The organism is Pseudomonas sp. SWI7, from assembly GCF_006351945.1.
Lineage (GTDB): Bacteria > Pseudomonadota > Gammaproteobacteria > Pseudomonadales > Pseudomonadaceae > Aquipseudomonas > Aquipseudomonas fulva.
The window spans coordinates 4,830,713-4,888,383 of sequence record NZ_CP040930.1 but is presented as its reverse complement, the minus strand read 5'-3'; the positions used below and the strand labels follow the sequence as shown (position 1 = coordinate 4,888,383).

General features: G+C 62.8%; 49 protein-coding genes and 3 pseudogenes (2 of these 52 running past the window's edge). 24 read left to right on the top strand and 28 right to left on the bottom strand.

Going from position 1 to position 57,671, the window contains the following annotated elements; all coding sequences use genetic code 11:
• The 5 genes from FH041_RS22410 to FH041_RS22390 form a co-directional block, all read right to left on the bottom strand.
• Nucleotides 1-47 carry the start of a multicopper oxidase family protein gene (locus tag FH041_RS22410; protein WP_028687082.1) on the bottom strand. 1,336 nt of this gene lie to the left of the window's left edge, so 47 of the gene's 1,383 nt are visible here — the first part of the coding sequence; the start codon lies at nt 45-47; its stop codon lies beyond the left edge, outside the window.
• 154 nt (nt 48-201) lie between these two features.
• Complete coding sequence (locus FH041_RS22405; RefSeq protein WP_033736824.1) at nt 202-1,635, bottom strand: M48 family metallopeptidase; 1,434 nt, start codon at nt 1,633-1,635, stop codon at nt 202-204.
• Entirely contained in the window at nt 1,632-2,309 is a 678-nt protein-coding gene (locus tag FH041_RS22400) for a hypothetical protein (protein WP_028687081.1), read from the bottom strand. The genes FH041_RS22405 and FH041_RS22400 overlap by 4 nt, the downstream gene beginning before the upstream one ends.
• Nucleotides 2,302-2,961: a hypothetical protein gene (locus FH041_RS22395; protein ID WP_027913806.1), complete on the bottom strand. Its 660-nt coding sequence runs from the start codon at nt 2,959-2,961 to the stop codon at nt 2,302-2,304. The genes FH041_RS22400 and FH041_RS22395 overlap by 8 nt, the downstream gene beginning before the upstream one ends.
• A 16-nt stretch (nt 2,962-2,977) precedes the next feature.
• Nucleotides 2,978-3,412: a hypothetical protein gene (locus FH041_RS22390; RefSeq protein WP_028687080.1), complete on the bottom strand. Its 435-nt coding sequence runs from the start codon at nt 3,410-3,412 to the stop codon at nt 2,978-2,980.
• Nucleotides 3,413-3,588: 176 nt separating this feature from the next.
• Between FH041_RS22390 and FH041_RS22385 the strand changes: the two genes are divergently transcribed.
• Together FH041_RS22385 and FH041_RS22380 are read left to right on the top strand one after the other, a co-directional pair.
• Complete coding sequence (locus FH041_RS22385; protein WP_027913804.1) at nt 3,589-4,536, top strand: AraC family transcriptional regulator; 948 nt, start codon at nt 3,589-3,591, stop codon at nt 4,534-4,536.
• 188 nt (nt 4,537-4,724) lie between these two features.
• Entirely contained in the window at nt 4,725-6,671 is a 1,947-nt protein-coding gene (locus FH041_RS22380; RefSeq protein ID WP_049695502.1) for a bifunctional diguanylate cyclase/phosphodiesterase, read from the top strand.
• 56 nt (nt 6,672-6,727) lie between these two features.
• Here FH041_RS22380 and FH041_RS22375 read toward each other — a convergent pair whose 3' ends face one another.
• Nucleotides 6,728-7,663, bottom strand: a complete 936-nt coding sequence (locus FH041_RS22375; protein ID WP_027913802.1) for a LysR family transcriptional regulator — start codon at nt 7,661-7,663, stop codon at nt 6,728-6,730.
• 138 nt (nt 7,664-7,801) lie between these two features.
• Between FH041_RS22375 and FH041_RS22370 the strand changes: the two genes are divergently transcribed.
• The 3 genes and pseudogenes from FH041_RS22370 (at nt 7,802) to FH041_RS23350 (ending at nt 11,206) form a co-directional block, all read left to right on the top strand.
• A complete protein-coding gene (locus FH041_RS22370) occupies nt 7,802-9,031 on the top strand; it encodes an FAD-dependent oxidoreductase (RefSeq protein ID WP_088523103.1) in 1,230 nt (409 codons plus the stop codon).
• A gap of 174 nt (nt 9,032-9,205) precedes the next feature.
• Nucleotides 9,206-10,039: pseudogene (locus tag FH041_RS23355) on the top strand (cache domain-containing protein); the annotation flags it as partial.
• 33 nt (nt 10,040-10,072) lie between these two features.
• A complete protein-coding gene (locus FH041_RS23350) occupies nt 10,073-11,206 on the top strand; it encodes a methyl-accepting chemotaxis protein (RefSeq protein WP_371259659.1) in 1,134 nt (377 codons plus the stop codon).
• 481 nt (nt 11,207-11,687) lie between these two features.
• Here the strand turns inward: FH041_RS23350 and FH041_RS22360 are convergent, their stop codons facing one another.
• Together FH041_RS22360 and FH041_RS22355 are read right to left on the bottom strand one after the other, a co-directional pair.
• The gene (locus FH041_RS22360) at nt 11,688-11,972 is read right to left on the bottom strand and encodes a hypothetical protein (RefSeq protein ID WP_132578335.1); all 285 of its coding nucleotides are present in this window, start codon (nt 11,970-11,972) and stop codon (nt 11,688-11,690) included.
• 162 nt (nt 11,973-12,134) lie between these two features.
• Nucleotides 12,135-12,269: pseudogene (locus FH041_RS22355) on the bottom strand (IS5/IS1182 family transposase); the annotation flags it as partial.
• A 285-nt stretch (nt 12,270-12,554) separates the two neighbouring features.
• Here FH041_RS22355 and FH041_RS22350 point away from each other — a divergent pair.
• On the top strand, nt 12,555-12,998 hold the full coding sequence (locus FH041_RS22350) for a hypothetical protein (RefSeq protein ID WP_140175069.1): 444 nt from the start codon (nt 12,555-12,557) through the stop codon (nt 12,996-12,998).
• Nucleotides 12,999-13,164: 166 nt separating this feature from the next.
• Here the strand turns inward: FH041_RS22350 and FH041_RS22345 are convergent.
• From FH041_RS22345 to FH041_RS22325, 5 genes and pseudogenes are all read right to left on the bottom strand, one after another.
• Nucleotides 13,165-13,457: pseudogene (locus FH041_RS22345) on the bottom strand (IS630 family transposase); the annotation flags it as partial.
• A gap of 215 nt (nt 13,458-13,672) precedes the next feature.
• On the bottom strand, nt 13,673-15,250 hold the full coding sequence (guaA, locus tag FH041_RS22340) for a glutamine-hydrolyzing GMP synthase (RefSeq protein ID WP_023533313.1): 1,578 nt from the start codon (nt 15,248-15,250) through the stop codon (nt 13,673-13,675).
• A 110-nt stretch (nt 15,251-15,360) separates the two neighbouring features.
• Nucleotides 15,361-16,830, bottom strand: a complete 1,470-nt coding sequence (guaB, locus tag FH041_RS22335; RefSeq protein ID WP_023533362.1) for an IMP dehydrogenase — start codon at nt 16,828-16,830, stop codon at nt 15,361-15,363.
• Nucleotides 16,831-16,965: 135 nt separating this feature from the next.
• Entirely contained in the window at nt 16,966-17,517 is a 552-nt protein-coding gene (locus FH041_RS22330) for a hypothetical protein (RefSeq protein ID WP_027913795.1), read from the bottom strand.
• A 48-nt stretch (nt 17,518-17,565) separates the two neighbouring features.
• On the bottom strand, nt 17,566-18,333 hold the full coding sequence (locus tag FH041_RS22325; RefSeq protein ID WP_028687074.1) for a sulfite exporter TauE/SafE family protein: 768 nt from the start codon (nt 18,331-18,333) through the stop codon (nt 17,566-17,568).
• 100 nt (nt 18,334-18,433) lie between these two features.
• Here FH041_RS22325 and FH041_RS22320 point away from each other — a divergent pair, with 100 nt between their 5' ends.
• From FH041_RS22320 to leuA, 4 genes are all read left to right on the top strand, one after another.
• Nucleotides 18,434-19,369, top strand: coding sequence for a LysR family transcriptional regulator (locus tag FH041_RS22320; RefSeq protein WP_104926490.1), 936 nt, complete (start codon nt 18,434-18,436; stop codon nt 19,367-19,369).
• 48 nt (nt 19,370-19,417) lie between these two features.
• Complete coding sequence (gene xseA / locus FH041_RS22315; protein ID WP_023533297.1) at nt 19,418-20,797, top strand: exodeoxyribonuclease VII large subunit; 1,380 nt, start codon at nt 19,418-19,420, stop codon at nt 20,795-20,797.
• 3 nt (nt 20,798-20,800) lie between these two features.
• Nucleotides 20,801-21,628, top strand: coding sequence for a M23 family metallopeptidase (locus FH041_RS22310; RefSeq protein WP_027913793.1), 828 nt, complete (start codon nt 20,801-20,803; stop codon nt 21,626-21,628).
• 406 nt (nt 21,629-22,034) lie between these two features.
• Nucleotides 22,035-23,708, top strand: coding sequence for a 2-isopropylmalate synthase (gene leuA, locus FH041_RS22305; protein ID WP_023533308.1), 1,674 nt, complete (start codon nt 22,035-22,037; stop codon nt 23,706-23,708).
• 196 nt (nt 23,709-23,904) lie between these two features.
• On the opposite strand, the gene FH041_RS22300 is transcribed toward leuA, so the two are convergent.
• Genes FH041_RS22300 through zwf form a run of 3 tightly spaced genes read right to left on the bottom strand, consistent with a single transcriptional unit; the run spans nt 23,905 to nt 26,784 of the window.
• Complete coding sequence (locus FH041_RS22300; protein WP_023533406.1) at nt 23,905-24,585, bottom strand: bifunctional 4-hydroxy-2-oxoglutarate aldolase/2-dehydro-3-deoxy-phosphogluconate aldolase; 681 nt, start codon at nt 24,583-24,585, stop codon at nt 23,905-23,907.
• Between the two features lie 17 nt (nt 24,586-24,602).
• A complete protein-coding gene (gene pgl / locus FH041_RS22295; protein WP_371920342.1) occupies nt 24,603-25,328 on the bottom strand; it encodes a 6-phosphogluconolactonase in 726 nt (241 codons plus the stop codon).
• The gene (gene zwf / locus FH041_RS22290; protein ID WP_027913791.1) at nt 25,315-26,784 is read right to left on the bottom strand and encodes a glucose-6-phosphate dehydrogenase; all 1,470 of its coding nucleotides are present in this window, start codon (nt 26,782-26,784) and stop codon (nt 25,315-25,317) included. The genes pgl and zwf overlap by 14 nt, the downstream gene beginning before the upstream one ends.
• A 211-nt stretch (nt 26,785-26,995) precedes the next feature.
• On the opposite strand from zwf, the gene hexR reads away from it, so the two are divergent.
• Complete coding sequence (gene hexR / locus FH041_RS22285; protein ID WP_173645906.1) at nt 26,996-27,859, top strand: DNA-binding transcriptional regulator HexR; 864 nt, start codon at nt 26,996-26,998, stop codon at nt 27,857-27,859.
• Here the strand turns inward: hexR and FH041_RS22280 are convergent.
• The 11 genes from FH041_RS22280 to edd all read right to left on the bottom strand — a co-directional run bounded on the left by FH041_RS22280 (nt 27,852) and on the right by edd (nt 41,151).
• Nucleotides 27,852-28,706, bottom strand: a complete 855-nt coding sequence (locus FH041_RS22280; RefSeq protein WP_023533397.1) for a D-hexose-6-phosphate mutarotase — start codon at nt 28,704-28,706, stop codon at nt 27,852-27,854. The genes hexR and FH041_RS22280 overlap by 8 nt on opposite strands.
• A gap of 116 nt (nt 28,707-28,822) precedes the next feature.
• Nucleotides 28,823-30,115: a carbohydrate porin gene (locus tag FH041_RS22275; protein WP_225806717.1), complete on the bottom strand. Its 1,293-nt coding sequence runs from the start codon at nt 30,113-30,115 to the stop codon at nt 28,823-28,825.
• Between the two features lie 100 nt (nt 30,116-30,215).
• Nucleotides 30,216-31,370, bottom strand: coding sequence for an ABC transporter ATP-binding protein (locus FH041_RS22270; protein ID WP_028687071.1), 1,155 nt, complete (start codon nt 31,368-31,370; stop codon nt 30,216-30,218).
• A gap of 3 nt (nt 31,371-31,373) precedes the next feature.
• The gene (locus tag FH041_RS22265) at nt 31,374-32,219 is read right to left on the bottom strand and encodes a carbohydrate ABC transporter permease (protein WP_023533435.1); all 846 of its coding nucleotides are present in this window, start codon (nt 32,217-32,219) and stop codon (nt 31,374-31,376) included.
• A complete protein-coding gene (locus tag FH041_RS22260; RefSeq protein ID WP_023533407.1) occupies nt 32,212-33,120 on the bottom strand; it encodes a carbohydrate ABC transporter permease in 909 nt (302 codons plus the stop codon). The genes FH041_RS22265 and FH041_RS22260 overlap by 8 nt, the downstream gene beginning before the upstream one ends.
• 230 nt (nt 33,121-33,350) lie before the next feature.
• A complete protein-coding gene (locus FH041_RS22255; protein WP_027913787.1) occupies nt 33,351-34,637 on the bottom strand; it encodes an ABC transporter substrate-binding protein in 1,287 nt (428 codons plus the stop codon).
• Nucleotides 34,638-34,740: 103 nt separating this feature from the next.
• Entirely contained in the window at nt 34,741-35,991 is a 1,251-nt protein-coding gene (locus FH041_RS22250) for an AGE family epimerase/isomerase (RefSeq protein ID WP_088523076.1), read from the bottom strand.
• 141 nt (nt 35,992-36,132) lie between these two features.
• On the bottom strand, nt 36,133-37,587 hold the full coding sequence (locus FH041_RS22245; RefSeq protein WP_027913785.1) for an ATP-binding protein: 1,455 nt from the start codon (nt 37,585-37,587) through the stop codon (nt 36,133-36,135).
• Complete coding sequence (gltR, locus tag FH041_RS22240; RefSeq protein WP_027913784.1) at nt 37,568-38,293, bottom strand: two-component system response regulator GltR; 726 nt, start codon at nt 38,291-38,293, stop codon at nt 37,568-37,570. The genes FH041_RS22245 and gltR overlap by 20 nt, the downstream gene beginning before the upstream one ends.
• A gap of 72 nt (nt 38,294-38,365) precedes the next feature.
• On the bottom strand, nt 38,366-39,328 hold the full coding sequence (locus FH041_RS22235; RefSeq protein ID WP_027913783.1) for a glucokinase: 963 nt from the start codon (nt 39,326-39,328) through the stop codon (nt 38,366-38,368).
• Entirely contained in the window at nt 39,325-41,151 is a 1,827-nt protein-coding gene (gene edd, locus FH041_RS22230; RefSeq protein WP_027913782.1) for a phosphogluconate dehydratase, read from the bottom strand. Before edd ends, FH041_RS22235 begins: the two co-directional genes overlap by 4 nt.
• 262 nt (nt 41,152-41,413) lie before the next feature.
• On the opposite strand from edd, the gene gap reads away from it, so the two are divergent.
• The 6 genes from gap to FH041_RS22200 all read left to right on the top strand — a co-directional run bounded on the left by gap (nt 41,414) and on the right by FH041_RS22200 (nt 48,140).
• Nucleotides 41,414-42,415: a type I glyceraldehyde-3-phosphate dehydrogenase gene (gap, locus tag FH041_RS22225; protein WP_027913781.1), complete on the top strand. Its 1,002-nt coding sequence runs from the start codon at nt 41,414-41,416 to the stop codon at nt 42,413-42,415.
• Nucleotides 42,416-42,600: 185 nt separating this feature from the next.
• On the top strand, nt 42,601-43,116 hold the full coding sequence (locus FH041_RS22220) for an RNA polymerase sigma factor (protein WP_049695496.1): 516 nt from the start codon (nt 42,601-42,603) through the stop codon (nt 43,114-43,116).
• Between the two features lie 79 nt (nt 43,117-43,195).
• On the top strand, nt 43,196-44,164 hold the full coding sequence (locus tag FH041_RS22215) for a FecR domain-containing protein (RefSeq protein WP_027913779.1): 969 nt from the start codon (nt 43,196-43,198) through the stop codon (nt 44,162-44,164).
• Between the two features lie 182 nt (nt 44,165-44,346).
• The gene (locus FH041_RS22210) at nt 44,347-46,935 is read left to right on the top strand and encodes a TonB-dependent receptor (protein WP_104926491.1); all 2,589 of its coding nucleotides are present in this window, start codon (nt 44,347-44,349) and stop codon (nt 46,933-46,935) included.
• A gap of 146 nt (nt 46,936-47,081) precedes the next feature.
• Nucleotides 47,082-47,675, top strand: a complete 594-nt coding sequence (locus tag FH041_RS22205) for a biliverdin-producing heme oxygenase (protein WP_027913777.1) — start codon at nt 47,082-47,084, stop codon at nt 47,673-47,675.
• A 51-nt stretch (nt 47,676-47,726) separates the two neighbouring features.
• Nucleotides 47,727-48,140 carry a YbaN family protein gene (locus FH041_RS22200; protein WP_027913776.1) on the top strand — a complete coding sequence of 138 codons (414 nt, stop codon included), beginning with the start codon at nt 47,727-47,729 and terminating at the stop codon, nt 48,138-48,140.
• Here FH041_RS22200 and arcD (FH041_RS22195) read toward each other — a convergent pair.
• Nucleotides 48,120-49,547, bottom strand: coding sequence for an arginine-ornithine antiporter (gene arcD / locus FH041_RS22195; RefSeq protein ID WP_028687067.1), 1,428 nt, complete (start codon nt 49,545-49,547; stop codon nt 48,120-48,122). The two genes, FH041_RS22200 and arcD (FH041_RS22195), sit on opposite strands and share 21 nt — an antisense overlap.
• Before the next feature lie 423 nt (nt 49,548-49,970).
• On the opposite strand from arcD (FH041_RS22195), the gene arcD (FH041_RS22190) reads away from it, so the two are divergent.
• The 7 genes from arcD (FH041_RS22190) to gltS all read left to right on the top strand — a co-directional run.
• Nucleotides 49,971-51,398 carry an arginine-ornithine antiporter gene (gene arcD / locus FH041_RS22190; protein ID WP_028687066.1) on the top strand — a complete coding sequence of 476 codons (1,428 nt, stop codon included), beginning with the start codon at nt 49,971-49,973 and terminating at the stop codon, nt 51,396-51,398.
• 31 nt (nt 51,399-51,429) lie between these two features.
• On the top strand, nt 51,430-52,683 hold the full coding sequence (gene arcA / locus FH041_RS22185; protein WP_027913773.1) for an arginine deiminase: 1,254 nt from the start codon (nt 51,430-51,432) through the stop codon (nt 52,681-52,683).
• 66 nt (nt 52,684-52,749) lie between these two features.
• On the top strand, nt 52,750-53,760 hold the full coding sequence (locus tag FH041_RS22180) for an ornithine carbamoyltransferase (RefSeq protein ID WP_027913772.1): 1,011 nt from the start codon (nt 52,750-52,752) through the stop codon (nt 53,758-53,760).
• An 88-nt stretch (nt 53,761-53,848) separates the two neighbouring features.
• Nucleotides 53,849-54,778, top strand: a complete 930-nt coding sequence (arcC, locus tag FH041_RS22175) for a carbamate kinase (protein ID WP_028687065.1) — start codon at nt 53,849-53,851, stop codon at nt 54,776-54,778.
• A 47-nt stretch (nt 54,779-54,825) separates the two neighbouring features.
• Entirely contained in the window at nt 54,826-55,194 is a 369-nt protein-coding gene (locus FH041_RS22170; RefSeq protein ID WP_027913770.1) for a DUF5064 family protein, read from the top strand.
• A gap of 71 nt (nt 55,195-55,265) precedes the next feature.
• Nucleotides 55,266-56,774, top strand: a complete 1,509-nt coding sequence (locus FH041_RS22165; RefSeq protein ID WP_027913769.1) for a sigma-54-dependent transcriptional regulator — start codon at nt 55,266-55,268, stop codon at nt 56,772-56,774.
• Between the two features lie 165 nt (nt 56,775-56,939).
• Nucleotides 56,940-57,671: the 5' portion of a sodium/glutamate symporter gene (gene gltS, locus FH041_RS22160; protein ID WP_140175067.1), read on the top strand. The gene runs 468 nt beyond the window's last position; 732 of the gene's 1,200 nt are visible here — the first part of the coding sequence; it begins with the start codon at nt 56,940-56,942; its stop codon lies beyond the right edge, outside the window.

Genomic DNA, 57,671 nt, shown 5'->3' with positions numbered 1-57,671 from the left:
ACCAGGCCGGTCAGGCCCTTGAGCATTTGTCGACGGGTGAAGGACATCGCAGCGGGTACCTCGTGTTCGGCACAAACAGTTCACCAGCAGGCGCTGATGAAGAAGGGCGAATACGATACACCTGCGAATGGGAAAGATTAAGTGAAGGATCAATCCGATGTGTCCTGGGCGCGCTCAATCGGCTTGAGCGCGCGCCCCCGTTCACAGTCGGCCGAACCAGTGGCGCTCCTCGACGCCCGGTGCCCGGGTAGCGGCGAACAGCAGCGCCGGGTCGGGCGCAACACCCAACGCCTGCAGGCGGGAAGCGGCTGCAGGGTGAGTGTCGAAGGGGTGCGCCATGGCGGCACCCAGCACCTCGTCGCCCACCTGCAGCGGGTGATGCTCAAGGTAGCCAGGCAGGGCTCGATCGATACCTTGTCCACCGCACGTCGCCAGCACCGTATCGACCGCAGGCTGCAGCGCAATGATGCGCAGCAAGGTCTGCGCAAACAGCCGTTGTCCGCCGACTGCAGCGCCTGCCTGGTCTGCCAGCAGCTCTTGCGACCGTCCCCAGTGCAGTACCGCACGCTGGAAATGGTGCAGGAACTGCCAGGCCATCCACAGCGTCGGGCGTTGCGTCCAGGGCGCGGGCTCGTCATCGCCCACCAGCGCCGAGAAATGGGCGCGCATCATGCTGAACTGTGCATTGGTCTGGCTGGCCCGTTCGGTATCCTGATGCCGGAAATGGCCCAGTTCGTGTCCAATGACCGCACCCGCTTCTGCCTGGCTGAGCATGCCCAGGTAAGGCAGCGGCAAGTACAGCGTGCGACCTGCCAGCGGCAAGCCTGCAGGCTGAAGCAGAATCGGCACGCTGGTGACAAAAAAGCCCTGATCGAGGCCAACCACGATGTTGTCGGGGACCGGTGCCTGAAGCTGCGCCGCCAGGCCCTCGACCCAGCGCCATACCCCCGTTGCACTGTCCCGATCAAGCGCCCTGCCCAGAAAGGACGTGCCCTGATCGAGTACAAGCGGCCAGCGTCGATGCAACCGCCTGGCCAGTTGCAGGCAGACCAGCACGCACGAAGCCAGCGGCAACACGATGAACAGCACCGTCAACCCACCCTCGGCCACCCGGCTGGTCGCAACGCTCAGCTCGTACAGCAAGGCAAGGCTCAATGCGGCAGCCAGCAAGCCCAGATGCAGTACCAGCCACTTGCCCAGGGCACGCCAACGCTGGGTCATGTGCTGCTGCAGGAACTCAGATGAGCGCAGCGCCCGCCAGGCGTCCAGTCTGAGCCTGAGCCACGCCCCTGCCGCAGTGAGCAGGGCCAGAACCGCCAGCAGGCCGCTCGTGACTGCCAGGACCTTGCGCAGAGACTGCCCGCCAAGGCCCGCCTCATAGCGGTCCACTTCACGCTGAAGCCGCTCACGTCGGTCTGCCTGGGGCAGGTATGGGTTACGCTCGGCCTTGGGCAGGGCCTGCAAGAGCGTGTCGCTTGGCGTATCCAGCCACTGGCGCATCACCTGAGCCTGCGCCTGTGCCACCTCGAGGCGCCAGAGTTGCACCTGGCTCCACCCCAGTACCAGCAGCGGCAACAGCAGCAGGGCCAAGCCCCAGCCCAGGCGCCTGAGCAGCCGTATGGCCCCGTTGCTCATGGCCCAGCCCGCCGCAGGGCATCACCCTGGCGAGCCACGGCCGGGAACAACTGTGCCAAGGTACGCCTGGCCTGTGCTGCCTGCAGGTAGGGGTAAAGCACGTCCACCAGTTCTGCCAGTGTGAGCCTGCGCCCGGTCAGGGTGAAGTTACACGCCCACACCTTGAGCCGCAGGCCACCGGCAATCAGCTGGGCATCAGGGGCTGCCAGCGCTTTGAAACTCGAGGCCTTGAGCACAGGTGCAGCACCGAACGCGGCAAGGCTGAACACCAGGTGCGTACTCAGCCGCCGTTGTTCGACATCGAAGCCCTCGAACGCTTCCCATGGTACAGGGGCCAAGGCGTTGGCGAAGCTGACCGTGTCACGGGTCACCGCCAGTGCGCACTGCCCATGGCGCTGATACAGCGCCCAGGCGCAAACCAGGGCCACCAGCCCGATGCCGGCCAGCCCTGCACCGAATGCCCATAGCAACACCACCACCGCGGTGGAGGTCTGCGGGCCGAAGACCATCGGCAAGCTCGCGAGCCAGCCACCGAGCCCAAGTGCCACCAGCCCGATGATTGCACACGCAAGTGCCTTGCCCAGCGAGTGCTCACGCAGCTCGAACGACTCATCAGGCCCGACGGCATGGACCTGCAGGTAGGCCAGGTCGTCATTGGCGCCGGAATTATCCATTGGCCTGCAGCAGCTCGAGCTGACGCTGAGCGTGGGCGGCATCGCAGTAGGCCGTCAGCACGGCCAGCACTTCTTCGTTGGACAGCTTGCGTCCGTTCTGCGCCAGCCCAGCCGACATGATACGGATCTGGGGGCGCGGCTTTTTCAGAACCATGGCCTGGTTACCGAAGAACTGCAGCCTCGCCACTCGGTGGGTAGGCAATGCAGCATCGCTGCTCATCTCCAGCGTCTGCATCATCACCAGCCCTTCATCCTTGACCGAGATGTCCTGCACTTGGGCCAGGTCCACCGGCGCGTCCAACGTGTCGACGAACAGTTGGCGGCGCGTCAGGCGCATGAACACCTGGGTACCGGCGTTGCGGTGCTGCCAGGTCACAACAGCGGCGATGAGCACGATGAAGGCGGTGGCCACGATCGGCCCGGTGCGCTGCATGCTGATGCCGATTCCGAACAGAATCAGGGCACCGACCAGCCATACAGGCCCCCACACGCGGTAACGGCGAGAGTTGGTGAATTCGCTCTGCTCCGGCACGCGCTCGATCACTTGCCGAAGCTCGGCAACCACGCGCTCGCGCTGGGCCGTGCGCGACTGGTCGTACTCGTTGCCCAGCGAGCCGGACAGGTCGGCCAGTGGATCGGTATGTTCGCTCATGATCGATGCCCCTCGATTATTTCTTGGCAGCCAGGTAATCGGTCAGGAACGCCTCGGCGTTGCCCTGATGCGACAAACCTTCCGAGTAACCGACCTGGCGCGGCTGCGCCTCGCCGGGCAGGTACAGCTCGCCCCCCCACATGCCCTGGATGATCAGCACGACGAATTTCTTGCCGTCGACGTCGGTCCAGTAGCGGGTATCCGTGGCGGTTTTCTCGACGTGCATTTTCTGGATGCGCATATCCCAGTCGTGATCGACGCCTTCCACCTGCACCAGCGCCTCGTTGGCCGCGCGATCGCCAATGCGCAGCGTCCACACCTTGGCCCCTTCAGTGCCCAGGTAGGCGACGACGTTCTTGGCCACGTCCGGGCGGTCCTCGGCCTGGGCTTGACCGATACACAGGGTGAGCGCGGCAACCAGCAAGGCAGCCCATTTCCGATAAGCGAACATGATTTTGTTTCCTGATCTGCAACAAAACGCGTATTGAAGGACTCAATAGCCAGGCTGCCAACCCAGTTGCCCGTTCATCACAACAAACAGCCGGTTGGTCACAACGACTATTGTCGAAAATGTGCGCGCGTTACCATTTCCGGTCGACGCTGCCCCCACCGAGAAACCGAGCCTGCATGCAATCGCTAACCCCCTACCTGGATACCGCCTTCTGTTTCGACAGCCCTGGCTCCCTGGCCCAGGCAGGCGTGCTGGATACGCGTGCCGCTCATGTGATGGGCAGTGCCACGGGGCACTATCGGGCACAGACCGTGCGCCAAGGCTTGCAGTACTTCGACTGCCACCTGCACTTTCCCGAGCCCCTGCGCATCGACAAGGTGCTGCCCGAGAGCCTGTGCATCGTGCAAGTGTTCGACGGCGCCTGGCAGCACAAGGTCGACGGCAGGCTGAACCAGTACGACACCGGTCGGCTGCACGTGCTTGGCCTGAGCGAGAGCCTCGAAGCCCAGGACCAGTTGCCGGTCGACAGCCATGCGCGCATGGCCGGCGTGCGCATTGCCGGTGACGCGTTGCGCGAACTGGCTCAGGACGATCCCCAGTTCCACCCACTGCTGGCCCTGCTGGCCGATGGCATGCAGTTCGACCAGTTGCCCCAGTCCCCCTCGCTGAGCCGCCTGTTCCAGCAGCTTTATCGCTCGCCCTACAGCGGGAGCTTGCGCCGCCTGCACTACGAAAGCCTGAGCCTGGGGATCGTGCTGGAGCTGGCCAGCCATCTGTCGAGCCAGGCCCCGACACCTGAGCTGCAGCAAGACCGTGGCCGCCGCGACCTGGCACTGGAAACGCGTCGGCTGCTGGACACCAGCCCCACTGCCCCGCCGTCCGTCGCCGCCCTGGCCAAACAGCTGAAAGTGAGCGAGACCACCCTGCGCCGGGCCTTCAGCCAGCAGTTTGGCTGTTCGATCCTGCAGTACATTCGCCAACAGCGCCTGGAGCTTGCACGCCTCCTGGTACTGGAACGCAAATGGCAAATCTCGCAGATCGCCTATCACATCGGCTATGCCAACCCGGCGAACTTCTGCCATGCCTACAAGGCCTATTTCGGCCACACCCCCGGCACGGAATAACCGGCGCTACTCACCGCGGCGTTGGCAGGCGGGAACGAAATCAAAGTGCCACCAGTCTGAACGATTGCAGCAACCAGAGGATCGGCCGATACGGTCCGTGAGAGCAGCGTCCCGCCCTGCTCGTTTCAAGCTGAAAAAGGGCAATCCGTTCGGTTTGTCACCTGGTTGTACTTTCAGAGCGTCGCCTGATGAAAAAAACACTACTCGGCCTGCGAGCTTTGATGTCCGTACCCAAGGACAACCCCGACCTGGTCAAGGCGCAATACATCGCGCTGTCGCGCCAGCTGCCCATGATGTACTTCATCCTGCTGATCAACACCATGATGCTGGCGGGCACCCACTTCACGGTGGCGCCGCGCTGGCTGGTGGTGTACTGCCCGATGATCATGACGGTGTTCGGCCTGGTCCGAGGGATAGAGTGGGTACGTACCCGCAGGCGCGTGCGCAGCCCGGCCCAGATGGTCACGGCACTCAAACGCACCAACACGCTCGCACCCTTCGTTGCCGTGGCCTTCACGGCCTGGTCGCTGGCGCTGTTTCCCTATGGCGACAGCTACACCCGGGCGCATGTCGCCTTCTACATGGCCATCACCGTGATCGGCTGCATTTTCTGCATGATGCACCTGTTGCCAGCGGCCTTGGCCACTACCGCTGTGGTCAACACAGCGTTCGTGGTGTTTTTCGCCTCCACCTCCATCATCACGTTCATTGCCACCGCGCTCGATGTGCTGTTGGTATCGATCGCCATGCTGGTCATCCTCAAGGCGCAATACACCGACTTCACCCGGCTGGTGAACATGCAGGCGCAAACGGCCAGGCTCAGCGAGGAAAACCTGCAGCTGGCCAACGTGGACAGCCTGACCGGGCTTGCCAATCGGCGGCAGTTCTTCTCCCGGCTCGACACGCTGTTGACCCAAGCTGGTGACCAGGGCGCCCGCCTGGCCGTCGGGCTGATTGACCTGGATGGTTTCAAGCCAGTCAACGACCTGTATGGCCACAGTGTGGGCGACCGGCTGCTGTATCAGGTCGGTCAGCGCCTCAACGAGTTGCTCGACGACAGCGTGCACCTGAGCCGGCTGGGGGGCGACGAGTTCGGCCTGATCATTACTCAGGCCCTGGATGACGAGCAGCTACGCGCCTTTGGCGAGAAGGTCTGCACGCGCATGCGCGAGCCATTCGTACTGGTGGACATCCCCATTCAGATCAGTGCGTCGCTGGGCATCGCCACCTTTCCGGATCAGGCATCGTCAGCCACGCAAGTGTACGAATATGCCGACTACGCGCTGTACCAGAGCAAGCGTCATCGCCCTGGTACGGCGTGCCTGTTCAGCACTGCCCATCGTCAGCAACTCAATCGACAAGGGCTGACCGAGCAGGCCCTGCGCAGGGCGGACCTTGATCGCGAGTTTCACATGGTGTTCCAACCCATCGTGGATATCCGCAGCGAGCGAACCGTTGCGTTCGAGGCACTGGCGCGCTGGGAAAGCCCGGAACTGGGTAATGTGCCACCCAGTGATTTCATCCCGATCGCCGAGCGCATCGGCATGGTCAATCGCCTCACGCTGCCCCTGCTGACCAAGGCACTGGACACGGCCGCCAGTTGGCCTGCAGGCATGCGCCTGTCTTTCAACCTGTCTACCCATGACTGTGGCTCGGAAGAGGCCGCCCAGCAGATCGTGGCGTTGATCAGGAGCAGCCGGTTCGACCCTGCGTACCTGGACCTGGAAATCACCGAAACCGCAGCCATCCAGGACCTGCCACAAGCCCAGCGCGCCATCAGCCGCCTGCGTGAATTGGGCTGCGGCATTTCCCTGGACGACTTTGGCACCGGCTACTCCAGCCTCAGCCAGATCCATGCGTTGTCGCTGACCAAGCTGAAGGTGGACCGCACCTTCGTCACCGGCATCCAGCTCAACCCGGCCAGCTTGAAAATCGTCAAGTCGCTGATTGCCCTGTGTCAGGACATGCAACTGGAGTGCATCGTCGAAGGCGTGGAGACTGCGGCAGAACTCAACACCCTGAAGACCCTGGGCTGCACCTGGGCACAAGGCTACCTGTTCTCCAGGCCGATGCGCCCCAACGAGATCGGGGCGTGGCTTGAGGCCGAGCAATGGGTCAAGGTGAAGGCGATCTGACAGGCCGCTTTTTCGGCTGTGACAGCCTGCCGGTGTGACCGCGCTTTACGCCGTGATCAACCTGCGCCGGCAGAACCGCCTGGCAAGCTGTGCATCGCCTCCAACCGCTCCCGAATGAACGCCAGCAGGGCGCGCACCCGCGCCGTCACTGAATGGCGGTGGCTATACGCCGCCAGCAACTGCAAAGGCGCCGGGCACAGATCCAGTACCACTTCCTGCAACCGGCCAGCCGCCAGATCGTCCTGGCAGGGATAAGCCGCCACAATCGCAAACCCTATCCCCTGCCGCGCGCCCGCCACGGCCAGCTCACCGCTGTTGACGCGGTAACGGCTGCGCACCGGTACCTTGACGATTTCGCCCTTGGCACCTTGAAACTGCCAGGGTTGCCCGCCGAGCGCGCTGAGCGTGGTGATGCAAGGCAGCGACTTCAGCGCTCGAACGTGCTGCGGGATACCTGTACGGGCCAGCAGAGACGGGGCAGCGACCACGATGCTCGGCAAGCAGGCCAGCTCGCAGGTGATGAACTCGCTGTCTTCCTGGCGGCCACGGTGAAAGAGGATGCACAGGTCCACGTCCTCACGCAGCACTTGCAGCCCAGTCACCCGGGTATCGCACTCAAGCTCGATGCCAGGGTGCAGGCTGCAAAATTCGGCCAGGATGGGCGCCAGCAGCCTGGGAGCCTCACCCGGCATACACAGCTTCAATGGACCTCGCAGCTCGCGCTGTACAGCACCGAGTGCTTCCTGGGTGCTGCGCAAAGCGTCGAGCAAGGGCTTGGCCCGTGCGTATAACAGCCGCCCCGCTTCGGTCATGCGCAGATGACGGGTGCTGCGCTCGAGCAGGCGCGTGCCGAGCTGTCGCTCCAGTGAAGCGACATGGCGACTGACATTCGAAGACGGCATGGCCAACACACGCGAGGCGCCGACGAAACTCTGCTCATCCACCACCGCTGTATAAACACGGACCGCATTCAGATCGAGCTCATTGCGCACTGACTATCCCACCTGAGGTATGAAAACGTCCCATTTTTGCACGCTAGTGATCTGAAACGGGGAAATCTACGATTGCCCTTTGCCCCCAGCGCTCAATGACCTGGCGCGGGGCAGTGAATGAACAAGGAGGGCTGGAACGTGGACATAGCGATAGTGGGTGCAGGCATTGCAGGGCTGAGCGCGGCGCTGGCGTTGCGCAAGCAAGGCTTCAACCCTCGGGTCTTTGAGCGCCGCAATGTACCGGCAGCCGGAGGGGCCGGCGTGACGCTCTGGCCCAACGCCAGCTTTGTGCTGGAGAAGCTCGGCGTGTTGCACGCTATTCAGGCCGTCGGCGGCAGGCCCCTTGCCATGCGCCGGTACGATGCAGCCGGCAATGCGTTGGGAGGCCTGGATATCGAACTGCTGGACCGAACCATGGGCTACCCCACCGTAACGGTGCTGCGCCGGGATTTGCAGGACGTGTTGCTCGCACATGCAAGGCGGGCGGGGATCGCAGTCGAATTCGGCTGCCAGGCAGTTGCCATCGACCTGGATGCCCAGGGCCAGGCCGTGGCCCGCTTCGGCAACGGCACACGCATCCGCCCAGACGTGCTGATCGGTGCGGACGGGCGCATGGCATCGGTGACACGTAAGTTCGTCGCGGGCGACAACACCCCGCGCTATCAAGGGTTCGTGAACTGGATCGGCGTGGCCCAAGGGTCGCGCGCACTGGTGGACGATGTGTCGATCCAGGATTACTGGGGAACGGGGCAGCGCTTCGGTGCGGTGGCGGTTCGACCTGACCTGGTGTATTGGGCCGCTGCGCAAGCATGCCCGTCCAACGAAGGGGCTGGCCAAGCCGATGACCGGGCGCAGGTCGAGCATAAATTCGCCCAATGGCCCGAGCCCGTTTCACGCATCATCCGGGCAACCCCCATCCAGGCCGTCCGGCGAATTGCAGTCCACGACTTGGAACCGCTGCACACGTGGAGCCGCGCGAACGTGCTGTTGATCGGCGACGCTGCGCATGCGCCATTGCCCACCTCCGGCCAAGGCGCCTGCCAGGCCCTGGAAGACGCCTGGCACCTGGCTCGCTGCCTGGCTGTTGCCGGCAACGAGCCCACCGAGGCGTTTGAGGTATTTACAACGATCCGCGCCCCCAAAACCGCACGGCTTTCGGAACAGGGCCGGGGCTTTGCCCGCGCCTTGTTCGCAACGGATGCCCAGACGTGTCGGTTGCGCGATGAGAGGGTCAGGGCGTGCGACCCAGCGCGGGACGTGCAGGTGTTGGCCGCGGGATGGGCGCAGGGTTTACCGATGGCGGGAGGGGTGCTTGATACGCCGTTGCCTGAAGACGGCCGGGACAGCGTTTATCGTTTGAGAGGATGACGATGCTTCATGGGTATAAGAAGGTGTGCTCGGCTTTGGCTGATTCCCCCTCGACTCATAGCCTTTTTGCCGCCACCGGTCGTCCGCTCATACGAAACATGATGTAGCACCTCAACTATCGGGCTTGGCTGCCGTAATCAATGAAAGCCAACCTAAATTTTGTGGAGCTTCAGCATGTCGCTACTTCCCAATCGCATCTCCGGGCGCATGACCCTGGGAATCCTGACGTTGCTGGCACTCACCGCATTGGCGATCTATAGCGTCATGACCCTGGGCGGCAAGCCTGAACTGGTTGCAGCTGGCACCGAGGCGGCGGAACAGTCGGCCAGCGCCATCACCCGCCAGCTGGCCATGCAGGTGAACCGCATCGAGGGCACCGCGGCTGCAATGGCGCACCTGGCCGAGACCCTGCCCCGCGACGAGAACCTGATCAAGGCGAACTTGCCCAACGTGATCGACAGCCAAGGCGATACCGCCATTGCAGGCGGCGGGCTGTGGCCAGAACCCAACAGCTTCGTTGCCGGCACCGAACGCCGCAGTTTTTTCTGGGCACGCAACGCCAGCAATGGGTTGGATTACTCGGACGAGTACAACGCTGCGCAAACCGCGCCGTATCAGGCTGAGTCCTGGTACATCGGCGCCAAAGCCGCGCCCTTGGGCCGCTGTGTCTGGTCGGATGGGTACCAGGACCCGGTCAGTGGCGTCGCCATGACGACGTGCAGCGTGCCCTATCACGCCCAAGGCGCGTTCGCCGGCGTCGCCACCATTGACCTGAAGCTCGACGGCCTTGCGGCCTTCCTCAAGGCCAACGGCAATGTCACCGGTGGCTACGCCTTTGCGGTCGACGCCTCAGGTAACCTGCTGTTCTTCCCCGATGCAAAGAGCGCCAAGGGCTTGCCGACCCTTGCCGGCCTGAGCCAGGAACAACCGTGGTTCAAGCCAGTGGCCGATAGCCTGGCGAGCAAGCCGGCTGGCACCACCACCCTTTATCTGGATAACGATGCGCGCCTCGATGGGCCGGCCTACGTCACCCTGGCTACCATGGAAGGCACTGGCTGGCGCATTGGCTTGGTCACCCCCGAAGCTCGTGTTGTCGGCCTGGCGAACAAGCTCACCGGCCAGATCCTGCTGTTCCTGCTGCCCTTACTGGCCATTTTGCTGGGGCTGGCATGGCTGGCGGGCAAGCGGCTGCTCACCCAGATCGACGAAACCACGGCGCAAATCGAAAGCCTGGGTCAAGGCGGCCAGGCGGGTGCTCAGCTAGACGTTGTGCGCAATGATGAGCTGGGCGCGTTGCGCACGGCCGTCAACCAGTACGCCGGCTCTCTGCAGGCCATGCTGCGCCACATAGCCGAGGAGTCGGTGTCACTGGAAGAACAAGCCAACGAGCTGGCGCAACTGTCCACTGGCCTGGCCGATCGGGCAGAGGCGCAACGCGTGGACAACACCCTGCTCGCCACCGCCATCACCGAAATGTCGGCCAGCGCCAATGAGGTCGCGCGCAACACCACGGACTGCTCGGACACGGCTCGCAGCTCATTGGTCGAGGCGCAGAAGAGTCAGGACCAAGTCAGTCGCAACGGTGAATCCATCGAAGGCCTGGCGACCGACATCTCGGGCGCGGCCACCGCGATCACCCAGCTAGGCGAAGACATCGAGCGCGTAGGCGGCGTGCTGGAGGTGATCAAGTCGATCTCCCAGCAGACCAACCTGTTGGCGCTCAACGCTGCCATCGAGGCCGCCCGCGCTGGCGAACAAGGCCGCGGCTTTGCGGTGGTAGCCGATGAGGTGCGCACGCTTGCCGGCCGTACACAAACGTCTGCCAACGAAATCCAGGAAATGATCACCCATCTACGCGAGGCATCGTACGCTGCGGTCACCACCATGCAGCACGGTGCGCAGCGCACTCGCGAGTCGGTGCAGCAGGCCGTGGGCGTGGCCACGACCCTGGGCACCACCGTGGGCAGTTTCGACGACATCGTCCAGCGCGCCCAGCAGATCGCCGTCGCCGCCCAGGAGCAGAGCCACGTGACGCAGGAAATCAACGAGCTGGCGGTACGGATCCATGCGGCCAGTGAAGAAGGCGCCCGGGATGCGAGTACGCTCAGGGAGTTGGGCAAGGGGATGCAGTCGATTTCGGCGCGGCTGGGTGGGTTGAGTCGCGGCGGTCGTTAGGACTTGGGGCTTGGGCTTGGCAGCCAAGCATTGAGTGAAAGGCTGTTATCCAATGCAAATGGGGCCGCTAAGCGGCCCCGTCCCTTCCGGCCTCCTGTAAGGGAGCCGAAAGCGCTTCAGCGCAATAGCTCGGTGGCCAACACGCTGTTGCTAAATGGCGTGGATCACGCCCACGCTATTCCAAAAGCAGCCTTTCGTCTGCGTCGTCTCAATAGCCAATCTCGGCCAGCCGAGCAAATGCATGGTAGTGGCTATGAGATCAAGGGTGATTCATGGCGCCTGAGTTGGGAACCCATACTGGCTTGAATGAGCCAGCAGAAGCTGGCTCTTTCTTTTCTAGAGAACTACTTCAGGATCGGGATCTCAGCCAATCTACCCTTGAGCGTGATGGCGTCTCACGGCAGGTGCTCGGTGATACCCAAACCAACCACATCAGTCGCCTTGGATACACCGTTGATTAATCGCACGCCTTGGGCGAAGCTCATTTTCCCTGCAGGGAAGCCTCGTAAGGGTCGCAGGCCGGGTTAGGCTCGCCGAAGAAGACCGAGCGACACTCAGTCGGATCCAGGACATCCAGATCGAATTGGATGGCCAGATGCTTGATCTCGTTGACGCGGTTCCACTCCAGCACGCTTGCACTAGATAAGATCTGCGCTTCTGGCGGCGCAACGTTCAGGCTATAGCGCTCGATGAACTCAGCCCCCTGACATGTCAGACCATCGTTCCGCAGCCATGCGAACATCACCTTCTTCGGGTCAATATGCACCTTCACCTGCGCAGCGAGTGGGGTGTTTTATAAGTACCATGGAAACATCAATTACCCAGCGCTCTTGCTACACGAGCGACCCGTTGAATTTGCCTTGGTTCAACCGGCGCGCCGCCAGCCAAACGACACCCCCATCATGCATCAGCACTTGCATTCGGGAAGTAGCGACAGGCCTTTATCTTGAAGATAACCGTTAATGACCGCGAGCCTCGCGCAGGTCAGTGGATGCTATTCCAGTAGGTGCCGGAATGTCATGTTCGTGATGTCTTCAGGTATCGGGGCCCTCAGGGTCAGGCGGTCAGGCGTCATCACACTGCAGGACTTGACCGGCGACTTCCTCTCCGCGGCCATTACGCTAACACGGCGGTTAATCAACTGATATTTTTGCCAGTATGAAAATCTATAAGGGCGCATTACGTTAGGTACGACGAAAGACAGACTTGAAAACCTAGACAGGCTGCCCGCGTCTATTTTTCAATGAGTTTCGATTTTGTCTTCTGCGTCATTAACAATGACGCTGGGGCATGAAAATACTGTCTTTTTCCACAGCTGTAACCTTCATCAGCAAAATAGAGGTGTCTTATGGGAAAGCGAAGAGAGTCTGCCTTTAAACTTTACTTTGGCAATGACGAGAATGAATCTAAAGCCATTGTGAGGTTTACCGATGATGATGGGCTAGGCATCGGTCTTGACGGTGGTGATGTAGCCAAGGTGACTAAAGGTCAAATGGTCGCACAGCATACAGAAATGGGCCCAGAGTACCTAGATCACCTCGGCGGCAAATTAAGGGCTACTTTATGGGTAGAAATTGTAGACAGCTGGGAAAAAGACGGTAACTGGGGTGGTTACCTTAAAGTTGCCTGCGAGCACTTGAAGGGTCAGTACCTCGATAGCAAAAGCGGATGGGTGAGGCCCTACAGTAAAAAGTACGACCCCGTGACGTTCGTCGACAAGGACGATTATTACGAGATCTGGCAAGGAGACCCTGGGACGGGTAAACCATTGAGTATTGAGGGGGGGTCTTGAGGTTCATGGATGACAAGACGAATATTGGCCAATGGAATATCAAAGACTAAATAGCAATGACCCGTGTTCCGCTCGGGAAGTTCGTTAATCCAAAAGCCCCTGAAACATTGGGCGAGTTATTTAAACAGATAAACGAACTAACCGTTCGGGGCACTCGTGTGGTGTTTCATAAGTACTGTGGACACATCATTTGCCCAGGGCTCTTGCTTGCACGAGCGGCTGAGGTGAGGATGTCATCAGCTTCTGGCGCCACCGGAATGGCTCCGGGTTCTGGTTGTACGTTTCCAAGTCCTGCGCAATGGATGCTTATAGATCTTTGACGCTAACCTGTGCCTGCCGCTTGATCCATTTCTCGCTCAGCGTTGAGAAAAAGCGCTCGACCCCATTCAGGCACGAGGCCGGAGTCGGTGTGAAGTGCATGTTGTAGCGCGGACGCGCCGCGAGCCAGGCCCTGACTTTCGATACAGTGTCAATACTGAGGCAAACGACATGGTATTGAGCGTCATGCATGGCATTAGATGCAGTCAATACCCCGTACCATGTCACACAAACACCGTGCTTGGCGATGCAGAACTCTATCCGAATTTGCCAAACGCAAAAAGCCAAAAGCCCGCAATTACGCGGGCTTCAGGGCATTTTTTGCTAGATCGTGCCGGGCTATACCGGACGCAGGATCACTCCCACTCAATCGTCGCCGGCGGCTTGCTCGACACGTCGTAGGTCACCCGCGAGATACCGTCGATCTCGTTGATGATACGGCCGCTCACGGTTTCCAGCAGTTCGTAAGGCAGATGAGCCCAACGCGCGGTCATGAAGTCCACGGTCTCGACGGCGCGCAGGGCGACGACCCAGGCGTAGCGACGGCCGTCACCGACCACACCAACCGATTTCACTGGCTGGAACACCACGAAGGCCTGGCTGGTCTTGTGGTACCAATCAGCCTTGCGCAGCTCTTCGATGAAGATATGGTCCGCGCGACGCAGAATGTCGGCGTATTCTTTCTTCACTTCACCCAGGATGCGCACACCCAGGCCCGGGCCTGGGAATGGGTGGCGGTAGACCATGTCGTAGGGCAGGCCGAGTTCAAGGCCGATCTTGCGCACTTCATCCTTGAACAGCTCACGCAGTGGTTCGACCAGCTTGAGGTTCATTTCCTCCGGCAGGCCACCGACGTTGTGGTGGGACTTGATCACGTGGGCCTTGCCACTCTTGGCGCCAGCCGATTCGATCACGTCCGGGTAGATGGTGCCCTGGGCGAGGAACTGGATGTTGGGCAGCTTGCTGGCCTCGGCATCGAAGATGTCGATGAAGGTGCGGCCGATGATCTTGCGCTTCTTCTCCGGGTCGGCTTCGCCGGCCAGGTTGTCGAGGAACTGCTGTTCAGCGTCGGCACGGATCACCTTGACGCCCATGTTCTCCTTGAACATGGCCATCACCTGGTCACCCTCGTGCAGGCGCAGCAGGCCGTTGTCGACGAAGACGCAGGTCAGCTGGTCGCCGATGGCGCGGTGCAGCAGGGCCGCGACCACCGAACTGTCCACGCCGCCGGACAGGCCGAGCAGGACGTTGGCCGACCCCACTTGCTCACGCACCTGGGCGATGGCGTCCTCGACAATGTTGGACGGGGTCCACAGGGCTTCACAGCCGCAGATGTCCTGCACGAAACGGGACAGGATGCGACCGCCCTGCTTGGTGTGGGTCACTTCCGGGTGGAACTGCACGCCGTAGTAGCCGCGTGTGTCGTCGAACATGCCGGCGATCGGGCAGCTCGGGGTGCTGGCCAGTACGTGGAAACCGGTCGGCAGCTGGGTGACCTTGTCACCGTGGCTCATCCACACGTCCAGGCCCAGTACGCCGTCGGCGTCGATATGGTCCTCGATGCCGTCGAGCAGGCGGCTCTTGCCGACCACGTCCACGCGGGCATAACCGAACTCACGCAGGTCGGACCCTTCGACCTTGCCGCCCATCTGTTCGGACATGGTCTGCATGCCGTAGCAGATGCCCAGCACAGGCACGTTCAGGTCGAACACGGCCTGGGGTGCACGGGGGCTGTTGGCTTCGTGAACCGACTCGGGGCCACCGGCGAGGATGATGCCGCGCGGGTTGAATTCGCGGATCGCTTCATCGTCCATGTCGAACGGGTGCAGTTCGCAGTACACGCCGATCTCGCGCACGCGGCGGGCGATCAGCTGGGTGTACTGGGAGCCGAAATCGAGGATGAGGATCCGGTGAGCGTGAATATCGAGGGCCATGGGGAATCTCTGATTCAGCTGCGAGCTTGAAGCTGCAAGCTGCAAGTTGATCGGGGAAAACGCAGTGGCTGCGCGAACGCAGCCACCGTCTGGAGCTTACCGCTGAGCAATCAGCCAACCCGGTAGTTGGGGGCTTCCTTGGTGATCTGCACGTCGTGAACGTGGGACTCGGCCATGCCGGCGCCCGTGATGCGTACGAATTCCGGCTTGGTGCGCATCTCTTCGATGGTGGCACTGCCGGTGTAGCCCATGGACGAACGCAGGCCGCCCATCAGCTGGTGAATGATCGCGGCCAGTGCGCCCTTGTACGGCACGCGGCCTTCGATACCTTCGGGGACCAGCTTCTCGGCACCGGCCGAGGAGTCCTGGAAGTAACGGTCGGAGGAGCCTTGCGACTGCGCCATGGCGCCCAGCGAACCCATGCCACGGTAGGCCTTGTAGGAGCGGCCCTGGAACAGTTCGACTTCGCCCGGGGCTTCTTCGGTACCGGCGAACATCGAACCCATCATCACGCAGCTGGCACCGGCGACGATGGCCTTGGACAGGTCACCGGAGAAGCGGATGCCGCCGTCGGCGATCAATGGCACACCGGTGCCTTCAAGCGCAGCGGCGACGTTGGCGATGGCGCTGATCTGCGGCACGCCGACACCGGCCACGATACGGGTGGTGCAGATCGAGCCAGGGCCGATACCGACCTTGACCGCGTCCGCGCCGGCTTCGGCCAGGGCCTTGGCAGCCGCGCCGGTGGCGATGTTGCCGCCGATCACCTGCACCTGCGGGTAGGTTTGCTTGACCCAGCGCACGCGCTCGATCACGCCCTTGGAGTGCCCGTGAGCGGTGTCGACCACGACCACGTCCACGCCAGCGGCGACCAGGGCGGCAACACGCTCGCCGGTGTCCTTGCCGGTGCCGACAGCAGCGCCAACGCGCAGACGACCCTGGTCGTCCTTGCTGGCCAATGGATAGGCCTTGGCCTTCTCGATGTCCTTGACGGTCATCATGCCCTTGAGGCTGAAGTGCTCGTCGACGATCAGCACTTTCTCGAGGCGGTGCTTGTGCAGCAGCTCGCGCACCTCGTTCTTGTCCGCGCCCTCGCGGACGGTGACCAGGCGTTCCTTGGGCGTCATCACTTCGCGGACCCTGGCGTCCAGGCGGCTTTCGAAGCGCACGTCGCGGGAGGTCACGATACCGACCAGGTCACCGTTTTCCAGCACAGGCACGCCGGAAATGTTGTTCAGGCGCGTCAGGTCGAACAGGTCACGCACGGTGGCGTCGGCCTCGATGGTGATCGGGTCCTTGACCACGCCAGCCTCGAACTTCTTGACCTTGCGCACTTCGCCGGCCTGCTGCTCGATGGTCATGTTCTTGTGGATGATGCCGATACCGCCTTCCTGGGCCATGGCGATGGCCAGGCGCGCTTCGGTGACGGTGTCCATGGCAGCGGAGACCAGCGGGATGTTCAGCTCGATGCCACGGGTCAAACGGGTCTTGAGACTGACTTCATTGGGCAGTACCTCGGAATAACCAGGTACAAGGAGAATATCGTCGAAGGTCAGGGCTTCTTGGCTGATACGCAACATCGCGGGGGCTCCCGGGCGGGAAAAATGGAAGCGCGCCATTATACTCATGCGTGCCGTGCCACTCAATGTAAATCAAGCCTGAAGTTACAAGTGGCCGTTGCTGCCCTGCGCGCTACCGCCCTGCCCGGCCGCTCGTCAGGCGAGCCGGACCTGCACCACCGCCACCGGTTGGTCCAGCCAATCGGCGAAGCTGTCGATGAACGCCTGGGTGAACCCGGCATCGCCCCAGTTGTTGAAGATGAAGCCCAGGTTGGAAAAGGCACAGGGTTGCAGGAACAGAAAGCCATTGATGTCGTCTTCGAACCCGCACAGCGGGCACGTGAAGTTGTCGCTGACCCCAGGCATCCACTCTTCCAGGCTGTCGAACAACGGCTCGCCCACTTCCCGCCGGCACTGCGGGCAGCCTGCCTCTTCCTTGAAGCCTTCGGTGGGCGTATAGATGCAGCGCTTGAGCATCACCTCAAGGCCGTTGACCGGCGCACCGAAGGGCAGTTTGTCGGGGTGCAGCGCCACCTTGCGAGCACCTGGCCCAAGGGCATGGGCCATGCGGTTGCCGGTACGCCCGCAGGTGGTCAGCTGCTCTTCCACGACCTTTTCGCGGACCAGCCAGCGCAGGATGGCGCGGGCGCGGGCCTCGTGCACCGGGACGGTGGACTGCCTGGGAACGATGATGCTTTGGGTATTCATGAGCGGGACAAGCCTTGGATCGGGTAGTCGGCCAATTCTACCCCCTGCTCAAGCGCTCACATAGCGAGCGATGAGCGCCAGGCCGCTGGCCAGCACCAACCAGGTGACCAGCCGCACGAAGACCTCGCGTGACAGCCTGTGCGCGAGCCTGCGCCCAGCCCACAGGCCGATGACCATCACCGGCAACAGGCAGGCCGCCATCAGCAGCAGTTGTCGATCGGCGTAGACACCGGCGACCAGGAACAGCGTCAGGCGCACCAGGGTGCTGCAACTGATCAACGCGCTCTGGGTGGCGCGCACCTGCGCCTTGTCGGGCAGGCGAGCGCTCAGGTAAAGGGCGTAGAGAAAGCCGCCACTGCCGAACAAGGCCCCGAACAGCCCGCCCACAGTGCCCATTGGTGCCGCCCACCACCCGGCAAGCGAGGCCGGGCGTACCTTCAGCGCCAGGCTGTAGAGCGCATAGGCGGTGATGAACAGCCCCATCAGCAGCATCAGCAGGTCCGATTTGAGCTGCAGCAGGAACACAACGCCCAGGGTGCACCCCAGCGCCATGAACGGCAGCAGGCGCAGCAATTCGCGCCGTATCACATCGCGCCGCGAGGGCAGCAGGTTGCCGAACGCCGCCACGAAATCGAGCAACACCAGCAAGGGAATGATCTGCGACAGCGGCATGAAATGGATCAGCACCGGGCCTGCCACCAACGCCGTGCCGAAGCCGGCGATGCCGAACACCACATAGGCCGCCGCGATACCCAGCACGATGGGTAGCCAGTCAAGCACCGAGAACGGTAGTGCTATGGCGAAGTCAGCAAGCATCGGCGCATTGTCCTTGAAGGTTCAGCGCACCATAACCAAACCCGTGTCATGCCGGCTAATATGCAATCTCGCCTTGATCCATCTCGAAATGGCATCGCTCATGATCTCGACCCGTCAGTTACGTTACTTCGTGGAAATTGCCGAATGTGGCAGCTTCAGTGCTGCGGCCGAACGGCTGTATGTCGCCCAGTCCGCCCTCAGCCGCCAGGTGCGCGAGCTTGAACTGCAGCTGGACACGGCGTTGTTCGAACGCACGGCCAGGTTGCCTCGCCTGACCGATGCGGGCCGGGCGTTCCTGCCGCGTGCGCGCAACCTGCTGCTGGACCTGGACAAGGCTGGCGAGCTGGCCCGAGCCGTTGGCCAGGGCCTGCGCGGCAGCCTGAACATCAGCCACTCCAGCACGGTGCCGCTGACCGGTCGGTTGCTTGAGCACTTGGGTGAGTACTTGCGGACCAACCCACGCGTGAGCATGGAGATCGCCCAGCTGTCCTCCGAAGGGCAGCTTGCAGCCCTGGCCGAAGGTCGCCTGGACATCGGGTTGCTGAGACTGCCGGTGCTGCGTCAGCACGATGGGTTGTGCGTCGAGCCGCTGTTCGAAGAGCCCCTGCTGCTGGCGCTTGCCCCTACCCATGAGCTGGCAGCGCGCGATTGCATCGCCTTGGCGGAGCTTTCGAGCCAGCCGTTCATCTCCATTCCCCACCACCAACGCGGTGGCCTGAGCTATCTGTCTGCCGAGCTGTGCATGGCGGCGGGGTTCTTTCCCCAGCCTGCGCGGGTGGTGTCGCGCAAGACCACGCAGTTGCAGCTGATCCAGGCGGGGTTCGGGGTGGCTTTGCTGCCACGCTGCATGCAGGACATCGCCCCTCCTGCGCTGCGGTTCATCCCGCTGACGGACCCCGGCTGCGTCAGCACCGTCGCCATCGCTCACCGTCGCGATGCCGGGCCGCTGGTTAGCCAGTTCATCGAACACATGACCTGCGCAGCTTCGGCAATCGGTACGCCAGGGCAGGCACCCGCGATCCAGGTCAGCTCCTGATCGACCGGGCACGACACCCGGCCCCCTCATCCTTTATAGTGCCTTCCCATGATCAAAGACCCTTTCGAACGCCTCGGCCTTGACCGTGATGTGCTCACCGTCAGCCAACTCAATGGCCGCGCCCGGGTGCTGCTGGAAGACGTTTTCCGCAGCGTGTGGGTGGAGGGCGAGATTTCCAACCTGGCCCGGCCGGCCTCCGGTCACATGTACTTCACCCTCAAGGACAGCGGTGCCCAGGTGCGCTGCGCCCTCTTCCGGCAGAGCGCCACGCGGGTGCGCCAGGCACTGCGTGATGGCCTGGCGGTACGGGTGCGCGGCAAGGTGTCCCTGTTCGAAGGCCGTGGCGACTATCAGCTGATCCTCGATACGGTGGAGCCTGCTGGCGATGGTGCGCTGCGCCTGGCTTTCGAGGCGCTCAAGGAAAAGCTTGGCGCCGAGGGCTTGTTCAGCACCGACAGCAAGCGCGCGCTGCCTGCGCATCCCCAGCGTATCGGCATCATCACCTCCCCCACCGGGGCCGTGATCCGCGACATCATCAGTGTGTTCGCCCGTCGCGCGCCCCAGGTGGAGTTGAACCTGATCCCCACCGCCGTGCAGGGCCGCGAAGCCATCGCCCAGATCGTGCGCGCCATTCGCCTGGCCGACAGCCGCGGTTTCGACGCATTGATCCTGGCCCGCGGCGGCGGTTCGCTGGAGGACCTGTGGTGCTTCAACGAGGAAGCCGTGGCGCGCGCCGTGGCCGCGTGCAAGACGCCGATCGTGAGCGCCGTGGGCCATGAAACCGACGTGTCGATCAGCGACTTCGTAGCCGACGTGCGTGCCCCTACCCCGTCTGCTGCGGCCGAGCTGCTTGCCCCCGACAGCAGCGGGTTGCAGCATCGCCTGGACGGCCTGCAACGGCGCCTGACCCTGCGCATGCAGAACCGGTTGGTGCATGATCGCCTGCGCCTGGAGTCGCTGATTCGCCGCTTGCGCCATCCGGGCGAACGCCTGCGTCAGCAGGCTCAGCGCCTTGATGACCTGGACATGCGCCTGCGCCGTGCCTTCCTGCACAACCTCAATCAGCGCCGCGAGCGCTTGGTGCGCCTGGAGACGCGCCTGGCTGCGCAACATCCCGGGCGCACCCTGGCCCTGCTGGGCCAGCGCCTGGACAGCCTGGCCGAGCGACTGCCACGGGCCATGCGCGACGTGCTCAAGGACCGGCGCCAGCGCTTCCAGGCCCAGCTACAGACCCTGCAGATCGTCAGCCCCCTGGCGACGCTGGCGCGCGGCTACAGCATTCTGCTCGACGAACAAGGCCAGGCCATCCGCAGCGCCGAACAGACGCGCAACGGCCAGCGCCTCACCGCACGCCTCAACGAAGGCGAGCTGCAGGTGCGGGTCGAAGATAACCACCTGACTCCGGTCACGCTCTCACTTCTGGATTGACCCATGCCCCGCTTGCTCGCGTCACTGCTCGCCCTCGCCTTCACCGTCCTGAGCGCCACAGCCCAGGCCAGCTACATCACCCGCACGCTGAACAAGCCGGTGCCCGGCGGCGTTGCAGTGGTCGACCTGGGGCCGGCAGCCAGTGCCCCCAGCGCACGCTTCGATGGCAAGCCGGTGCTGGTGGTCAAGGAACAGGACAACTGGTTGGCCATCGTCGGTATCCCCCTGACCCAGAAGCCTGGGCAGGCGGTGGTGCAGCAAGGCAGCCGAAGCCTGCCCTTCACCGTGGGCCACAAGCAGTACCCCGAACAGCGCATCACCTTGAAGAACACCCGCCAGGTCAACCCCAATCCGGCCGACCTCAAGCGCATCGATCGCGAACTGGCCGAGCAGATCAAGGCCTACCGCAGCTTCAGCCCGGCATTGCCAAGCAACCTGATCCTCGACAAGCCGGTCAATGGGCCGCTGTCGAGCAAGTTCGGCGTGCGCCGGTTCTTCAATGGTGAAGAGCGCAACCCCCATGCGGGCCTGGATTTCGCCGTACCAGCGGGTACGCCGATCAAGACGCCAGCCAATGGCAAGGTGATTCTGGTAGGCGATTATTTTTTCAATGGCCGCACGGTGTTCGTCGACCACGGGCAGGGCTTCATCAGCATGTTCTGCCATATGTCCAGGATCGACGTGCAGAACGGGCAGCAGCTGCGTCGTGGCGATGTGGTTGGGCGCGTTGGCTCAACGGGGCGCGCGACCGGGCCGCACATGCACTGGAACGTCAGCCTGAACGATGCGCGTGTTGACCCGGCGATCTTCATCGGTGCCTTTCAGCCCTGAGGCAGGGCTGACTCTGCGTCGATAGACCCTTGAGCCGCCCGACGAAACGGGCGGCGATTGCCGGGCCAACGCAGATCTGAAGCCCTTCTGAACGGTTGACACACCATTGCGCCAAAGAAAAATACTGCGCAACAGATGCAAAGCATTCAAATGCTAGCCACAAGAAAATCTCGCAATAGCGCTTTTTTTGAGCATTTCTCTCAATTTTTTTTCAACGCTTGCCAACCCTCAGCCCACTGGTTAGGGTTGAGGCCATGAAAACCTTCAGCACCCTCATCTTGCTCCGACAACATCGCAGCCTCTGCCTGGTCAGCGCTCGACTACCAGGCTGAATCGCGTCGCCTCGCCCCCACCTCGTTACTGCTCGGCAGGCCCGATCTCGGCCGCACATAAAAGGATTGCTTCCATGACCATGCTCAAAGACCCTTCGAAGAAATACCGCGCCTTTCCCACCATCGACCTGCCCGACCGTACCTGGCCGTCCAAGACCATCACCGAGGCGCCCATCTGGTGCAGCTCGGACCTGCGGGACGGTAACCAGTCGCTGATCGAGCCGATGGATGCGGAGAAGAAGCTGCGGTTCTGGAAGACCTTGGTGCAAGTGGGCGTGAAGGAAATTGAAGCCTCCTTCCCTTCGGCCTCGCAAACCGACTTCGACTTCGTCCGCACCTTGATCGAAGACGGTCATATTCCAGAGGACACCACCATCCAGGTGCTGACCCAGGCGCGTGAAGACCTGATTGCCCGTACCTTCGAGTCCCTGCGCGGCGCCAAGAAGGCCATCGTTCACCTGTACAACGCCACCTGCCCGGCTTTCCGCCGCATCGTCTTCAACCAGGACAAGCAGGGCGTGAAGGACATCGCGGTAAACGCGGCCAAGCTGTTCGTCAAATACGCCGCACAGCAGCCGGACACGCACTGGACATTCCAGTACTCGCCCGAAACCTTCAGCGCTACCGAGATGGAATTTGCCAAGGAAGTGTGCGATGCGGTCATCGAGGTGTGGAACCCTACACCCGAGCACAAGATCATCCTCAACCTGCCGGCTACCGTCGAAGTCGCCACGCCCAACGTGTACGCCGACCAGATCGAATGGTTCTGCCGCCACATCAACCGCCGTGACAGCGTGATCATCAGCCTGCACTGCCACAACGACCGGGGAACCGGCATCGCCGCGACCGAGCTGGGCCTGATGGCCGGCGCCGACCGTGCCGAGGGCTGCCTGTTCGGCAATGGTGAGCGTACCGGCAACGTCGACCTGGTGACGCTGGCCTTGAACCTGTACACCCAGGGCATCGATCCGGGCCTGGATTTCTCCGATATCGACGGTGTGCGCAAGGTCGTCGAAGAATGCAACCAGCTGCCGGTACACCCGCGCCACCCGTACGTAGGCGACCTGGTGCACACAGCCTTCTCCGGCTCGCACCAGGATGCCATTCGCAAGGGCCTGGCCAAGCAGCAGGAAGGCGAGTTGTGGGAAGTTCCGTACCTGCCGATCGACCCGGCCGATATCGGTCGTAGCTACGAGGCCGTGATTCGCGTCAACAGCCAGTCCGGCAAAGGCGGCATCACCTACCTGCTCGAGCAGGAATACGGCATCAGCCTGCCGCGCCGCATGCAAATCGAGTTCAGCCAGGTTGTGCAGGGCGAAACCGACCGCCTGGGCCTGGAAATGACGGCGCAGCAGATCTACAGCTTGCTGCACAAGGAATACTTGCAAGCCAATGCGCCATACGCGCTGGTCAGCCATCGCCTGCAGGAAGAAAACGGCCACAGTGCCGTGGAAGTGGAAGTCGCTGGCGAAGGCGAGACCACGCTGCACTGGCGCGGCAAGGGCAATGGCGCTCTGGAAGCCCTGGTTGCCGGCCTGCCGGTTGCCGTCGAAATCATGGACTACAACGAACATGCCATCGGCGCCGGCACCAACGCCAAGGCAGCGGCCTACATCGAGCTGCGTGTAGCCGGCGGGCGTCCTGTGCACGGTGTGGGTATCGATGAAAACATCACCACAGCCAGCTTCAAGGCCCTGTTCAGCGCGCTGAACCGCTCGCTGAGCCAGCAAGAGGCCAAGGCGGCCTGAGTGCTGTCAGGGAGAAAGCGGCCTCTTTAGCCGATGTTGTTGACTCGGGATTGTTGGGGCCGCTTTGCGGCCCCAACGTTCTAAAGGCACACTTACCTCTACCGTCTACGCGCTCACCACCCGCAAGCGGCAAACGGCAGGCAAAAAAATGGGCGCCGACCAAGCGCCCAAAAAGCCGTAAAGCACACAACGAAATTCAGTGACCGTCCACCAGCGCCATGGCCTCGGCACTGCAGGCCTCGATGCGAGCCCAGTCGCCATTCTTGATCCAGCTGCTGTCGAGCATCCAGGTGCCGCCTACACACATCACATTGGCCAAGGCCATGTAATTGCGCACGTTGGCCGGGTTGACGCCGCCGGTGGGGCAGAAACGGATATCGCCAAACGGGCCTGCAAAGGCTTTGATCGCCGCCACGCCACCGCTGATTTCGGCGGGGAACAGCTTGAAACGGCGGTAGCCCAGCGCGTAGCCCATCATGATTTCGGACGGGGTGCTGATACCCGGCAGCAATGGGATTTCGCTCTCCACACCTGCTTGGAGCACATCCTGGGTAATGCCGGGCGTGACGACGAACTGGGCGCCAGCGGCCTCGACGGCTGCAAACATGGCGCGATCGAGCACCGTCCCGGCGCCTACACACAGTTCGGGGCGCTGCTCACGCAGCACTTCGATGGCCTTCAGGCCATGCTGTGAACGCAGGGTCACTTCCAGCGTGCGGATACCGCCGGCTGCCAGGGCATCGGCCAGTGGCAGGATGTCCTGTTCGCGGGCGATGGTGATCACCGGCAGGATGCGCGCCGCTTCGCAGATGGCGTCGACCCGCGCGGCCTTGTCGGCCATCGAGAGCTTGGGCTGTGGACGTTCGAGGGTGATCATTGCTGTGGATCCTTGGCTCATGGGCACCAGTAGATGTCCAGGGGTGCGTGAAGAAAAGCGCGAATGGGCATTTCGGCGAGGTCGCCATCCGCCAGCGCGGCGCGCAGGGTAGCGAGTTTGCCTGGCCCTTGCACGGACAATGCGGTGAACCCTGCCGTGGCCAGCAGCGATCGGGTCATGGAAAGACGCTGATGGGGAACGGTTGGCGCCATTAGCGGTAGGCAACGGCGGGGATTGTTTGGATCAAGGCCCTCGGCCAAGTTGGGACTGGCTGGGAACAGCGAGGCCGTATGGCCATCGTCACCCATACCCAGTACCAGCACGTCGATGGGCGGCAGATCGGCCAGGGCGCGATCGGCCTGCTCTGCAGCTTCTTCCAGCGAAGGCGCTTGCTGGTACAAGCCAATGAAGCGCGCTTGGGCGGCCTGCCCTGTGAGCAGGTGCCGGGCCAACAGGCCGGCATTGCTGTCGGCGTGCTCCACCGGCACCCAGCGCTCATCGGCAAGGCTAACCGTCACCTTGCTCCAGTCCATGTCCTGCTTGGCCAGTTGCTCGAGAAAAGGCACCGGGCTGCGTCCACCAGACAGCACGACGCAGGCCTGGCCTTTAGCGTCGATGGCCGCCCGCAGGCGCTCACTCACATCCTTGGCCAATGTGTCAGCCAGGGTGCTTGCGTCGGGCAGTTGATGCACCTCGGTGCTCGTCGGAAACTGCAAGTCGGACAATGTTTCAGATGTCGCCATACCAGGCCCTCCCATCGCGGGTGATCAAAGCAATCGAGCTCATTGGCCCCCAGCTGCCCGCAGCATAGGGCTTGGGGGCGTCGCCTGTGTTGCGCCAGCCGGCAATCAGCTGGTCACACCACTTCCAGGCGTACTCGATTTCGTCCTTGCGCACGAACAGGTTCTGGTTGCCCCGCATCACTTCAAGCAGCAAGCGTTCATAGGCGTCCGGAATCCGCGCGCTACGCCAGGCGTCGGAAAAATTCAGTTGCAGCGGGCCACTGCGCAGTTGCATACCCTTGTCCAGCCCTTGCTCCTTGGTCATCACGCGCAGGGAGATACCTTCGTCCGGCTGCAGGCGAATGATCAACTTGTTGCCCACCTGCAAACGCTGTTCCGGGGCAAAGATGTAGTGCGGCGTTTCCTTGAAGTGGATGACGATCTGCGACAGCTTTTGCGGCATGCGCTTGCCGGTGCGCAGGTAGAACGGCACGCCCGACCAGCGCCAGTTGCGAATGTCGGCGCGCAGAGCGACGAAGGTCTCGGTGTCGCTCTGGCTGTTGGCGTTGTCTTCTTCAAGGTAACCCGGCACCGGCTTGCCATCGCTGTAGCCGGCAATGTACTGCCCGCGCACCACCCGCGTGCTCAACCCGTCTCCGGTGATTGGCGCCAGCGCCTTGAGCACCTTGACCTTCTCGTCGCGAATGGCGTCGGCCGACAGCTCGCTCGGCGGGTCCATGGCAATCAGGCACAGCAACTGCAACAGGTGGTTCTGGATCATGTCGCGCAACTGCCCGGCCTTGTCGAAGTAGCCCCAGCGACCCTCGATACCCACCTTCTCCGCCACCGTGATTTCCACGTGGGAGATGGAGTTCTGGTTCCATTGGGTTTCGAACAGGCTGTTGGCGAAGCGCAAGGCGATCAGGTTCTGTACCGTCTCCTTGCCCAGGTAGTGGTCGATGCGATAGACGCGGCTTTCGGGAAAGAACCGCGCCACGGCATCATTGACCCGGCGTGAGGACTCAAGGTCGTGACCGATCGGCTTCTCCAGTACCACACGGGTGCGCTCGCTCAGGCCCGCCTTGTCCAGGTTTTCGCTGATGGCACCATACACAACGGCGGCCGTGGCGAAGTAGGCGATCAGGGGATGCCCGTCAGGCACTTGCGCGGCCAGGGCCTGATAGCCTTCTGGCTGCAGAAAATCCAGGTGCTGGTAATCGAGCCTTGCCAGGAAGCGCTCGAGCGCCGGAGCCTCGATGTCGGCCTCGGGCACATGTTTGCGCAAGTGGGCTTCGATGCTGTTCAGGTGATCCTGGGCGCTGCCAGCCTCACGCGCCAGCGCCAGCAGGCGCGTCTGGGCGTGCAATAGCCCGGCGCGGTCGAGCTGGTAGAGCGCAGGGAAGAGCTTGCGCAGGGCCAGGTCGCCCAGGGCGCCAAACAGGGCAAATGTGCAAGGTTCGACACTGATTGCAGCCATGATGTTGGTTCTTTCCTAAAGTTGATTTAGAAATACCGTTTTCAGTTAGGGTTTTCAAGGAAAAATGTAGTAAAAACCATAACATTATTCGGATGTATGACAGACGAGTGGTGCGCAATCGGCGCCGCCAGTACGATAGACGACCCTGCAAACAGGCCTGCTGCTCCCTCAGCTGGCTGTCTTCCCGACCCAAGGACACCCCATGGACCGCGTGAGAAACCTCCTGGAACAGATCCAGGGACGCCTCGACGAGCTGAACAAGGCCGAACGCAAAGTCGCCGAAGTCATCCTGCTCAACCCGCAACAAGCCACACGCTTCAGCATCGCGGCGCTGGCACAGGCGGCCAAGGTCAGCGAACCGACCGTCAACCGCTTCTGCCGCTCATTCGGTGTCAGCGGTTACCCGGAGCTGAAACTGCAACTGGCGCAAAGCCTGGCCAGCGGCGCTGCCTACGTCAGCCGTGCGGTGGAGGCCGATGACGATCCGGCGGCCTATACCCAGAAAATTTTCGCCAGCGCCATCGCCTCGCTCGACAGTGCCTGCCAGCAGCTGGATCCCCAGCAGGTCAGCCGCGCAGTCGACATGATGATCCAGGCTCGGCAGATTCACTTCTTCGGCCTGGGCGCCTCCGCGCCGGTGGCGCTGGATGCCCAGCACAAGTTCTTCCGCTTCAACCTGGCAGTGTCGGCGCATGCCGACGTACTGATGCAACGCATGCTGGCCTCGGTGACCCATACTGGCGACCTGTTCGTGATCATTTCCTACACTGGGCGTACTCGCGAGCTGGTGGAAGTAGCCCGTCTGGCCAGGGAAAACGGCGCCTCGGTGCTGGGCCTGACAGCGGCCGGGTCGCCGCTGGCCAACGCCTGCAGCCTTAGCCTTCACATCCCCCTGCCCGAAGACACCGACATCTATATGCCGATGACCTCGCGCATCATCCAGTTGACCGTACTCGATGTGCTGGCCACCGGCATGACCTTGCGCCGGGGCGTGGATTTCCAGCCACACCTGCGCAAAATCAAGGAAAGCCTCAACGCCAGTCGCTACCCCATCGAGGACGACGAACTCAGCTGAGCCGGTGCGCCTGCAGACTCAAGTGCGCGCGCTGCCCCGGTGCCAGGCTCAGGCCGTCGTCGCTGCCGCTGGCCGCCTCCACACACACGAAACGCTGGCACTCGCGCCCGGTAACCCCCAATAGCGGCCGGCTGCCGGGGTGCCATACGACCGTGTCGTCGCTGTCGCCGGTGTCGATGCACAGCTGGCGCTGCCAGGCCGGGTCATGCAGTTGCACGCGCGGAATGCCCGGATAGACCCGCTGGCAGCCGCCCTTGGGCTTGAGCGCCCCGTCCTGGCGGCATGCCTGACGGTTGAGGTGGTCGTACCCCTCGATGTCCTCGAGCCCGGACAGCGCTACCTCCGACACGTCACTGATACGCCAGTAGGCCAGCAAGGCATGACTCAACTGGCACGGCTCGCTGTCCTGATGCTCGGTGCTCAGGCTCAACTCCATGCGGCTGCCCAGCCGCGCCTCCAGGTCGACCTGCCAGTCGCACAGTTCCAGGCGCCACTTGAGGACCACGCCCTGCTCATCCTCATGACTGTCCATCAGCTTCCAGTCCAGCAGGCGGGCCCAACCGTGGGCAGGCCACAGGTCTTCACTGGGATGGCGCCCGTACCAGGGCCAGCAGACCGGCACCCCGCCGCGAATGGCGCCCACCTGTGGCCACTGTTCTGCGCACCACAGCCAGGGCCGTTCACCTGTGGGCTGGAAATGCAGCAACTGTGCCCCCTGGCGACTGAAAGCCGCCTGGCACAGGGGGTGATCGATGATCAGCACATCGCGCTGCTGGTAGCGCTCCCATTCGAACGTCGGCCGGGGCCGCCGCGCGGCGAAGAAGCGATGGAGCGGATGCTCAGGCATGGTGCAGGGCTCTTGTTGTTTGAGGTAGCGCTGTCTTGGCCTGTCCACGGCAACCACTGCAGGTCAGTGGTTGCCGGGCGCCAAACGGGATTGGCGTAAATTTACAACAAATGCACTTAGAAAGACGACTGAATCTTCAGGCCTGCCACCAGCGCATTGTCCACTTCATCTACGCCGCCGGGGCTCTTGATGTACTGAAGGTTCGGCCGCACGGTCAGCCAGTTGGTGACGTGGAAGCCGTAGTACAGCTCGGCGTTGTACTCGGTACGTTGCAGCGGGACGAAGCCTGGGTTGTCGTAGTCGTTGATGCCGCTCATGTCGTTGAGCTGGCGCGCACGCTTGCGCACATCGTCATTGACGTGGATGCGGGCGATACCGAAACCGATATCATCCTTGGGCCGGGCATCGAAGGCGCCTTTGTAGACCATGCCCACCTGCTGGTAGTTGTCGACCACGTTGGTGGCCTTGTCGTGCACCGTGAAGTTGGCGAACAGGCTCAGCCCGCGGTTGACGTCGCCCGCCTGGGCCGTCACCTGCTGTTGCGCCACCACCCACCAGCCGTGCTTGCTAGAGTGCGACTTGAAGCCCGAACCACTGAGCCCTTGGGCGTTACCGTTGACGTCCTTGTACACATCTTCGGCATCGGCGGTGCTGTAGTAATAGCCCAGGCGGTATTCGCCGGGCAGGCCGTTGAGCTTCGGCGTCCAGACCATTTCCACCGGCAGGATCGCGCCCTTGGTGCCGCTGCCGCTCAGCTTGAAGCCATTGCCGGTTTCCAGGTTGGACGGGTTCTGCTCGTAGGCACCGACTTGTACATAGAACTCGGGGGTGACGTTGTACTTGACGCGCGTCGCCCATTGGCTGACGGGCCAGTTGTACCAGATACCGCCCACCCAGTTACCCACTTGCGAGCCGCAGAACGCCAGGTTCTGGAAGTCGCAAGGGAAGCTGTTGAAGTCCTCCCCCGGCCCAAAGCGGCCGAATTTCACGTCCAGCGCGCCGTCGAAGTACTTCTGTTTGAACCACATCTGGGTCAAGCGCCAGGTCTGGCCGCGTCCCCACACTTCCTGCACCGAGCTGAACTGCCCGGCGCGTGGGTCGCTGATGCGGTCGTTGGACAGGTTGCGACCGCTTCGCTCGGTGATGGCCAGTTTGAATTCGGCATCGTGCCAGCCGAAGATCTTCTGCAGGTCCAAGTGCGCACCCAAGGCGAACTGGTCGCTGTAGCGGGCGGTCTTGTCGTTGTTGTAGCCACCGTGGAGGTTGCTGGCCACTTCGCCAACGTAATCGACGGTGAAGTCGTAGCCTTTTTCCAGCAGCTCGGTGCGGGTGCCGCCCCAATCACCGGTCATCCATTTCGACTCGCTGGAGAAAGCTTCGGCAGCCTGCAGGCCAGTACTGACGGCCATCGCCAGCGGCGCAAGCAACGCCAGTGAGCCCCAGGTGGTAATACGATTGCGCTGTTCCATTGCGTTGCGTCCTCTTTTTCTTATTGATGGTGTAGACGATTCAACGGCCACCGAGGGCAGCCATGTTGTCCTTGACGGTATTGGCGATACGGGTTGCCTGTAGGCGCTCGCCGCTCTGGGCGTCGAACAGCAGCACCCGCGCCGGGTCGAACTGCAGGGCCAGGGTGTCGCCTACCTGGCAGGCCACGTCGGGGGCCAGTCGGCAGCACACCTTGGTCTGGTTGAGTGTCACGAACACCAGCATGTCCGGGCCGGTGGGCTCGGTGACCTGTACCTGGGCGCGAATGCTTGGCCCGCCGTTGCCACCCTCGGCGCCCAGGGCAATCTGCTCGGGACGAATGCCCAAGACGATTTCGCGCCCTTCCAGGCCCAGGTCGGCGCCGGGCAGGGGCAGCTCGCAGCGTGCCTGGCCACTGTCGAGTACCGCATGCAGCTGACCGCCTTGTGCAACCAGCCGCGCCGGCACGAAGTTCATGGGCGGCGAGCCAATGAAGCTTGCGACGAACTGGTTGGCCGGGTCGTTGTAGATCTGCTGAGGCGTACCGAACTGCTGGATGATGCCGTCCTTCATGACAGCTACCTTGTCACCCAGGGTCATGGCCTCGATCTGATCATGGGTGACGTAGACGGTGGTGGTTTTCAGGCGCTGGTGCATCAGTTTCATTTCAGTGCGCATCTCGACCCGTAACTTGGCATCGAGGTTGGACAACGGTTCATCGAACAGGTAGATCTTCGGCCGGCGCGCCAGCGCCCTGCCCATGGCCACGCGCTGCTGCTGACCGCCAGACAGTTGCGCCGGCTTGCGCGCCAGCAGGTGCTCGATCTGCAGCAGCTTGGCCACCCGCGCCACCTCCTCGTCGATGGCGGCTTGGGGCATCTTGCGGATCTTCAGGCCAAATTCGATGTTCTCGCGCACGGTCATGGTCGGGTACAGCGCATAGGACTGGAACACCATGGCGATGTCACGGTCCTTGGGGCTCATGCCGCTGACGTCCTGCTGGTCGATCAGGATGGCGCCACCGGTGATCTGCTCAAGCCCGGCGATGCAGTTCATCAAGGTCGACTTGCCGCAGCCCGAAGGGCCGACCAGGATCAGGAACTCACCGTCCTTGATCGACAGCTGGATGTCCTTGAGGGTATCCGGCAGCCCGGCACCGTAGGTTTTGTTCACGTTGCGAAGTTCGAGCGTTGCCATGACTTACCCCTTAACCGCGCCGGCCGTGAGCCCGCGCACGAAATATTTGCCTGCCACCACGTACACCAGCAGGGTCGGCAGGCCGGCGATCATCGCGGCGGCCATGTCGACGTTGTACTCCTTGGCCCCGGTGCTGGTATTGACCAGGTTGTTCAAGGCCACCGTGATGGGTTGCGAGTCGCCACTGGAGAACACCACGCCGAACAGGAAGTCGTTCCAGATCTGGGTGAACTGCCAGATCAGGCAGACCATGATGATCGGCGTTGACATGGGCAGGATGATGCGCCTGAAGATGGTGAAGAACCCTGCCCCGTCCAGCCGTGCGGCCTTGACCAGGGCATCGGGAATGCTGACGTAGAAGTTGCGAAAGAACAGTGTGGTGAAGGCCAGGCCATAGACCACATGTACCAGCACCAGGCCGGTGGTGGTACTGGCCAACCCGAGCTTGCCCAGGGTGAACGAGGCCGGCAGCAGCACCGTCTGGAACGGCAGGAAGCAGCCGAACAACAGCAGGCCGAAGAACAGCTGCGAGCCACGGAAGCGCCACATCGACAGCACATAGCCATTGAGCGCACCAATGGTGGTGGAAATCAGCACCGCGGGCACGGTGATCAAAATCGAGTTCCAGAAATAGCCGCTGACCGTGCCCCAGGCCTTGACCCAGCCAATGGCCGTGATCGCTGTCGGCCAGCTGAGCAGGTTGCCGGTACTGATGTCCTCGGGGGTTTTGAAACTGGTCAGCAGCATCACCACCAGTGGCACCAGGTACAGCACCACGGCGATCAGCAGCACGGCATGGATGGCGAGCCGGCTGGGGCTGAGCGCGGGTTTGTCGACAGGGCTATGCATGGCGTTTGCTCCGCAACTCTGAATACAGGTAAGGCACCAGGATGGCCAGGATCGCCCCCAGCATGAGGATGGCACTGGCCGAGCCCATGCCCATCTGCCCGCGGCTGAAGGTGAAGGCATACATGAACATCGCCGGCAGGTCAGACGAATAGCCGGGCCCGCCTGCCGTCATCGCAGCAACCAGGTCGAAGCTCTTGATGGCGATGTGCGAGAGGATCATCACCGAGCTGAAGAACACCGGGCGCAAGCTGGGCAGCACCACGCGCCAATAGATGCGCGGCAGGCTGGCACCGTCGATCTGGGCGGCGCGGATGATCGAGGGATCGACGCCCCGCAGGCCGGCGAGGAACATCGCCATGATGAAACCCGAGGCCTGCCACACGGCCGCGATCACCAGGCAGTACACCACCCGGTCCGGGTCCAGCAGCCAGTCCAGGCGAAAGCCCTCCCAGCCCCAGTCGCGCAGCAGCTTGTCCAGCCCCATGCCAGGGTTGAGCAACCACTTCCAGGCCGTGCCGGTAACGATCATCGACAGGGCCATGGGATACAGGTAAATGGTGCGGATGAACCCCTCGCGGCGAATGCGCTGGTCCAGCAGCACCGCCAGGAGCACGCCAATCGCCAGGCTGATGGTAATGAACAGCCCGCCGAACACCAGCAGGTTCTTGCTCGCCACCCACCAGCGGTCGTTGTCGAACAAACGCACGTACTGCGCCAGCCCTGCCCACTTGTAGGTAGGCAGGAACGTGGACGTGGTGAAGGACAGCACAAAGGTCCAGAGGATGTAGCCGTAGAAGCCCACCAGCACGATGAACATGCTCGGCGCCAGCACCAGCTTGGGCAGCCAGCGCTGTAGCGCATCCATGGGAGAAGCCCGCAGGCGGGCGGTGGTAGTGGTCATGGTTCACCTCGAAGGCGCTGCTGCGCAGGGCGCGCGGCAGCGACTGTCTTGCTCAGGTTTGAAGGTCGCCTTGGGCGCTACGTAGCACCGGGGTGCGAGGCCGGTGGCCGCGCGAGACTGACGCAGCCACAGGTCGATGGGCCACGCAGCCTGCTTGTCACGCCGGGCCACGATGGCGCAGCGGCCCGTCAGGCATCCCCGACACCGGGCCGCATTGGCCAGCCCGTGGGCTACTTGGCCGCTCGGATGGCGGCTGCCAGCTTCTTGGCCGCGTCTGCCGGGTCGGCCTTGGGGTCGTTGATGTAGTTGGTCACCACATCGAAGAAGGCGCCCTGCACGGCCAGCGTCGTGGCCATGTTGTGCGCCATGCTCGGCTGCAGGCCGCCGGTCTTGGCGTCGGCGAGGAAGTCCTTGGCCGAGGTCTGGGCGCACGCATCGAACCCATACTTGCCCATGTCGGCAAGCATGTCGTTGCGCACCGGGATCGAGCCTTTGTTGGTGCTGAACACCTTCTGGAACTCCTCACCCAGCACCTTGCGGGCGATGTCCTGCTGGCCGGCAGCTGTGCCCTCATCGTTCTGCTTGAACACCACCAGCGAATCGATGTTGTACAGGAAGGCCTTCTCGGTGCCGGGGAACGGCACGCACTGGTAGTCCTTGCCGGCGGTTTTCTTGGCCAAGGTCCACTCGCTCTTGGCCCAGTCGCCCATGATCTGCATACCAGCCTTGCCGTTGATGACCTTGGCAGCTTCCAGGTTCCAGTCCTGGCCTTTGCCATCGGGGTCCATGTACGTGGCGACCCGCTTGAGCTCGGTCAGGGCCTTGATCATGTCGGGCCCGGTCAGGGCATCGTTGTCCAGGTCGACCATGGCTTTCTTGTAGCCGTCGACACCCATCACCGACAGCACGACGCTTTCGAAGACGGTGCTGTCCTGCCACGGCTGGCCACCGTGGGCGAGCGGGATGATGCCTGCCGCCTTGAGCTTGTCGGCAGCGGCATAGAACTCATCGAGGGTGGCGGGCGCCTTGTCGATCCCGGCCTTCTTGAAGGCTTCAGGGTTGATCCACAGCCAGTTGGTGCGATGGATGTTGACCGGAACGGCTACATAGTCGCCGTCGTATTTCACGGTGTCGGCGACTTTCTTGTCCAGCAGTGCATCCCACTTTTCCTGCTTGGCCACATCCTTGAGCACGTCGCTGTCGAGCAGGCCGGTTGCAGCCCAATCCTGGATGTCGGGGCCCTTGATCTGCGCGACGCCTGGCGGATTGCCAGCCACCGCTCGGCTTTTGAGCACGGTCATGGCAGTAGCGCCGCCGCCGCCGGCCACGGCGCCGTCCTTCCAGGTGAAACCGTCTTTCTCGACCTGGGCCTTGAGCACATCGACGGCCGCTTTTTCACCACCCGATGTCCACCAGTGCACCACTTCGACGGTGCCCTTGGCATCGGCAGCGTGCGCAGTCAGGGGGAACAGGGATGCCAGGGAGATCGCGGCAGCGAGACGAAGGTAGGAAGTCATTTCTACACCTTATTGTTGTTATGCCGTGCAAGTCGTGCGCTTGCGTTGCATGGAGTCTAAACAGCGTGCGCGCACCGCCAGGTAACGAAGCGATGCGCGAATGTCATCGTTTGGTTACATTCAGGGCCAACCCGCTCGCCAGGCTTCGTGCCAGCGGCAGGCCGGGTAGCAACAGGGCCTGGTAGGCATGGTACAGGTCGGGCTTACCGGGCCATATCGTGCCGGCAGGACGGTTGTCGGCATCGAGTTCGTGGTGCCAACTGCCGCCTTCAAGATCGATGAAATGCTCGGTGATGAAGTCCCAGCAGCGCCGATACCACTGCTCGAAGCGCGCCTGCCCCGTGCGCTGCAACAGGGCTGCTGCGCATGCGCAGGCTTCGGCGTGAACCCAATGCAGCCGGGCGCGTACCCGTGGCTGATCATCCCAGCCGAGGGTGTAGACGAAGCCAGGCTGGCCATCGACGCTCCACGCCTGTGCGCAGGCGGCGTCGAACAGGGCGCGGGCACTGTCGACCAGCCATGGCGGGGGCTGGAGCCCGCAGCGCGCCAGGCTGGCCTCCAGATGAAGCAGAAGCCGCGCCCACTCGAAGGCATGCCCCGGCGTCGTGCCGTAGGGTCGAAAGTGATCGGCCGGGTGTGCTTGGTTGTAATCCTTGAGCGGCCGCCAGAAGACGTCGAAGTGTTCCACCACTCGGTAGCCGTTGGCAGCCGCGTGGGCATGGATGATGCGCTCGGCAATGCGCAAGGCGCGGTGCAACCACACTGGGTTGCCGGTGACATCGGCCAGGGCCAGGAACGCCTCGGTCGCGTGCATGTTGCTGTTGGCGCCGCGGTAGGGCTCGGGCATCTGCCAGGCGCGGGCGTAGGCTTCGCGAAGCGCACCTTCCTCCTCGCTCCAGAAATGCCGCTCGATGATGTCGATGGCGTCGCTCAGTAAGGCCTCAGCATCATCGACGCCCGCCACCACGGCGGAGCTGGCGGCCAGGGCGACGAACGCATGCAGGTACGCATCCTTGCCACTGTCCTGACGGCCGCCCGCCTGGGCAAACCAGCCGCCGTAGCGCGCATCCTTCAGGGGGCCGCGCAGGGCACTCACACCGTGGGCAGCCAGCCCTAGATGGCCCGGCAGGCCTTGAAGGTGAGCCAGGGCGAAACAGTGGGTCATGCGGGCAGTGGTCAGGGTCTGGGCGCTTGCATCAAGGGCAAGCCTGCCTGCCGCATCCAGGTCACCAAACCCTTCTGCGAGCCGTGCAGCCCTGGCGAAGGCCAGCAACCGCTGCCCCTCGGCCAGCCGCCATGCGGTGTGCCCCGGAGCTTGGAGCCAGGACACCTGTGAAGAAAGATCATTGTTCATCGCCAGCGAGGTCCTTGCCAGTCGTGTGCCGATTCTAGCCAGCCAGGCCACGTGGGGTGTCACGAACGCGGGCATGATTGTCACGTGCCCGTGACATTTGGCCCTCTGCGCGCAGGTGCACGTTCAACGCGTACAGGTGGGTCAGTCCACGCCCCGTGGCAGGTACAAGGTCACCCGCAAGCCGCCTTCGCGCAGATTGAGCAGGCTGACCTCGCCACCGTGGCTGTGGGCGATGTTGCGGGCAATGCCCAACCCCAGCCCATAGCCTTGCTGATGACCGGCCAGCCGCACATGGGGTTCGAACACCTGCTCCATCTGCTGTTGCGGCACCCCAGGCCCCTGATCATCGACCTGCAGGACGAAGCCTGCCGCACCGTCGATGATACGCAGCCGCGCCCGCTCGCCGTACTTGATGGCGTTGTCGATCAGGTTGCCGATGCAGCGCCGCAATGCCAGTGGCTTGCCCGGATACGGCGCCAGGGCATGCCCTTCGAGTATGATCCTACCGTCTCGCAGGTACGGCTCGGCCAGCAGTTCGAGGATATGATTGAGGTCCACCGGCTCGATGTTCTCGTGAATGTCGGTGTCCTTCACGCATTGCAGCGCGCCCTTTACCAGCAATTCCAGTTCGTCCAGGTCCTGGCTGAACTTGGCTTGCAGGTGCTCGTCTTCAAGCAGTTCGACACGCAGGCGAAGCCGGGTGATGGGCGTACGCAGGTCGTGGGAGATGGCGCTGAACAATTGGCTACGCTCGGTGAGGTAACGGCTGATCCGCTCGCGCATGCTGTTGAAGGCCCGGCCCACCTCCACCACCTCGCTGCCGCCGCCTTCGGCCACAGGCGCAACATCGGCGCCCAGTGACAGCTCCCGCGCTGCACGGGCCAGGCGCTTGAGCGGCCAGCTCTGCCATTGCACCAGCAGCCCGATGAACAGCAACAACAATGCCGTAGTCAGGACGATGAAGCCGATCTGCTGGCGCGGCAGACGCTCGGCTTCCAGGCTGGTATAGGGCTCGGGCAACAACGAGGCGATGTACAGCCATTCGCCTTCGGCCAGACGAATCTGGGTGACCAGTACCGGCGGATTGAGCGGTTCGAGGGTGAGCGAATAATGGGCCCATGACCTTGGCAGCTCGTCGAGCTTGAGCCCGCTGTTGAAGATGCGCAGTTCATCGGGGTCGACGAATTCGACGGAAATGTCCATCTGCGGCCCTAGACGCTCGTGCAGCACTTGCTGGAACACCTCCATCACTGCCTGCTTGCGCGGCGTGACAGGCAGCATCTGCATGTCCAGCGGCTTGGCGTTCAGCGAAACGAAAAACCGCGTGCCTCCCATGCTGCGCAACTGGTCGAGCACCATTGGCCGGTAAGCAACGGGCAGCGAGCGAAAGTAACTGACGCTGGCGCTCATCGAGTGGGCCAGGCTGCTGGCACTGGCACGCAGCCCTTGCAACTGGCTGGCGCGCAGCTGGGCCACCCAGATGATGCTCGACAGCCCTTGGGCCAGCAGAACCACCAGCAAGGTCAGCAGCAGCATGCGCCCCAGCAGCGAACGTGGCAGCAGGCGCCACCGCCGCTCAGGGTGCAGTGCAGACATGGGTCGCCAGCAGGTAGCCGCTGCCACGCACGGTGCGGATCAGCCGGGGTGGCTTCTCGGTGTCGCGCAAGCGCTGGCGCAGACGGCTGACGGCCATGTCCACGATGCGGTCCAGTGGCATCGGCTCTCGCCCTCGCGTGGCGTTGCCGATGGTGTCGCGGTCGAGGATCTGCTGGGGGTGGTCCAGAAACAGCTTGAGCAGCGCAAAGTCCGCGCCCGAGAGAATCACCTCCTCTCCGTCGCGGTGGAACAGGCGATGGCTGACCGTGTCGAGCCGCCAATCGTCGAATGCCAGCACCGCCCCACCCGGCGCTGCTTGCCCGAACTCGGCGCGGCGCAGCAAGGCTTTGATGCGGGCCTGCAGTTCACGCGGGCTGAACGGCTTGCCCAGGTAATCATCGGCGCCAAGCTCGAGCCCGATGACCCGATCGGTCTCGTCCGAGCTTGCCGTCAACATGATGATGGGCACCCGCGCATGACGCGGGTGCTGGCGTACCCATCGGCACAGGCTGAAACCGTCCTCGTCCGGCAGCATGACGTCCAGGATAACCAGGTCACAAGCGGTGGTGTCCAGGGCATGACGAAACCCGGCGCCATCGGCCTGGGCATTGACCTGAAAGCCCGAGCGGCTGAGGTAGGTTTGCAACAGTTCGCGAATTTCCTGATCGTCGTCGACCATCAGGATGGATTTGCCGGCAGTGCTCAAGGGGGATGTCCTTTTGTGGTGGCGGGTCTTGTTGCCCGCTGACCTGTGTCGCCTTGCAGGGAGCCCAGGCGCCTAGCCCTGATCCAGCGCTTGCTGCAAGGCCACGCCAGCGCCCAGCAGCCCGGAAAACTCGGCAGTCACCAGCCATACGGGCACGCCTTGGAAGTAACCGCTCATGCAGCCTTTGTCGCCGAAACTGTCGGCGAAACCGCTGCGCAGGAACAGCTCGGCAAAGCGTGGGATCACGCCGCCGACGATATATACCCCACCACGCGCGCCCAGGGTAAGCACGTTGTTGCCCGCCACGCGTCCCAGGAACCGGCAGAATTGCTCGATCACCGCCCGCGCCCGCGGCTCGCCACCCAGGGCCGCATCGGTGATCTGCGCCGGCGAAGTGTGTCGCGGATTTTCACCATCCAGGGCGCAGATGGCCTGGTACAGGCGCACCAGCCCGCCGCCGCTGAGCACCGTCTCGGCACTGACATGGCCGATCTGGCCATGGATGTACTGATGGATCGCCGCCTCTCGGGCATTGCCCACCGGCAGGTCGACGTGCCCGCCTTCGCCTGGCAAGGCATGCCAGTGCTTGCCCCCCAGGCGCAACAGCGAGCCGACACCCAGGCCTGTACCGGGTCCGATGACCAGCGCCGGGCGCAGCGGATCGGCCTGACCTGGGCAGACTTCTCGACACTCACCCTCGCGCAGGCGGGTCATGCCAAGGGCCATGGCGGTGAAATCGTTGATCAGCAACAGGTGCCCGATCTGTAAGCGTTGGCAAAAGGCGGTCCGGCTCAGGCGCCAATGGTTGTTGGTGAAGCGAAACTCATCGCCATCGACCGGGCCGGCCACCGCCAGGCAAGCAGCGGCTACGCCACCCCGCGGTATGGCCAGGGCTTCAAAATACGCTTCGATGGCCTGTTCCGGGCTTGTGTAGTCCTCGGTGGCGAATACCTTCACCTCGTGCAGCTGGTTGTCACGCCATAACGCAAAACGGGCATTGGTGCCGCCGATGTCGCCAACCAGCAGGTCATTCATTTCAGGTTCTCCAGGGCAGAGGTAAAGGCGCTGGCGCCCTGCTCTGCCGGGCTGAACGCCATGCGCATGAAGCCGAACAGCTCGCGCCCGCAGCCCAGGTCATTGCCCTGGGGCGCGGTCGCCAGGTCACGCAGGGCCAGCTCGTCGGCCGATACCATTACCCGCAATGTACCTTCAGCGCCATCGACCCGCACGATATCACCATCGCGCAGCCGTGCCAGCGGGCCGCCGTCATAAGCTTCGGGGCACACGTGAATGGCGGCGGGGATCTTGCCCGATGCACCGGACATGCGCCCATCGGTCACCAGGGCTACCTTGTACCCGCGATCCTGCAGCACGCCAAGGAACGGGGTGAGTTTGTGCAGCTCCGGCATGCCGTTGCAGCGCGGGCCCTGGAAGCGCACCACTGCGACGAAGTCCCGCTCCAGCTCGCCTGCCTTGAAGGCGTCGGCCAATGACTGCTGATCGTGAAAGATGCGCGCCGGCGCCTCGACCACGCGGTGCTCTGGAGCCACGGCGGAGACTTTCATCACGCCACGCCCCAGGTTGCCTTCCATCACCCGCAACCCGCCTTCGGCGGAGAACGGCCGCGCCACGGGCCGCAGGATGCTTTCGTCCAGGCTCTGCTGTGGCCCTTCGCGCCAGACCAGCTTGCCGTCCTCCAGGAACGGCTCCTGGGTGTAGCGACGCAGGCCAGGGCCGGCGACGGTGTTGACGTCCTCGTGCAGCAAACCGGCATCGAGCAGCTCGCGGATCAGGAACGCCATGCCGCCGGCGGCCTGGAAGTGGTTGATGTCGGCCTTGCCGTTGGGGTAGACGTGGGACAGGGTCGGTACCACTTCGGACAGGTCGGCCATGTCCTGCCAGGTCAGCTGGATACCGGCGGCCTGGGCTATGGCCGGAATGTGCAGGGTATGGTTGGTGGAACCGCCTGTGGCATGCAGGGCCACGATCGAGTTGACCAGCGCCTTCTCGTCGACGATTTCGCCCAGGGGCATGAAGGTGCCGCTGGCCTTGGTCATGCGCGTGACCTGTTGCGCCGCCTCGGCGGTCAGCGCGTCGCGCAGCGGCGTGTAGGGGTTGACGAAAGAAGCACCCGGTAGGTGCAGCCCCATCACTTCCATCACCAGCTGGTTGGTGTTGGCCGTGCCGTAGAAGGTGCAGGTGCCAGGGCCGTGGTAGGACTGCATTTCCGATTCCAGCAGTTCCTCTCGGCTGGCCTTGCCTTCGGCATAACGCTGGCGCACATCGGCTTTCTGCTTGTTGGAAATACCCGAGACCATCGGCCCGCCCGGTACGAACACCGTGGGCAAGTGACCAAAGCGCAAGGCCCCCATCATCAGGCCCGGCACGATCTTGTCGCAGATGCCCAGCATCAGGGCCGCGTCGAACATGTTGTGGGACAACGCCACGGCAGTGGACATGGCGATCACTTCACGGCTGGCGATGGCCAGTTCCATGCCCGGCTCGCCCTGGGTGACGCCATCGCACATGGCCGGCACACCGCCGGCGAACTGGCCTACCGAGCCGACTTCGCGCAGGGCCTGCTTGATCTGTTCGGGAAAATGCAGGTAGGGCTGGTGGGCCGACAACATGTCGTTGTAGGCCGAGACGATGGCCACGTTGGCGGCATTCATCAGGCGCAGGGTCTGTTTGTCCTCGCTGCCACAACCGGCCACGCCATGGGCGAAGTTGGCGCATTGCAGGCTGGCACGCATCGGGCCCTCGCTGGCGGCCCCGCGGATCAGCTGCAGGTAGCGTTCGCGGGTGGCGCGGCTACGCTCGACCAGCCGTTGGGTGACCTCAAGGATGCGCGGGTGCATGTACTGGACTCCAGGCTAATTGTAAGGGCGGTTTACCAAGTGATCGTGCCCGGCCGATTGCCGCCTAGGCTCAAAGGACAGGCGCGCACTGCTTCGGTAGGCTCACGATCGAACCGCTCGTTGTAGGTTTAAACAAAATACTGCCACTAAAAAGGCTTGTTTTCTATCTGCAACTGAATAATCTTGTAATTCCAACAACAAAACCGTTTCAGTGAAGCACCTTTGTGCCACAGGTTTGACTCGGACTGCCAGAGGTATCGCCATGACCCTTCGCATCGCCATCAACGGATTCGGCCGCATCGGGCGCAATGTCCTGCGCGCACTCTATACCCAGGGCTACCGCCAGGACATGCAGGTCGTCGCCATCAACGACCTGGGCGACAGCACCATGAACGCCCACTTGCTCAAGTACGACAGCGTGCACGGCACCTTCGAGGCCAGCGTCGAAGCCGACCACGAAAGCCTGACCGTCAACGGCGACCGCATCGCGGTGAGCGCCATTCGCAACCCGGCCGAACTGCCCTGGAAAGCCCTGGCGATCGATGTGGTCTTCGAATGCACGGGGCTGTTCACCGAGCGCGACAAGGCCGCTGCGCACATCGCTGCCGGCGCGGGCAAGGTGATCGTCTCGGCGCCGGCCAAGGGCGCTGATGCCACCGTGGTGTATGGCGTCAACCACGATGTGCTGCGCGCCTCGCATCAGGTCATTTCCAACGCCTCCTGCACCACCAACTGCCTGGCGCCCATCGCCCAGGTGCTGCACCGCGAGTTCGGTATCGAGCAAGGCCTGATGACCACCATCCATGCCTACACCAACGACCAGGTGCTGACCGACGTGTACCACAGCGACCCCTACCGCGCCCGTTCGGCCACCCAGTCGATGATCCCCAGCAAGACTGGCGCCGCCGAGGCCGTGGGCCTGGTACTGCCGGAGCTGGCCGGCAAGCTGACCGGCATGGCCGTGCGGGTACCGGTGATCAACGTGTCGCTGGTGGACCTCACCGTCAACCTCAAGCGCGAAGCCACGGCCGAACAGGTCAACCAGCTGTTCCTCGAGGCCAGCAAGCATTCGCGAGTATTGGGCTATAACGCCCTGCCCCTGGTCTCGTGCGACTTCAACCACAACCCGCTGTCGTCGATCTTCGATGCCAACCACACACGGGCCAATGGGCGCATGCTCAAGGTGCTGGCCTGGTACGACAACGAGTGGGGCTTCTCCAACCGCATGCTGGACAACTGCCTGGCGCTCTGCCGCGCTCAGTAACGGCTGTGCCAGCACGCCCTGACAACTGGTAACAGGTGCTGGGGCATCGAGCTCGTATCGCCGTAGCCGCTCTGCGGCACCGGCGATACTCGCGGCGCCGTTACGATTTGCCTACATTTCGCAGCTTGACCTCAAGCACGGATGATAAGCATTATCATTGGCCGCTTGTCAGGTCAGGTCGCTCCGTGAGTCAGTCCCGGTTCAATTCCGTATTCCTCAGCCAGAGGCCCATCTTGCTCCGCACGCTCCAGCGCATGGTAGGCAACCGTTGCACGGCCGAAGACCTGCTTCAGGAAACCTACTTGCGCGTCTCACGCGCACTGGGCGAGCGTTCGGTCCAGCACATCGAACCCTTCGTCTTTCAGACCGCCCGCAACCTTGCGCTCGACCACTTGCGTGCCCGCCGGGTACAGGCCCGAACCCTGGTCGACGACGTGGCTGACGAGGTAGTGAACAATGTCGCCGTGCCCGCCAGCAGCAACGAGGATGCTGCACATGCCCAGCAACTGCTGCGCCACCTGAGCGAAAGCCTGAAGCAACTGACGCCACGCCAGCAAAGGATCTTCACGCTAAGCCGGCTGCACGGCGCCACCTCTCTCGAAATCGCCCAGCAGCTGGGGGTTTCTGCGAGCACGGTGCAAAAGGAGCTGAAGTTGATCATGGGTATCTGCCTGGGTGTCGCCCAGCGCCTGGACGCCTGACGGGCCGCCGCGATGAGGCCCGCTTGCCACATCGCGCCAGCGCCCTGATCATCTGCGCACGCCCGCTCAAGGACTCACCGTGACCGACAGCCCCGAACATCGCCCGTCACCAACCAGGCCCAATGCGCGTCGTCGTGCCACGGACGAGGCTTTGGCGTGGCTGGTCCGTCTTGAAACCGCCGAGCCCGCCGACCACCTCGCATTCGAAACCTGGCTGCAAGCCGCTCCCGAAAATGCCGAAGCGTTCGTGCAAGCCGAGGCATTGTGGAACGGCGCAGCGCTCAAGCAGGCCGCTGCACAGCTGCAGGGCTACCCATCGCGCCCTCGCGCAGGTCGCCTGCGTCGCCAGTGGAAACCGCTGGCCACCGCTGCCGCGCTGCTGGTAGGCCTGTTCACGTTCGGCAACGTGCCAGTGCGCCTGCAGGCTGATCACCTGACGGTCGCGGGGGAACGCCACCGGGTGAACCTTCAGGACGATGCCCGGGTGCTGCTCAATACCCAGTCAGCGTTTGCCAGCGAGCGCAATGACGGGCGGCAGGTCGCCCGCCTGCTGCAAGGCGAGGCATACTTCCAGGTGCCCAAGGGCGCGCCGGCACCGCTCGAAGTGCAAGCCGGCCCTCTGCGCGCCCAGGCACGCGACACCGATTTTGCCGTGCGCCTGCTCGATGGCCAGGCTTGGGTCAAGGTGCAACGCGGCGACGTCGACGTCGACGTGCAAGGGGGCCGCGTCCAACGCATCCGTTTGCAGGCCGGTCAGAGCATTCGCGTCGGGCCCGACGGGCTCGGTGCACGCAGGCAACTGGACATGCGCAAGGACCTGGCCTGGGTCGATGGGCGCCTGGTCTTCGAAAATTGCCCCTTGAGCCAGGTGCTGGCCGAGCTGCGCCGCTATTACCCCGGCTGGATCATCAATCGCAATGAACGGCTGGAGAACATCGCCGTCACCGGCAACTACCGCCTTGACCAGCCGCTTGAGGCGCTACGTGCATTGGCCCATATCACCTCGGCACAACTGCATGAGTATCCAGCGCTGGTCATCCTGAACTGATGCGCCTGCCTTAACCGCTACCAGCCCACCCGCGGCAGCGCCGTACGCCCTGCTGGGCGCCTGGGATTTATTTTTACGCGATACCCCCTCCCTGTCCGTCTCGTCAAAGCCAATGCAATTGATTCTTGTTCAATCAAGAACGCACACCCTATGAACAGTTCGCGCGTCAGGGAGCGCTTTCGATGCCCACCAGTCCTACCCGTTCGACCCTACGGCCACGCCTCAAGGGGCAACTGTCCCTGTTTTCACTCGCCTTGCTCGCCACAGGCGCCTGTTCACTCCCCACGCTGGCGGTCGAGCCGGCGTCGGTGAGCACCTCGCGCATGGGCGACTACCACTTCGGCATCGCCCAACAGCCGCTGGTATCGGCCATCAATGCCTTCAGCCAGGTCACGGGCTGGCAGGTGGGCTTCGACGCTCGCCTGGCCGAAGGGGTCGCCTCCCCCGGCATACAGGGTTCACTGCCCCCCGAGCAGGCACTCAAACGCCTGCTACACGGCACTGGCCTGGTCCCGCGGACCATCAGCCGCGGCAACGTGGTGCTCGAGCGCCAGTCAGGTCGCGGGGCCATAGCCTTGCAGCAGGTGACCGTCAGCGCCACCCGCAGTGCCCAAGACGTGAGCCAGGTCCCCAGCACGGTCAGCGTGCAGACCCGAGAGCAGCTGGACCGGCAGAACGTCAACACCCTCCAGGACCTGGTGCGCTACGAGCCGGGCGTCTCGGTGGCGGGGACCGGGCAGCGCAGTGGCCTGAACGGCTACAACATTCGCGGTATCGATGGCGAGCGGATACTCACCCAGATCGACGGCGTGGCGATACCGGACAGCTTCTTCTACGGGCCCTACGCCCAGACCCAGCGCAATTATGTCGACCCGGAAATCATCAAGCGGGTGGAAATCCTGCGCGGCCCAGCCTCAGTGCTCTACGGCAGCAATGCCATCGGCGGTGCAGTGAGCTACTTCACCCTGGATCCTGAAGACATCATCAAACCTGGCCGAGACGCTGGCGCGCGACTCAAAACCGGCTACAGCTCAGCCGATGACAGTTGGCTGACGTCCGCCACCGTGGCTGGCCGTGAGGGCAGCCTGGACGGTCTGCTGCACCTGAGCCAGCGCAACGGTCACGAAACCGAGAGCCATGCCGATCACGGCGGCGTGGGCCTTGCACGCACCCGCGCCAACCCAGTGGATGCGCGTACCACCAACGTGCTGGCCAAGCTGGGCTGGGACTACGCCGACGACGCCCGCCTGGGCGTGACCTACGAACGCTTCAAGGACGACCGCGACCAGAACCTGCTCAGCGCCGTAGGCGGGCCATTCATCCCGGGCGTTGGTGCCATGAATTCGTACCGCATGCGCCAGGGCAACGACACGATTACCCGCGAGCGCTTCGGCCTGAACCAACGTTTCGGCCTGGACAGCCTGTTCGCAGACGATGTCAGGTGGAGCCTGAACTACCAGATCGCCAAGACGGACCAGCGCACCGACGAGCTGTACGTCGCTTCGGGACGTCAGGTACTGCGCGACCGCCAGACCACCTACAAGGACCGCCAGTGGATCTTCGATGCCCAGCTTGAAAAGGCATTCAGCCTTGGCCAGACCGACCACGCCCTGACCTATGGCACTACCCTCAAGCACCAGGACGTCACCGGGGCGCGCAGCGGTACTGGCACGTGCGTGAATGTGGGCGGCACCTGCCGGGGTATCGGCCAGGACAGCCCGCGCGACGGCCAGGCGCTGGTCAGCGACTTCCCGGACCCAACCATCGATACCTACAGCCTGTTCGTTCAGGACGAGATTCGCTGGGGCAGCTGGACGTTCCTGCCAGGTGCGCGCTACGACTACACACGCATGGCGCCTCACTTCACCGATGCTTTCCTGCGCGGCCTTGATGCCAGCGGCACGGCCCCGGCTTTCCAGGATGACTCAGACAAGAAGTGGCACCGCGTGTCACCCAAGCTGGGGATGACCTATGCCTTCAACGACCACTACACAGGCTACGCGCAATACGCCCAAGGCTTCCGTACGCCCACGGCCAAGTCCATGTACGGCAAGTTCGTGAACCTGGAACAAGGCTACCGCGTGGAGGGTAACCCTGGCCTGCGGCCTGAGCGCAGCAAGGGCCTGGAAACCGGGCTGCGCGGTCGCTTCGATACGGGCAGCTTCGATATGGCGGTCTACTACAACAAGTACCGTGACTTCATTGACGAAGACGCCGTGCAAGGCGCCAACCTCGAGCAGACCTTCCAGGCCAACAACATCAAGCGCGCGACCATCAAAGGCGCCGAGGTCAAAGGCCAGCTCGAACTCGACCAATTCGGCGCGCCACAGGGGCTGTATGCACAAGGCTCCCTGGCATACACCTACGGCCGCAACGACGACAGCGGCCAGCCGCTCAACACCGTCAACCCACTCAAGGGCGTCATGGGCCTGGGCTACACGCAGGGCGACATGGGTGGGCTGCTGAGCTGGACGCTGGTCAAGCGCAAGACGCGGGTCGACGACAGCACCTTCTATTCCCCCGATGGCTCGGCGTCGAAGTTCCGCACGCCCGGCTATGGCGTGCTGGACCTGACCGGCTTCTACAACGTTACCGATGACATCACCGTGAACGCCGGCCTGTACAACCTCACCGACAAGAAGTACTGGCAGTGGGACTCGGTGCGCAGCTATGACGGCCAGGGGGAGGCCGCGGTGACCCAGCCGGCCAACATCGACCGCCTGAGCATGCCGGGCCGTAATTTCGCCATCAATGTGGTGTGGGACATCTGAGGCGCTGGCGCAGCTGGAACCGGGCGGGGTCGCTGTGTTTCCGCCTTGGTTCCTGGCACCCACCCCTGTTCCTGCGGGGTTTTTTACGCCCCCGCCCCTGTTGATTCGTCTTGTATTGAAACGCTTCGCTTTCCAAGGACTTCATCATGAGCAACCGCGCTTCTTCGCGTACCCAACGCCTGAACCTGGTGACCCAGGCGCCCCATGCCGCACTCGACGCCCTGGTCAAATCCCATGCGCCATTCGATAGCCGCGAAAGTTTTGCCCGCTTCGTGGTGGCCCAGTACCTGTTCCAGGCCGAACTGCAGCCGCTCTACAACGACCCGCGATTGATCGCCCTCATACCCGACCTTGCCGAGCGCTGCCGAGCCCATCAGGCCCGCCAGGACCTGGCGGACCTGGACATGCAGGCGCCTGCCGAGCTGCCGGGGGCCGTGCAGCGCCCCAGCATTGCAGAGGCATTAGGCTGGATCTTCGTGTCCGAAGGCTCCAAACTGGGCGCCGCGTTTCTAATCAAGCGGGCGGCGGCGCTGGGCTTGTCGGAGACCTTCGGCGCCCGCCACCTGGGCGAGCCCGCCGGTGGCCGCGCCGAAGGCTGGAAGCAGTTCACGCGAACACTCGATGGCCTGATGCTGTCAGCTGGAGAAGAAGTGGCTGCAGAACACGGCGCCGTCGCAGCGTTCGAGCGCTTTACCGTCTTGCTCAAACAGGCCTATGCCGTGGATGCCGAGCAGGTTTGAAACACTTTCAAAGGCCCCCTGACCGGGGCCGTTCGTTCTAGCAGTGAGCCCATGACCCAACCTGCCCGCTCCAAAATTGCCCGACTGCTGTATGCGATCCTGGCTTACGCAAGCCTGGGGGTGGGCCTGGTCGCCATTGTCATTCCGGGCTTGCCGACCACCGAATTCATTCTGTTGTCGGCATGGGCGGCCACGCGAAGCTCGCCTCGCCTGTCCGCCTGGCTGGAAAATCACCGGTTGTTCGGTCCTATTCTGTACAACTGGCGCAACGGCAAGGTGATCCAGCGGCGGGCCAAGGTCAGTGCGACGGTCAGCATGTTGCTCTGCGCGGTTTTGATGCTGGTGTTTCTTGAGCATCACTGGCCGGTGTTCCTGGCCATCGCCGGCATGAGCCTGGGCAACCTGTGGATCTGGTCCCGCCCGGAACGGCCGTTCACAGCCGGCTCACAGGCTCAGCAACCCTGACCAGAGTGCATAGCCTGCCAGCGCCGCCCCCGACAGCACGGCGGCGAAGATCAGTTTCTCCATCAGCGTGAAAAGCGTGAGACCTTGTTCATGCTTGGCCCGCGCAAACAGGATCACCCCCGGTGCGTACAAGAGCGCAGAGAGCAGCAGGTACTTCAGGCCACCGGCATACAGCAGCCAAACGGCGTACACCACCGCGAGCGCGGCCACCAGCAGGTCCTTGCGCCGCCGGGCCGGTTGGCCTGCGTAAGTCTCCCCACGCACGGCCAGCGACATGGCGTAGGCGGCAGACCACAGGTACGGCGCCAGAATCATGGATGAGGCCAGGTAGATCAGGCTGGTATAGGTACCGGCAGATACCAGCGTGATCAGTAGAAAACCCTGGATCATGCAGTTGGTCAGCCACAGTGCATTGGCAGGTACCTGGTTGGCGTTCTCCCTGGCAAGGAAACGGGGCATGGTCTGGTCGCGCGCCGTGGCATAGAGGATCTCGGCACACAGCAGCGCCCACGACAGCAACGCCCCAAGCAACGAGACAGCCAGCCCCAGGCTGATCAGTAACGCGCCCCAGGGGCCAACGATGTGCGACAGAACCGCCGCCAGCGAGGGGTTCTGCAAGCCAGCCAGCTCCGGTTGCGTCATGACCCCAAGGGAGAGGACGTTGACCAGCACCAGCAGGGCCAGCACACCCACAAAGCCAATGACCGTCGCCCTGCCCACGTCGGCCCGGCGCCGTGCCCTGCCCGAATACACGCTGGCGCCTTCGATACCGATGAAGACGAACACCGTCACCAGCATCATGTTGCGCACTTGCTCGAGCACACTGCCGATCGCCGGAGTGCCCTGCCCCCAAATGTCCTGGGTGAAGATATCCAGGCGAAAGGCGCAAGCCGCGATGACGACGAACAGTACCAAGGGCACCACCTTGGCCACCGTGGTGACCAGGTTGATGAACGCCGCCTCGCGAATCCCGCGCAACACCAGAAAATGCACGGCCCATAGCAACATCGAGGCACACCCGATGGCCACTGGGGTATTGCCTTCACCGAACACCGGGAAATAGAACCCCAGGGTGCTGAACAACAGTACGAAGTAGCCAACGTTGCCCAGCCAAGCACTGATCCAGTAGCCCCAGGCCGAAGAAAAGCCCATGTAATCGCCGAACCCAGCCTTGGCATAGGCATAGACCCCCGAATCCAGTTCGGGCTTGCGGTTGGCCAGCGTCTGGAAAACGAACGCCAGGGCCAGCATGCCCACGGCAGTGATCCCCCAGCCAATCAGCACCGCCCCGGCCTGGGCACGGGCCGCCATGTTCTGGGGCAAGGAAAAGATGCCGCCACCGATCATTGAGCCCACGACGAGCGCCACCAATGCCCCCAGCCGGAGTTTCTGTCCTTGTTCGCCCATAGGTCTCCAAATATTTCCTGACAGTCATGCGGTTGTAACAACACACTGTTTATAAAGGCTGGTTTCATTACAGCCGTACTTCCATTTAGCCACTAAGCCATTAACGTCTAAGCGTGCGGTGGTTAAGAACCCCGCAGTTGCCAACCGGTTCACACTATTCCGATAAAAGCATAAATACCCGTAAAAAATTTGCGCTCTGCCCAGAAGCGACTAGTTTCAACCTTCGCAGGCAAAGAGGGATGAAGATGAGCAATACATGGAGGTGCCAGCGTACAAGGCCTGCAGCCATGGCAGTCGGCAGTCTCCAGGAGTTCGGTGAGGTGATTCAACGGCCTTACCTTGCAATGCACTGATCCATATCAGCGTGTGGCCACGGCGTCAGATTTAATCTGAGGCCAACTTTCTCCTGGCAGGAGTTGTTAAATGTCTGATTCTCCCGCAAAACTAAAACTCGGCGCATTAGTTGCGTTGGTCGTCGGCTCGATGATCGGTGGCGGTATATTTTCCCTGCCGCAGAACATGGCCGCCAGCGCCGGCGTGGGCGCGGTACTGATTGGCTGGGCGATCACCGCCGTGGGCATGCTGACCCTGGCTTTCGTATTCCAGACCCTGGCTAACCGCAAGCCTGACCTGGACGGTGGGGTCTATGCGTATGCCAAGGCCGGTTTCGGCGATTACATGGGCTTTTCTTCGGCCTGGGGCTACTGGATCAGTGCCTGGCTGGGGAACGTCGGCTATTTCGTGCTGTTGTTCAGCACCCTGGGCTATTTCTTCCCGGTGTTTGGCGAGGGCAACACGCCGGCCGCGATCATCGGCGCCTCGATCCTGCTGTGGGCCGTGCATTTTCTGGTGCTGCGTGGCATCCGTGAAGCGGCGTTCATCAACCTGGTCACCACGGTGGCCAAGGTGGTGCCGCTGGTGCTCTTTGCGCTGATTTGCCTGTTCGCCTTCCGGCTGGACATCTTCACCGCCGATATATGGGGCACCAGGACCCCTGAGCTAGGCGGTGTGATGAATCAGGTGCGCAACATGATGCTGGTGACGGTGTGGGTCTTCATCGGCATTGAAGGCGCGAGCATCTTCTCGTCACGTGCGGAAAAACGCTCCGATGTGGGCAAGGCCACCGTCATTGGCTTCATCACGGTGCTGTTGTTCCTGGTGCTGGTCAATGTGCTGTCGCTGGGCATCATGACCCAGCCTGAACTGGCAGGGCTGCAGAACCCCTCGATGGCGGCCGTGCTTGAGCATGTGGTCGGCCACTGGGGCGCCGTGCTGATCAGTGTCGGGCTGATCATTTCGCTGCTCGGTGCGCTGCTGTCATGGGTGCTGTTGTGCGCCGAGATCATGTTCGCCGCAGCCAAGGACCATACCATGCCCGCGTTCCTGCGCCGCGAGAACGCCAACCAGGTGCCTGCCAACGCCTTGTGGCTGACCAACGCCATGGTGCAGATCTTCCTGGTGATCACGCTGTTCTCCAACAGTACCTACCTGTCGCTGATCTACCTGGCTACCTCGATGATCCTGGTGCCCTACCTGTGGTCGGCGGCCTACGCCGTGTTGCTGGCGGTGCGCAGTGATACCTATCAACAGGCGCTGGCCGAACGCCGCAAGGACCTGTTCATCGGCAGCATCGCCCTGCTCTATGCCATCTGGCTGCTGTATGCCGGCGGGGTGAAGTACCTGCTGCTCTCGGCGTTGCTGTACGCCCCTGGCGCCATCCTGTTTGCCAAGGCCAAGCGTGAGGTGGGCCAACCTGTCTTCACCCCCGTGGAAAAACTGATTTTCGCAGCCGTGGTCGTCGGTGCCCTGGTGGCAGCCTTCGGCCTGTACGACGGCTTCCTGACGCTGTGACCCCTCTTCGACTCAATGGAGGATTGAAACCATGTCCGCTGAAAAACAGAAATACGGTGTGCATTCAGAAGCCGGCAAGCTGCGCAAGGTCATGGTGTGCTCGCCGGGCCTTGCGCACAAGCGCCTGACCCCGAGCAACTGCGACGAGCTGTTGTTCGACGATGTGATCTGGGTGGACCAGGCCAAGCGTGACCACTTCGATTTCGTCACCAAGATGCGCGAGCGCGGTGTCGACGTGCTGGAGATGCACAACCTGCTGACCGATATCGTGCAGCAACCCGAAGCACTCAAGTGGATACTGGACCGCAAGATTACGCCCGACACCGTTGGGGTGGGCCTGACCAATGAAGTGCGCAGTTGGCTCGAAGGCATGGAGCCGCGCCATCTGGCCGAATTTTTGATCGGCGGTGTGGCCGGCCAGGATCTGCCGCAAAGTGAAGGTGCCGAAGTGGTCAGGATGTACAACGACTACCTGGGCCATTCCAGCTTCATCCTACCGCCGTTGCCCAACACCCAATTCACCCGCGACACCACCTGCTGGATCTACGGCGGCGTCACGCTCAACCCCATGTATTGGCCGGCGCGGCGCCAGGAAACACTGCTCACCACCGCCATCTACACGTTCCACCCGCAGTTCACAGGCGCCGACTTCCAGGTCTGGTACGGAGACCCGGACAAGGACCATGGCCAGTCCACCCTCGAAGGCGGTGATGTCATGCCCATCGGCAACGGCATCGTGCTGATCGGCATGGGCGAGCGGACCTCCCGCCAGGCCATCGGCCAGTTGGCGCAGAGCCTGTTCGCCAAGGGCGCCGTGCATAAAGTCATCGTCGCCGGCTTGCCCAAGTCCCGCGCCGCCATGCACCTGGATACCGTGTTCAGCTTCTGCGACCGCGACCTGGTTACGGTCTTCCCCGAAGTCGTCAACGAGATCGTGCCGTTCATCATCCAGCCCGACGAAAGCCGGCCCTATGGCATGGACGTCCGCCGCGAGCACAAGTCGTTCATCGAGGTGGTGGGCGAACAATTGGGCGTGCGCCTGCGTGTGGTCGAAACCGGCGGCAACAGCTTCGCCGCCGAACGCGAGCAATGGGACGACGGCAACAACGTCGTGGCGCTGGAGCCAGGCGTGGTCATCGGCTACGACCGCAACACCTACACCAACACTTTGCTGCGCAAGGCCGGGGTCGAAGTGATCACCATCAGTGCTGGCGAACTGGGCCGTGGTCGCGGCGGTGGCCACTGCATGACCTGCCCTATCGTTCGCGACCCCATCGATTACTGACGTCCATCACCCAGGCCGTCCCTACCCGGCGGCGGCCCGGCGTTCACCACACCCAGGAGAAAAGTCATGGCGTTCAACATCCACAACCGCAACCTGCTCAGCCTGGAACACCACAGCACCCGTGAGCTGCGTTACCTGCTGGACCTGTCCCGCGACCTCAAGCGGGCCAAGTACACCGGCACCGAGCAGCAGCACCTCAAGGGCAACAACATTGCGCTGATCTTTGAAAAAACCTCCACGCGTACCCGTTGTGCGTTCGAAGTGGCCGCTTACGATCAAGGCGCCAACGTCACCTACATCGACCCGAATTCTTCGCAAATCGGCCACAAGGAAAGCATGAAGGACACCGCACGAGTACTCGGGCGCATGTACGACGCCATCGAGTACCGCGGTTTCAAGCAGGAAATCGTCGAAGAGTTGGCCAAGTATGCCGGCGTGCCCGTATTCAATGGCCTGACCGATGAATACCACCCGACCCAGATGATTGCCGACGTGTTGACCATGCGCGAACACAGCGACAAGCCGCTGCATGACATCAGCTACGCCTACTTGGGCGATGCGCGCAACAACATGGGCAACTCGCTGCTGTTGATCGGCGCCAAGCTGGGCATGGACGTGCGCATCGCCGCGCCCAAGGACCTGTGGCCCCACGATGACCTGGTGCAACGTTGCAAGCAGTACGCCGAGGAAAGTGGTGCCCGCATCACCCTCACCGAAGATGCCAAGGCGGCAGTCAAGGGCGTGGACTTCATTCATACCGACGTGTGGGTATCGATGGGTGAACCCATCGAAGCCTGGGGCGAACGTATCAAGCTGCTCAAGCCCTACCAGGTCAACGCCGAGCTGATGAAGGCCAGCGGCAACCCCAGGACCAAGTTCATGCACTGCCTGCCGGCGTTTCACAACTGTGAGACCAAGGTCGGCAAGCAGATCGCCGAGCAGTACCCGGACCTCACCAACGGCATCGAAGTGACCGACGACGTGTTCGAGTCCCCGGCCTGCATTGCGTTCGAGCAAGCGGAGAACCGCATGCACACGATCAAGGCGATCCTGGTGTCGACACTGGCCGACCTGTAGATCGCCACCTGCCCAGGCGTTGCGGCTGTTAGCCTGCCGCAATAGCCGTCGGGCAGCGGCTCAAGACTTTCGATAAAGGACATTCTTCATGCGTATCGTTGTTGCACTAGGCGGCAATGCCCTGCTGCGCCGTGGCGAGCCCATGACCGCGGAAAACCAGCGCGCCAACATCCGTACCGCCGCCGAGCAGATTGCCAAGATCCACCCAGGCAACGAGTTGGTGATCGCTCATGGCAATGGCCCGCAAGTGGGCCTGCTGGCATTGCAGGGGCTGTCGTACAAGCCGGACGAGGCCTACCCATTGGACGTGCTGGGCGCCGAAACCGAGGGCATGATCGGCTACATGATCGAGCAGGAACTGGGCAACCTGCTGGACTTCGACGTGCCGTTCGCCACCCTGCTGACCCAGGTTGAAGTGGACGCCCAGGACCCTGCGTTCAAGGACCCGAGCAAGTTCATCGGCCCGGTCTACAGCAAGGATGAAGCCCAGCGCCTGGCCGCTGAAAAGGGCTGGGTGGTCAAGCCTGACGGCGACAAGTACCGCCGCGTGGTGGCAAGCCCCAGACCCAAGCGCATCTTCGAAATCCGCCCCATCAAGTGGCTGCTCGAAAAGGGCAGCATCGTGATCTGCGCCGGCGGCGGCGGCATCCCGACTCTCTATGATGAACACCGTAACCTCAAAGGGATCGAGGCGGTGATCGACAAGGACCTGTGCTCTGCACTGCTGGCCGAACAGCTCGAGGCCGATCTGCTGGTCATTGCCACCGACGTGGAGGCGGCGTACATCGACTTTGGCAAGCCAACCCAACGCGCCATCGCCCAGGCCCACCCTGACGAGCTGGACAGGCTGGGTTTCGCGGCAGGTTCGATGGGGCCCAAGGTGCAGGCGGCCTGCGACTTCGCCCGGCACACGGGCAAGGTGGCGGTGATCAGCTCGCTGGCCAACATCGAGCGCATCGTGAGCGGTACCGCCGGCACGCGGGTTTCGACCGCTGCCCCCGGGATCAGCTACCGTTGACACAGTCGGCGGGCCATGTGCCCGCCCAACCTCGTACAGGAGAGCCCATGGCCAAATATGAACCCGGTCACGTCCACATCGAGCGCACTGCGCTCAACAGCAGTGACCACAGCTATGACCTCAAGGTGGACTACGAGGCCTTCACCGACCCCCGTGAAGGCAGGGGCATTCAGTTCCGCATGCAGGGCAGCATCGAGGGCAAGCCGGTCGACGAGGTTTTCTTTCTGCCCAAGGACCAGGTGCTGCCTAGCTTTCTGATGCAACTGAGTCGCCGCGCTCAGGCCTACCTGGCCCCACCGAAGAAGTTCGAGAGCCTGGCTTCACCTCACAGGATCTACGACTGGATGTTCGAAGACATTCGCGCCAAGCTGGACGTGAAGTCCGGTGACCCCATCAAGCCTGAACATCTGGAGTAGGGCGCGACCCGTCACGAGCAGGATCAGCTTGAGGCATACTAGCGCCCTACCCGGCCATTTCGTATTGCCCCATGCGTATCCACGTCAGCTTCATCGACCGCGTCGGCATCACTCAGGAAGTCCTGGCGCTGCTCGGTGCGCGCAACCTCAACCTCGATGCCGTGGAAATGGTGCCGCCGAACGTCTACATCGACGCGCCTACCCTCAGCCCCGCCGTACTGGAAGAGCTGCATGACGCCTTGTTCGAGGTGCAGGGCGTGGAGGCGGTGGAGGTGGTCGATATCCTGCCGGGGCAACGCCGTCACCTGCAGCTCGATGCGCTGCTGGCCGCCATGAGCGACCCCGTACTGGCGGTTGACAGGGCCGGCAAGGTGCTGCTGGCGAACCCAGCGCTGGTGGCGTTGTGTGGTCGGGAGTCGGCCGGGCGCTGCGTAGGCGAGTTGTTTGGCGACCCGGGCCTGCTGCAAGTATTGCTCGACAGCAACTTTCACCTGCCCATGCGCGAAATGCAGCTCAATGGCCAGAGCCTGCTGCTCGATGCCATGCCAATCACCCATACCGGCGGCTTGCTGACGCTCTACCCGCCTACGCGGTTGGGCGAACGGCTATCGGCCCTGCGCCATGACCATGCCGAGGGCTTCGACGCTCTGCTGGGCGAATCACCTGCCATCCGCACCCTGAAGGCTCGAGCCCTGCGCGTGGCCACCCTGGATGCACCGCTGCTGGTGCATGGCGAAACCGGCACCGGCAAGGAACTGGTGGCCCGCGCATGCCACGCGATCAGCAGCCGTCATGCGGCCCCCTTTCTGGCTCTGAACTGCGCCGCATTGCCTGAGAGCCTCGCCGAGAGCGAACTGTTCGGTTATGCACCAGGCGCCTTCACCGGCGCCCAGCGCGGCGGCAAGCCAGGGCTGATGGAGCTGGCCAACCAGGGCACGGTGTTTCTCGATGAGATCGGCGAGATGTCCCCCTACCTGCAGGCCAAGCTGCTGCGTTTTCTCAGCGACGGCAGCTTCCGCCGGGTGGGGGGCGACCGGGAAGTGAAGGTCAACGTGCGTATCATCAGCGCGACCCACCGTAACCTGGAGCAGATGGTGGCCGAGGGCACGTTCCGCGAAGACCTGTTCTACCGCCTCAACGTGTTGAACCTGCAGGTCCCACCCCTGCGTGACCGCGGCCAGGACATCCTGATGCTTGCGCACTTCTTCATGCAGCAGGCCTGCACACAGATCCAGCGGCCTGCCTGCAGGCTCACCCCCGCCACTCACAGCGCCATGCTGGCTAACCCTTGGCCGGGCAATGTACGGCAATTGCAGAACGTGATCTTTCGCGCCGCCGCCATTTGCGAAAGCAACCTGGTGGACATCGGCGACCTGGACATCGCCGGCACGTCTGTCAGTCGCACCCATGAAGGTGATGTGGCCAGCCTGGAGCAGGCTGTGGGTGATTTCGAGCGTGAACTGTTGCAACGGCTGTACACCAGTTACCCCTCGACCCGATTGCTGGCGGCCCGGCTGCACACCTCACATACCGCCATTGCCCAACGCCTGCGCAAATACGGCATTCCGGGGAAAACCTGAAGTTGTCGGCAAATGCTGCTGTTTTAGTAGACTTTTCCTAGGCGTTCCCCGGATACGTCCTTCCTCACGCCTCGTAGAATGGCGCCAGTGCAATCCCTGCCTGTCACCCCGCAAGACCACCCCAGAGTGGTCAGCGGTCCGTTATGGATTCAACGAGAGTACCTGATGTTCGAACTCGATTTTTACGGCACGCTGGTGGCCGCTTCCCTGGTGCTGCTGCTAGGTCGCGGCCTGGTCGCACGCCTAGGTTTTCTGCGTGCCTACAACATTCCTGAACCGGTCGCCGGCGGCTTGGTGGTCGCGATTGCCCTGTTGGTGCTGCGCACCTTCGATGTGCAAGTTCACTTCGACACCTCCCTGCAAACACCTTTGATGCTGGCGTTCTTCGCTACCATCGGCCTGAACGCCGATTTCGCCAGCCTGAAAAAAGGTGGGCGCGCGGTGGTGCTGTTCCTGGCGGTGGTGACCAGCCTGCTGGTGGTACAGAACGCCCTGGGCATCGGTCTGGCCACGGCGCTGGGGTTGGACCCGCTGATGGGCCTGCTGGCCGGTTCGATCACCCTGTCAGGAGGCCATGGCACCGGTGCTGCGTGGGGCGCCACCTTCACCGAAAAATTCGGCCTGGCCTCGGCCTCGGAACTGGCACTGGCCTCCGCCACATTTGGATTGGTACTGGGGGGTTTGATTGGTGGCCCCGTGGCCCGCTTGCTGATCAAGCGGGTCGCTAGCCCTGGTCGCGCCGACAGCACGCCTCAGTTGCCTTCTGGCTTCGAGCAGCCGGAGAAAGAACGCCTGATCACCTCGATTTCCGTGATCGAGACGCTTGCCCTGATTGCAGTGAGCCTGTTGACCGGCACCGTTTTGAATGCGCTGCTCAAGGGTACTGCCTTCGAACTG

What these genes read in the sequence shown, in the direction of transcription:
- FH041_RS22385 (WP_027913804.1), top strand. Translation starts at nt 3,589, where the DNA reads ATGCAATCGCTAACCCCCTACCTGGATACCGCCTTCTGTTTCGACAGC.
- FH041_RS22265 (WP_023533435.1), bottom strand. Translation starts at nt 32,219, where the DNA reads ATGCATAGCCCTGTCGACAAACCCGCGCTCAGCCCCAGCCGGCTCGCC.
- xseA (WP_023533297.1), top strand. Translation starts at nt 19,418, where the DNA reads ATGATCAAAGACCCTTTCGAACGCCTCGGCCTTGACCGTGATGTGCTC.
- FH041_RS22405 (WP_033736824.1), bottom strand. Translation starts at nt 1,635, where the DNA reads ATGAGCAACGGGGCCATACGGCTGCTCAGGCGCCTGGGCTGGGGCTTG.
- FH041_RS22165 (WP_027913769.1), top strand. Translation starts at nt 55,266, where the DNA reads ATGCGTATCCACGTCAGCTTCATCGACCGCGTCGGCATCACTCAGGAA.
- arcD (WP_028687066.1), top strand. Translation starts at nt 49,971, where the DNA reads ATGTCTGATTCTCCCGCAAAACTAAAACTCGGCGCATTAGTTGCGTTG.
- FH041_RS22245 (WP_027913785.1), bottom strand. Translation starts at nt 37,587, where the DNA reads ATGTCTGCACTGCACCCTGAGCGGCGGTGGCGCCTGCTGCCACGTTCG.
- FH041_RS22205 (WP_027913777.1), top strand. Translation starts at nt 47,082, where the DNA reads ATGAGCAACCGCGCTTCTTCGCGTACCCAACGCCTGAACCTGGTGACC.
- FH041_RS22350 (WP_140175069.1), top strand. Translation starts at nt 12,555, where the DNA reads ATGGGAAAGCGAAGAGAGTCTGCCTTTAAACTTTACTTTGGCAATGAC.
- arcC (WP_028687065.1), top strand. Translation starts at nt 53,849, where the DNA reads ATGCGTATCGTTGTTGCACTAGGCGGCAATGCCCTGCTGCGCCGTGGC.
- zwf (WP_027913791.1), bottom strand. Translation starts at nt 26,784, where the DNA reads ATGGCTGCAATCAGTGTCGAACCTTGCACATTTGCCCTGTTTGGCGCC.
- FH041_RS22260 (WP_023533407.1), bottom strand. Translation starts at nt 33,120, where the DNA reads ATGACCACTACCACCGCCCGCCTGCGGGCTTCTCCCATGGATGCGCTA.
- pgl (WP_371920342.1), bottom strand. Translation starts at nt 25,328, where the DNA reads ATGGCGACATCTGAAACATTGTCCGACTTGCAGTTTCCGACGAGCACC.
- FH041_RS22300 (WP_023533406.1), bottom strand. Translation starts at nt 24,585, where the DNA reads ATGATCACCCTCGAACGTCCACAGCCCAAGCTCTCGATGGCCGACAAG.
- FH041_RS22330 (WP_027913795.1), bottom strand. Translation starts at nt 17,517, where the DNA reads ATGAATACCCAAAGCATCATCGTTCCCAGGCAGTCCACCGTCCCGGTG.
- edd (WP_027913782.1), bottom strand. Translation starts at nt 41,151, where the DNA reads ATGCACCCGCGCATCCTTGAGGTCACCCAACGGCTGGTCGAGCGTAGC.
- arcA (WP_027913773.1), top strand. Translation starts at nt 51,430, where the DNA reads ATGTCCGCTGAAAAACAGAAATACGGTGTGCATTCAGAAGCCGGCAAG.
- FH041_RS22255 (WP_027913787.1), bottom strand. Translation starts at nt 34,637, where the DNA reads ATGACTTCCTACCTTCGTCTCGCTGCCGCGATCTCCCTGGCATCCCTG.
- guaB (WP_023533362.1), bottom strand. Translation starts at nt 16,830, where the DNA reads ATGTTGCGTATCAGCCAAGAAGCCCTGACCTTCGACGATATTCTCCTT.
- leuA (WP_023533308.1), top strand. Translation starts at nt 22,035, where the DNA reads ATGACCATGCTCAAAGACCCTTCGAAGAAATACCGCGCCTTTCCCACC.
- FH041_RS22275 (WP_225806717.1), bottom strand. Translation starts at nt 30,115, where the DNA reads ATGGCCGTCAGTACTGGCCTGCAGGCTGCCGAAGCTTTCTCCAGCGAG.
- FH041_RS22170 (WP_027913770.1), top strand. Translation starts at nt 54,826, where the DNA reads ATGGCCAAATATGAACCCGGTCACGTCCACATCGAGCGCACTGCGCTC.
- FH041_RS22180 (WP_027913772.1), top strand. Translation starts at nt 52,750, where the DNA reads ATGGCGTTCAACATCCACAACCGCAACCTGCTCAGCCTGGAACACCAC.
- FH041_RS22210 (WP_104926491.1), top strand. Translation starts at nt 44,347, where the DNA reads ATGCCCACCAGTCCTACCCGTTCGACCCTACGGCCACGCCTCAAGGGG.
- arcD (WP_028687067.1), bottom strand. Translation starts at nt 49,547, where the DNA reads ATGGGCGAACAAGGACAGAAACTCCGGCTGGGGGCATTGGTGGCGCTC.
- FH041_RS22270 (WP_028687071.1), bottom strand. Translation starts at nt 31,370, where the DNA reads ATGGCAACGCTCGAACTTCGCAACGTGAACAAAACCTACGGTGCCGGG.
- FH041_RS22380 (WP_049695502.1), top strand. Translation starts at nt 4,725, where the DNA reads ATGAAAAAAACACTACTCGGCCTGCGAGCTTTGATGTCCGTACCCAAG.
- FH041_RS22390 (WP_028687080.1), bottom strand. Translation starts at nt 3,412, where the DNA reads ATGTTCGCTTATCGGAAATGGGCTGCCTTGCTGGTTGCCGCGCTCACC.
- FH041_RS22235 (WP_027913783.1), bottom strand. Translation starts at nt 39,328, where the DNA reads ATGAATGACCTGCTGGTTGGCGACATCGGCGGCACCAATGCCCGTTTT.
- FH041_RS22200 (WP_027913776.1), top strand. Translation starts at nt 47,727, where the DNA reads ATGACCCAACCTGCCCGCTCCAAAATTGCCCGACTGCTGTATGCGATC.
- FH041_RS22320 (WP_104926490.1), top strand. Translation starts at nt 18,434, where the DNA reads ATGATCTCGACCCGTCAGTTACGTTACTTCGTGGAAATTGCCGAATGT.
- FH041_RS23350 (WP_371259659.1), top strand. Translation starts at nt 10,073, where the DNA reads ATGGAAGGCACTGGCTGGCGCATTGGCTTGGTCACCCCCGAAGCTCGT.
- gap (WP_027913781.1), top strand. Translation starts at nt 41,414, where the DNA reads ATGACCCTTCGCATCGCCATCAACGGATTCGGCCGCATCGGGCGCAAT.
- FH041_RS22310 (WP_027913793.1), top strand. Translation starts at nt 20,801, where the DNA reads ATGCCCCGCTTGCTCGCGTCACTGCTCGCCCTCGCCTTCACCGTCCTG.
- FH041_RS22280 (WP_023533397.1), bottom strand. Translation starts at nt 28,706, where the DNA reads ATGCCTGAGCATCCGCTCCATCGCTTCTTCGCCGCGCGGCGGCCCCGG.
- FH041_RS22325 (WP_028687074.1), bottom strand. Translation starts at nt 18,333, where the DNA reads ATGCTTGCTGACTTCGCCATAGCACTACCGTTCTCGGTGCTTGACTGG.
- FH041_RS22250 (WP_088523076.1), bottom strand. Translation starts at nt 35,991, where the DNA reads ATGAACAATGATCTTTCTTCACAGGTGTCCTGGCTCCAAGCTCCGGGG.
- FH041_RS22395 (WP_027913806.1), bottom strand. Translation starts at nt 2,961, where the DNA reads ATGAGCGAACATACCGATCCACTGGCCGACCTGTCCGGCTCGCTGGGC.
- FH041_RS22400 (WP_028687081.1), bottom strand. Translation starts at nt 2,309, where the DNA reads ATGGATAATTCCGGCGCCAATGACGACCTGGCCTACCTGCAGGTCCAT.
- guaA (WP_023533313.1), bottom strand. Translation starts at nt 15,250, where the DNA reads ATGGCCCTCGATATTCACGCTCACCGGATCCTCATCCTCGATTTCGGC.